The 57,671-nt window shown below is 73.5% G+C and carries 44 protein-coding genes (1 of these 44 running past the window's edge); 34 read left to right on the top strand and 10 right to left on the bottom strand.

Annotated elements, in window-relative coordinates; translation table 11 throughout:
- Window positions 1-60: the 5' end (the start) of a SpoIIE family protein phosphatase gene (locus tag ACEZDG_RS36950; RefSeq protein ID WP_380519166.1), read on the bottom strand. 2,607 nt of this gene lie to the left of the window's left edge; 60 of the gene's 2,667 nt are visible here — the first part of the coding sequence; the start codon lies at window positions 58-60; the stop codon falls past the left edge of the window.
- A gap of 239 nt (window positions 61-299) precedes the next feature.
- Between ACEZDG_RS36950 and ACEZDG_RS36945 the strand changes: the two genes are divergently transcribed.
- The 8 genes from ACEZDG_RS36945 (at window position 300) to ACEZDG_RS36910 (ending at window position 13,306) form a co-directional block, all read left to right on the top strand.
- Complete coding sequence (locus ACEZDG_RS36945) at window positions 300-4,979, top strand: HAMP domain-containing protein (RefSeq protein ID WP_380519164.1); 4,680 nt, start codon at window positions 300-302, stop codon at window positions 4,977-4,979.
- Between the two features lie 355 nt (window positions 4,980-5,334).
- A complete protein-coding gene (locus tag ACEZDG_RS36940; protein WP_380519162.1) occupies window positions 5,335-6,129 on the top strand; it encodes a response regulator in 795 nt (264 codons plus the stop codon).
- An 87-nt stretch (window positions 6,130-6,216) separates the two neighbouring features.
- Window positions 6,217-9,021, top strand: a complete 2,805-nt coding sequence (locus ACEZDG_RS36935; protein WP_380519160.1) for a DNA translocase FtsK — start codon at window positions 6,217-6,219, stop codon at window positions 9,019-9,021.
- A 162-nt stretch (window positions 9,022-9,183) separates the two neighbouring features.
- Window positions 9,184-9,960, top strand: coding sequence for a helix-turn-helix domain-containing protein (locus ACEZDG_RS36930; protein WP_380519159.1), 777 nt, complete (start codon window positions 9,184-9,186; stop codon window positions 9,958-9,960).
- Between the two features lie 73 nt (window positions 9,961-10,033).
- Window positions 10,034-11,569 carry a 30S ribosomal protein S12 methylthiotransferase RimO gene (gene rimO, locus ACEZDG_RS36925; RefSeq protein WP_380519157.1) on the top strand — a complete coding sequence of 512 codons (1,536 nt, stop codon included), beginning with the start codon at window positions 10,034-10,036 and terminating at the stop codon, window positions 11,567-11,569.
- A gap of 113 nt (window positions 11,570-11,682) precedes the next feature.
- Window positions 11,683-12,231 (top strand): CDP-diacylglycerol--glycerol-3-phosphate 3-phosphatidyltransferase, encoded by a 549-nt coding sequence (pgsA, locus tag ACEZDG_RS36920; RefSeq protein ID WP_380519192.1) that lies wholly within the window; start codon window positions 11,683-11,685, stop codon window positions 12,229-12,231.
- Window positions 12,228-12,758: a CinA family protein gene (locus ACEZDG_RS36915; protein ID WP_380519155.1), complete on the top strand. Its 531-nt coding sequence runs from the start codon at window positions 12,228-12,230 to the stop codon at window positions 12,756-12,758. The genes pgsA and ACEZDG_RS36915 overlap by 4 nt, the downstream gene beginning before the upstream one ends.
- A 191-nt stretch (window positions 12,759-12,949) precedes the next feature.
- Complete coding sequence (locus ACEZDG_RS36910; RefSeq protein ID WP_380519154.1) at window positions 12,950-13,306, top strand: helix-turn-helix domain-containing protein; 357 nt, start codon at window positions 12,950-12,952, stop codon at window positions 13,304-13,306.
- Between the two features lie 380 nt (window positions 13,307-13,686).
- Here the strand turns inward: ACEZDG_RS36910 and ACEZDG_RS36905 are convergent, their stop codons facing one another.
- Window positions 13,687-18,378 (bottom strand): ATP-dependent helicase, encoded by a 4,692-nt coding sequence (locus tag ACEZDG_RS36905; RefSeq protein WP_380519153.1) that lies wholly within the window; start codon window positions 18,376-18,378, stop codon window positions 13,687-13,689.
- A 121-nt stretch (window positions 18,379-18,499) separates the two neighbouring features.
- Here ACEZDG_RS36905 and ACEZDG_RS36900 point away from each other — a divergent pair, with 121 nt between their 5' ends.
- Window positions 18,500-19,984, top strand: a complete 1,485-nt coding sequence (locus tag ACEZDG_RS36900; RefSeq protein WP_380519151.1) for a S8 family peptidase — start codon at window positions 18,500-18,502, stop codon at window positions 19,982-19,984.
- Here ACEZDG_RS36900 and ACEZDG_RS36895 read toward each other — a convergent pair.
- Window positions 19,945-20,577 carry a TetR/AcrR family transcriptional regulator gene (locus ACEZDG_RS36895; protein WP_380519150.1) on the bottom strand — a complete coding sequence of 211 codons (633 nt, stop codon included), beginning with the start codon at window positions 20,575-20,577 and terminating at the stop codon, window positions 19,945-19,947. The two genes, ACEZDG_RS36900 and ACEZDG_RS36895, sit on opposite strands and share 40 nt — an antisense overlap.
- Before the next feature lie 132 nt (window positions 20,578-20,709).
- Here ACEZDG_RS36895 and ACEZDG_RS36890 point away from each other — a divergent pair, with 132 nt between their 5' ends.
- The 9 genes from ACEZDG_RS36890 to rny all read left to right on the top strand — a co-directional run bounded on the left by ACEZDG_RS36890 (window position 20,710) and on the right by rny (window position 29,445).
- On the top strand, window positions 20,710-22,338 hold the full coding sequence (locus ACEZDG_RS36890) for an MFS transporter (RefSeq protein ID WP_380519148.1): 1,629 nt from the start codon (window positions 20,710-20,712) through the stop codon (window positions 22,336-22,338).
- A gap of 48 nt (window positions 22,339-22,386) precedes the next feature.
- Window positions 22,387-23,295 (top strand): AraC family transcriptional regulator, encoded by a 909-nt coding sequence (locus ACEZDG_RS36885; protein WP_380519147.1) that lies wholly within the window; start codon window positions 22,387-22,389, stop codon window positions 23,293-23,295.
- Window positions 23,246-24,025 carry an AzlC family ABC transporter permease gene (locus ACEZDG_RS36880; RefSeq protein WP_380519146.1) on the top strand — a complete coding sequence of 260 codons (780 nt, stop codon included), beginning with the start codon at window positions 23,246-23,248 and terminating at the stop codon, window positions 24,023-24,025. Before ACEZDG_RS36885 ends, ACEZDG_RS36880 begins: the two co-directional genes overlap by 50 nt.
- Window positions 24,022-24,327 carry an AzlD domain-containing protein gene (locus ACEZDG_RS36875; RefSeq protein WP_380519144.1) on the top strand — a complete coding sequence of 102 codons (306 nt, stop codon included), beginning with the start codon at window positions 24,022-24,024 and terminating at the stop codon, window positions 24,325-24,327. The genes ACEZDG_RS36880 and ACEZDG_RS36875 overlap by 4 nt, the downstream gene beginning before the upstream one ends.
- Before the next feature lie 28 nt (window positions 24,328-24,355).
- Window positions 24,356-24,550, top strand: a complete 195-nt coding sequence (locus ACEZDG_RS36870; protein WP_380519143.1) for a DUF3046 domain-containing protein — start codon at window positions 24,356-24,358, stop codon at window positions 24,548-24,550.
- Between the two features lie 39 nt (window positions 24,551-24,589).
- Window positions 24,590-25,795 carry an AI-2E family transporter gene (locus ACEZDG_RS36865; RefSeq protein WP_380519142.1) on the top strand — a complete coding sequence of 402 codons (1,206 nt, stop codon included), beginning with the start codon at window positions 24,590-24,592 and terminating at the stop codon, window positions 25,793-25,795.
- A 126-nt stretch (window positions 25,796-25,921) separates the two neighbouring features.
- Complete coding sequence (recA, locus tag ACEZDG_RS36860) at window positions 25,922-27,118, top strand: recombinase RecA (protein WP_380519141.1); 1,197 nt, start codon at window positions 25,922-25,924, stop codon at window positions 27,116-27,118.
- Window positions 27,119-27,120: 2 nt separating this feature from the next.
- Window positions 27,121-27,798, top strand: coding sequence for a recombination regulator RecX (gene recX, locus ACEZDG_RS36855; RefSeq protein WP_380557090.1), 678 nt, complete (start codon window positions 27,121-27,123; stop codon window positions 27,796-27,798).
- 231 nt (window positions 27,799-28,029) lie between these two features.
- Window positions 28,030-29,445, top strand: a complete 1,416-nt coding sequence (rny, locus tag ACEZDG_RS36850) for a ribonuclease Y (protein WP_380519139.1) — start codon at window positions 28,030-28,032, stop codon at window positions 29,443-29,445.
- A 44-nt stretch (window positions 29,446-29,489) separates the two neighbouring features.
- Here the strand turns inward: rny and ACEZDG_RS36845 are convergent, their stop codons facing one another.
- From ACEZDG_RS36845 to ACEZDG_RS36830, 4 genes are all read right to left on the bottom strand, one after another.
- Window positions 29,490-29,906, bottom strand: coding sequence for a rhodanese-like domain-containing protein (locus ACEZDG_RS36845; protein WP_380519137.1), 417 nt, complete (start codon window positions 29,904-29,906; stop codon window positions 29,490-29,492).
- Between the two features lie 2 nt (window positions 29,907-29,908).
- A complete protein-coding gene (locus ACEZDG_RS36840; RefSeq protein ID WP_380519136.1) occupies window positions 29,909-30,451 on the bottom strand; it encodes a cysteine dioxygenase in 543 nt (180 codons plus the stop codon).
- Window positions 30,452-30,875: 424 nt separating this feature from the next.
- A complete protein-coding gene (locus ACEZDG_RS36835) occupies window positions 30,876-32,507 on the bottom strand; it encodes an FAD-dependent monooxygenase (RefSeq protein WP_380519134.1) in 1,632 nt (543 codons plus the stop codon).
- A gap of 209 nt (window positions 32,508-32,716) precedes the next feature.
- Window positions 32,717-33,559, bottom strand: a complete 843-nt coding sequence (locus ACEZDG_RS36830) for an amino acid ABC transporter ATP-binding protein (RefSeq protein WP_380519132.1) — start codon at window positions 33,557-33,559, stop codon at window positions 32,717-32,719.
- 292 nt (window positions 33,560-33,851) lie between these two features.
- On the opposite strand from ACEZDG_RS36830, the gene ACEZDG_RS36825 reads away from it, so the two are divergent.
- Both ACEZDG_RS36825 and ACEZDG_RS36820 read left to right on the top strand, forming a co-directional pair.
- Window positions 33,852-34,598: a response regulator transcription factor gene (locus ACEZDG_RS36825; RefSeq protein ID WP_380519131.1), complete on the top strand. Its 747-nt coding sequence runs from the start codon at window positions 33,852-33,854 to the stop codon at window positions 34,596-34,598.
- Window positions 34,598-36,007 carry a sensor histidine kinase gene (locus ACEZDG_RS36820; protein ID WP_380519130.1) on the top strand — a complete coding sequence of 470 codons (1,410 nt, stop codon included), beginning with the start codon at window positions 34,598-34,600 and terminating at the stop codon, window positions 36,005-36,007. Before ACEZDG_RS36825 ends, ACEZDG_RS36820 begins: the two co-directional genes overlap by 1 nt.
- 42 nt (window positions 36,008-36,049) lie before the next feature.
- On the opposite strand, the gene ACEZDG_RS36815 is transcribed toward ACEZDG_RS36820, so the two are convergent.
- Window positions 36,050-36,847 carry a class I SAM-dependent methyltransferase gene (locus ACEZDG_RS36815; RefSeq protein ID WP_380519128.1) on the bottom strand — a complete coding sequence of 266 codons (798 nt, stop codon included), beginning with the start codon at window positions 36,845-36,847 and terminating at the stop codon, window positions 36,050-36,052.
- Between the two features lie 160 nt (window positions 36,848-37,007).
- Between ACEZDG_RS36815 and ACEZDG_RS36810 the strand changes: the two genes are divergently transcribed.
- Complete coding sequence (locus ACEZDG_RS36810; RefSeq protein WP_380519126.1) at window positions 37,008-37,811, top strand: MerR family transcriptional regulator; 804 nt, start codon at window positions 37,008-37,010, stop codon at window positions 37,809-37,811.
- A gap of 20 nt (window positions 37,812-37,831) precedes the next feature.
- On the opposite strand, the gene ACEZDG_RS36805 is transcribed toward ACEZDG_RS36810, so the two are convergent.
- Window positions 37,832-38,914, bottom strand: a complete 1,083-nt coding sequence (locus ACEZDG_RS36805) for a TAXI family TRAP transporter solute-binding subunit (RefSeq protein WP_380519122.1) — start codon at window positions 38,912-38,914, stop codon at window positions 37,832-37,834.
- 39 nt (window positions 38,915-38,953) lie between these two features.
- Between ACEZDG_RS36805 and miaB the strand changes: the two genes are divergently transcribed.
- Window positions 38,954-40,453: a tRNA (N6-isopentenyl adenosine(37)-C2)-methylthiotransferase MiaB gene (gene miaB, locus ACEZDG_RS36800; RefSeq protein WP_380519116.1), complete on the top strand. Its 1,500-nt coding sequence runs from the start codon at window positions 38,954-38,956 to the stop codon at window positions 40,451-40,453.
- Between the two features lie 10 nt (window positions 40,454-40,463).
- A complete protein-coding gene (locus ACEZDG_RS36795; protein ID WP_380519110.1) occupies window positions 40,464-41,159 on the top strand; it encodes a class III extradiol dioxygenase subunit B-like domain-containing protein in 696 nt (231 codons plus the stop codon).
- 1 nt (window position 41,160) lies between these two features.
- Here the strand turns inward: ACEZDG_RS36795 and ACEZDG_RS36790 are convergent, their stop codons facing one another.
- The gene (locus ACEZDG_RS36790) at window positions 41,161-41,421 is read right to left on the bottom strand and encodes an antitoxin (protein ID WP_380519105.1); all 261 of its coding nucleotides are present in this window, start codon (window positions 41,419-41,421) and stop codon (window positions 41,161-41,163) included.
- A gap of 116 nt (window positions 41,422-41,537) precedes the next feature.
- Here ACEZDG_RS36790 and miaA point away from each other — a divergent pair, with 116 nt between their 5' ends.
- The 11 genes from miaA to ACEZDG_RS36735 all read left to right on the top strand — a co-directional run bounded on the left by miaA (window position 41,538) and on the right by ACEZDG_RS36735 (window position 57,482).
- The gene (gene miaA, locus ACEZDG_RS36785) at window positions 41,538-42,488 is read left to right on the top strand and encodes a tRNA (adenosine(37)-N6)-dimethylallyltransferase MiaA (RefSeq protein ID WP_380519099.1); all 951 of its coding nucleotides are present in this window, start codon (window positions 41,538-41,540) and stop codon (window positions 42,486-42,488) included.
- Window positions 42,489-42,704: 216 nt separating this feature from the next.
- Window positions 42,705-43,157, top strand: a complete 453-nt coding sequence (locus ACEZDG_RS36780; protein ID WP_380519094.1) for a hypothetical protein — start codon at window positions 42,705-42,707, stop codon at window positions 43,155-43,157.
- A 44-nt stretch (window positions 43,158-43,201) separates the two neighbouring features.
- Window positions 43,202-44,089, top strand: a complete 888-nt coding sequence (gene dapF / locus ACEZDG_RS36775; protein WP_380519091.1) for a diaminopimelate epimerase — start codon at window positions 43,202-43,204, stop codon at window positions 44,087-44,089.
- Window positions 44,090-44,255: 166 nt separating this feature from the next.
- Window positions 44,256-46,583, top strand: coding sequence for a RelA/SpoT family protein (locus tag ACEZDG_RS36770; protein ID WP_380519088.1), 2,328 nt, complete (start codon window positions 44,256-44,258; stop codon window positions 46,581-46,583).
- Window positions 46,584-46,590: 7 nt separating this feature from the next.
- Window positions 46,591-48,126: a GTPase HflX gene (gene hflX, locus ACEZDG_RS36765; protein WP_380519085.1), complete on the top strand. Its 1,536-nt coding sequence runs from the start codon at window positions 46,591-46,593 to the stop codon at window positions 48,124-48,126.
- Window positions 48,127-48,341: 215 nt separating this feature from the next.
- Complete coding sequence (locus tag ACEZDG_RS36760) at window positions 48,342-49,739, top strand: diaminobutyrate--2-oxoglutarate transaminase (RefSeq protein WP_380519082.1); 1,398 nt, start codon at window positions 48,342-48,344, stop codon at window positions 49,737-49,739.
- Window positions 49,736-51,265 (top strand): pyridoxal phosphate-dependent decarboxylase family protein, encoded by a 1,530-nt coding sequence (locus ACEZDG_RS36755; protein WP_380519079.1) that lies wholly within the window; start codon window positions 49,736-49,738, stop codon window positions 51,263-51,265. Before ACEZDG_RS36760 ends, ACEZDG_RS36755 begins: the two co-directional genes overlap by 4 nt.
- Window positions 51,262-53,199: an IucA/IucC family protein gene (locus ACEZDG_RS36750; RefSeq protein WP_380519076.1), complete on the top strand. Its 1,938-nt coding sequence runs from the start codon at window positions 51,262-51,264 to the stop codon at window positions 53,197-53,199. The genes ACEZDG_RS36755 and ACEZDG_RS36750 overlap by 4 nt, the downstream gene beginning before the upstream one ends.
- Window positions 53,196-53,867, top strand: coding sequence for a GNAT family N-acetyltransferase (locus tag ACEZDG_RS36745; RefSeq protein WP_380519073.1), 672 nt, complete (start codon window positions 53,196-53,198; stop codon window positions 53,865-53,867). The genes ACEZDG_RS36750 and ACEZDG_RS36745 overlap by 4 nt, the downstream gene beginning before the upstream one ends.
- Before the next feature lie 51 nt (window positions 53,868-53,918).
- Window positions 53,919-55,349 carry a lysine N(6)-hydroxylase/L-ornithine N(5)-oxygenase family protein gene (locus tag ACEZDG_RS36740; protein WP_380519189.1) on the top strand — a complete coding sequence of 477 codons (1,431 nt, stop codon included), beginning with the start codon at window positions 53,919-53,921 and terminating at the stop codon, window positions 55,347-55,349.
- Between the two features lie 12 nt (window positions 55,350-55,361).
- Window positions 55,362-57,482 carry an ATP-dependent DNA helicase gene (locus tag ACEZDG_RS36735; RefSeq protein WP_380519070.1) on the top strand — a complete coding sequence of 707 codons (2,121 nt, stop codon included), beginning with the start codon at window positions 55,362-55,364 and terminating at the stop codon, window positions 57,480-57,482.
- Window positions 57,483-57,671: the final 189 nt, after the last annotated feature.

The following is a 57,671-nucleotide window of genomic DNA, read 5'->3' as shown; positions in this document are numbered from 1 at the left end:
CGCGGACGCCACGGAGCGGACGACCGGCTCGAACGTGGCGGTTGCCCGCGCGGTGACCACGAGTGACTCCCTCTGTTCCTGTGCTGGGCACAACGGCCCCGAGCCCATGAGGTTACTTATGACGGGCACCCCACTGTGCCCGATCGGCAAGCCGATACCCCGCGCCACCCCTCACGCAACCCCCGGGGGTCGCTAGATTGTGGAGTACAGGACGACGGCACCGCTGAGCGCGCTCCGGAAAGCAAGCTACCGGGTCCGTGCGCGGCGGCCCGCCGGTCGGCGACTCTGGAGGGACCCCGGTGGATTCAGGCAGGGCGACAGCAACGGCAGCGGCCCGCGGCAGCAGGAGCCGCCGGAACCGGGGCGCGGACGCGGCGGACCTGCGCAAGCTGCTCTCCGCGCTGACAGCCATGCGCGACGGCAACTTCCGCAGGCGGATGACCGTCCCCGGCGACTCGGTGATGGCCGAGGTCGCGGCGGTCTTCAATGAGATCGCCGAGCGCAACCAGCACCTCACCGGCGAGCTCGCCAGGGTCAGACGCGCGGTCGGGCGGGAGGGCCGGCTCTCCGAGCGGCTGGAGGCCGGGGCCGGCGAGGGCGCCTGGGGCGCCGCCGTCGACAACTCCAACGCCCTGATCGACGACCTGGCCCGGCCGATGGCCGAGGTCGGCCGGGTGCTCGGCTCGATCGCCGAGGGCGACCTGGACCAGCGGATGGAGCTGCGCGCGATCGGCCCGGACGGGGGCACGCATCCGCTGCGCGGCGAGTTCCTCAAGGTCGGCCGCACGGTCAACGGGCTGGTGTCCTCGCTGTCGGAGTTCACCGACGAGGTGACCCGGGTGGCCATCGAGGTCGGCACCGAGGGAAAGCTCGGCGGCCAGGCCCGGGTGCGCGGGGTGTCCGGCAGCTGGAAGGACCTCACCGACTCGGTCAACATGATGGCCAGCCGGCTGACCGCGCAGGTCCGCGACATCGCGCTGGTGACCACGGCGGTCGCCAAGGGTGATCTTTCCAACAAGGTCACCGTGCATGTCGCGGGCGAGATGCTGGAGCTGAAGAACACCGTCAACACCATGGTGGACCAGCTCTCCGGCTTCGCCTCGGAGGTGACCCGGGTGGCCCGCGAGGTGGGCACCGAGGGCCGGCTCGGCGGCCAGGCCACCGTCCCCGGCGTGGCCGGGACCTGGAAGGACCTGACCGACAACGTCAACCTGATGGCGACCAACCTGACCGTCCAGGTGCGCAACATCGCCCAGGTGACCACGGCGGTCGCCCGCGGCGACCTGTCGCAGACCATCGAGGTCGACGCCCGCGGCGAGATCCTCGAACTGAAGACCACCATCAACACCATGGTCGACCAGCTCTCCGGCTTCGCCGAGCAGGTCACCAGGGTGGCCCGCGAGGTCGGCACCGACGGCATCCTGGGCGGCCAGGCGATGGTGCCCGGCGCGGCCGGGGTGTGGCGGGACCTGACCGACAACGTGAACTTCATGGCCGGGAACCTGACCGGCCAGGTCCGCAACATCGCCCAGGTGGCCACCGCGGTGGCCAGGGGCGACCTGTCGCAGAAGATCACGGTCGACGCCCGCGGCGAGATCCTGGGCCTGAAGACCACCCTGAACACCATGGTCGACCAGCTGTCCGCCTTCGCCGACGAGGTCACCCGGGTCGCCCGCGAGGTCGGCACCGAAGGCACCCTGGGCGGTCAGGCCCTGGTCCCGGGGGTCTCCGGCACCTGGAAGGACCTGACCGACAACGTCAACTTCATGGCCAACAACCTGACCGGCCAGGTCCGCAACATCGCCGAGGTGACCACCGCGGTCGCCCGGGGCGACCTGTCCAAGAAGATCACCGTCTCGGCCCGGGGCGAGATCCTGGAGCTGGTCACCACCGTCAACACCATGGTCGACCAGCTGTCGGTGTTCGCCGACGAGGTGACCCGGGTGGCCCGCGAGGTCGGCACCGAGGGCATCCTCGGCGGCCAGGCCCGGGTCAAGGGCGTCTCCGGGATCTGGCGCGACCTGGCCGAGAACGTGAACTTCATGGCCTCCAACCTGACCTTCCAGGTGCGCAACATCGCCCAGGTGGCCACCGCGGTGGCCGGCGGCGACCTGTCCAAGAAGATCACCATCGAGGCCCAGGGCGAGGTCGCCGCCCTGGCCGACACCCTGAACACCATGGTCGACCAGCTCTCGGCCTTCGCCGACGAGGTCACCAGGGTGGCCCGCGAGGTCGGCACCGAGGGGCGGCTGGGCGGCCAGGCCCGGGTGGCCGGGGTCGGCGGGATCTGGAAGGACCTGACCGACAACGTCAACCTGATGGCCAACAACCTGACCGGGCAGGTCCGCAACATCGCCCAGGTCACCACGGCCGTCGCCAAGGGCGACCTGACCAAGAAGATCGACGTCGACGCGAGCGGCGAGATCCTGGAGCTCAAGACCACCATCAACACCATGGTCGACCAGCTCTCGGCCTTCGCCGACGAGGTCACCCGGGTCGCCCGCGAGGTCGGCACGGACGGACGGCTGGGCGGCCAGGCCCGGGTGCCGGGCGTGGCCGGGACCTGGCAGGACCTCACCGAGTCGGTGAACGAGCTGGCCGGGAACCTGACCCGGCAGGTCCGCGCCATCGCCCAGGTGGCCACCGCGGTGACCAGGGGCGACCTCAGCCTGCGGATCGACGTGGACGCGTCCGGGGAGCTCGACGAGCTCAAGGACAACATCAACCAGATGATCGCCAACCTGCGCGAGACCACCCGTACCAACCAGGAGCAGGACTGGCTGAAGACCAACCTGGCCCGGATCTCCGGGCTGATGCAGGGCCGCCGCGACCTGGAGGCGGTCGCCTCGCTGATCATGAGCGAGCTGACCCCGGTGGTCTCGGCCCAGCACGGCGCGTTCTTCCTGGCCCAGCCCGGCAGCAGGCCGCCGGAGCTGGTCCCGGAGGAGGAGGACGACGGCGACCTGATCCTGCGGCTGATCGGCTCCTACGGCTACCAGCGGCGGGCCATGCCGACCACCTTCCGTCCCGGTGAGTCGCTGATCGGGCAGGCGGCGGTGGAGAAGCGGCCGATCCTGCTGAAATCCGCCCCGCCCGGGTACCTCAAGATTGCCTCCGGGCTGGGCGAGGCCGCCCCGGTGAACATCATCGTGATGCCGGTGCTGTTCGAGGGCAGGCTGCTCGGGGTCATCGAGCTGGCCTCGTTCAACAGCTTCAACAACGTCAGCCTGGACTTCCTGGACCAGATCGCCGAGATGATCGGGGTCACCGTCAACACCATCTCGGTCAACACCAAGACCGAGGGACTGCTGCTGGAGTCGCAGCGGCTCACCGCCGAACTCTCGATGCGCTCGGCCGAGTTGGAGGCCCGGCAGGAGGAACTGCAGCGTTCCAACGCCGAGTTGGAGGAGAAGGCGGAGCTGCTCGCCACCCAGAACCGCGACATCGAGATCAAGAACTCCGAGATCGAGGAGGCGCGGCAGGTGCTGGAGGAGCGCGCCGAGCAGCTCGCCCTCTCCTCGCGCTACAAGTCGGAGTTCCTGGCCAACATGTCGCACGAGCTGCGCACCCCGCTCAACTCGCTGCTGATCCTGGCCAAACTGCTCACCGACAACGCCGAGGGCAACCTCAGCCCCAAGCAGGTCGAGTTCGCCGAGACCATCCACGGCGCGGGATCCGACCTGCTGCAGCTGATCAACGACATCCTGGACCTCTCCAAGGTCGAGGCGGGCAAGATGGACGTCCGTCCGGCCCGGATCGCCCTGGTCCAGCTGGTCGACTACGTCGAGGCGACCTTCCGGCCGCTCACCGCGGACAAGGGCCTGGACTTCGCGGTCGAGGTCTCGCCGGAGCTGCCGGTCACCCTGCACACCGACGAGCAGCGGCTGCAGCAGGTGCTGCGGAACCTGCTCTCCAACGCGGTGAAGTTCACCGACTCCGGTGCGGTCGAACTGCTGATCCAGCCGGTCGGCAGCGGCCCGGGCCGACGGCAGGTGCCGCAGCACATCCAGGAGCAGCTGCTGGAGTCGGGCGCGATCCGCGACCCGGAGGAGCCGCTGATCGCCTTCTCGGTCACCGACACCGGCATCGGGATCCCGCAGAACAAGCTCCGCGAGATCTTCGAGGCGTTCAAGCAGGCCGACGGCACCACCAGCCGCAAGTACGGCGGCACCGGGCTCGGGCTCTCGATCAGCCGGGAGATCGCCCGGCTGCTCGGCGGCGAGATCCACTCCGAGAGCGAACTGGGCCACGGCAGCACCTTCACCCTGTTCCTGCCGATGGATTCCGGCCAGTCCGACCAGGACGGCTCCGGCCTGCCGGAGCCGCACCTGGTGGACGCCTGGGGCCGGGCCCTGCCGGTGGTCACCGGCAGCCCGGCGCAGCAGTGGGCCGACGAGGTGCGCGAGGCGGCGCTGGCCCGGCGGCGCTCGGCCTCGCTGTCCGGGCTGCTGCCGCAGGTCCGGGAGCGCGGGCGGCAGAACGGGCGGCCGCAGAACGGGCAGCTCGAGCAGCCGGCCCCGCAGGCGGAGCCGGAGGCCCCGCCCGCGGTCGCGGCGGCGGACGGCACCCCGGCGGCGGGCCCGTTCGGCGGCTACTTCGAGGGCGAGAAGGTGCTGATCGTCGACGACGACATCCGCAATGTCTTCGCGCTGACCAGCGTCCTCGAGCAGTACGGCCTCACCGTGCTGTACGCGGAGAACGGCCGGGAGGGGATCGAGGTCCTGGAGCAGCACGAGGACGTCGCGGTGGTGCTGATGGACATCATGATGCCCGAGATGGACGGGTACGCGACCACCGAGGCGATCCGGCGGATGCCGCAGTTCACCGGCCTGCCGATCATCGCGCTGACCGCCAAGGCGATGAAGGGCGACAAGGAGAAGAGCCTGGACGCCGGGGCCTCCGACCACGTCACCAAGCCGGTCGACACCGACCACCTGCTGGCGGTCATGGAGCACTGGCTGCTGGCCCGCGGCCGGTGACCGGAATCGGCCGGTGACCGGATCAGCTCCCGGCAGCCGTCGGCGGAGGACAACCGTCCAGCCCGCGGCGGCCCGGGGGCTGATCCGTCCCGCTCTGCGCGGCTGCTGCGGCGACAATCGGCGGTAACAGGTTCCGGAACCCGCTTCCGGGGCATGCGTGGGGGACAGCCTGCGGCGGTTCGGCCACACCCTGTACCCACTCGGCGGGGTGGTGGCAGCTGCGCGGCGGAACCGGATAAGGTCACTCGGCGTCGCCGACGATATCGGTTGGGTGACCGGGAGGCCGTATCCGGATCTGCTTTTTGGGGCGAGGATTGACGGTGGTGTGGGTGGCAGGCAGTGAGGTGCGGCTAGCATGACCGTGACGAGCACGAGCAGCAGTGCCAACACGACGAGCGCAGGCGTCACGGGGCGAGGAGGGCAGGCCAAGGTGCAGAAGGCCAAGATCCTCCTGGTCGACGACCGGCCGGAGAACCTGCTCGCGCTGGAGGCGATCCTTTCCGCACTGGACCAGACCCTGGTCCGCGCGGCCTCCGGCGAGGAGGCGCTGAAGGCGCTGCTCACCGACGACTTCGCGGTGATCCTGCTGGATGTGCAGATGCCCGGCATGGACGGCTTCGAGACCGCGGCGCACATCAAGCGGCGCGAGCGCACCCGTGACATCCCGATCATCTTCCTGACCGCGATCAACCACGGCCCGCACCACACCTTCCGCGGCTACGCCGCCGGGGCGGTGGACTACATCTCCAAGCCGTTCGACCCCTGGGTGCTGCGCGCCAAGGTCTCCGTCTTCGTCGAGCTGTACATGAAGAACTGCCAGCTCAAGGAGCAGGCGGCGCTGCTGCGGCTGCAACTGGACGCCGGCACCGGCGTCCCGGCGGGCAGCAACGGCCACGCCGACGGCACCGCCCCGGCCCGCCGCGGCGCCCCGGCCGGCGGCCTGCTAGCCGAGCTCTCGGCCCGGCTGGCGGCGGTCGAGGAGCAGGCCGAGGCCCTGACCAAGCAGCTGGACGAGTCCGCCGACCCGGCCGCCGTGGCCACGGCCACCCACCTGGAGCGCAAGCTCTCCGGGCTGCGCCGGGCGCTGGACGCGCTGGAGCCCGGGGCGCCGTCGGGGAGCGGCAGCAGCGCCGCGACGCCCGGGAACTGACTGCGGGACAGGGATTCCGCCGACACGACCGCGGCAAGCAGGCGCGACACGTGTTGCGGCTGAGCCGCCACCGGTAACCTGAGCCGCATGGCCACACGCATGTCCGGCAGCGGTTCGGGTACCCGTAGCGCGGGGACGGCGAAAAAAGCTGCCGCCGGCCCTGTGAAGAAGGCCCCGGCGAAGAAGGCCGCGCCCGCCAAGAAGGCGCCGGCGCAGGCCAAGAAGGCCGCTCCGGCGAAGAAGGCCGCGGCCAAGCCCCCGGCTCCGCCCAAGCCGCTGCCCTACCGCGCGGTGCGCGGCACCTGGCTGGGCATGGCGCACGGTGTCGGCGCCATAGCGCGCGGCGTCGGCGACGGCGCCAAGGGACTGCACCCGGCGCACCGCAAGGACGGGCTGGCGCTGCTGCTGCTCGCGCTGGCGCTGCTGGTCGCGGCCGGGTCCTGGTCGGATCCGCAGGGCTGGCTCGCCATCGGCGTCACCAATGTGGTCAAGGGCGCGTTCGGCCGGCTGTCGGTGGTGGTGCCGATACTGCTCGCCGCCGTCGCGGTACGGCTGATGCGGCATCCGGAACAGCCCGACGCCAACGGACGGATCGTCATCGGCCTGGGGGCGCTGAGCATCGGCGTGCTCGGCCTGGTGCACATCGGCTGCGGCGCGCCGGGCCTGCACGCCGGCGCGAGCCTGATCCGGGGCGCCGGCGGACTGATCGGCCTGGCCGCCTCCCGTCCGCTGATGGCCGCGGCCGGACCGGCGCTGGCGGTGCCGCTGCTGCTGCTGGTCACCTTCTTCGGCCTGCTGGTGGTCACCGCCACCCCGGTCAACCAGATCCCGCAGCGGCTCCGGCTGCTCGGCGAGAAGCTGTCCCTGGTCGAACGGCAGCGCCCGGAACGGGATTCCGACGCCGAGGACTTCGAGGACGACGGGTTCGACGGCCTGGGCTTCGTCACCGACTTCGAGGGCGAACCGGGCACCCCCGCCGAGCGCGCCGCGCTGCTGGCCAAGCGCGAGCGGCTGGAGCAGGAGGGCGCGGTGGCCCCGCGCCGCCGCCGTCCGCGCCGCAACCCGGGCCCGGCGGCCCCGCCCGACCGTCCGCGCGGCGACCTGGACGCCATCGACGTGGCCGCCGCCGCCGCGGCGGACCTGGACGGGGCGCTGCTGCACGGCGTGCAGCCCTCCTCCGCGCTCGCCGACATGATGAACCGGGTCAGGGACCGCACCCCCCTCGGCGACCCCGCGTCGTCCGAGGACAGCGGGGCGGTCCCGGCCGCCCGCCGCGAGGACACCCCGGCCGCCCCGGCCGGGGCGGAGCCTGTCGAGCCGGAACCGGCCGAGCCCGCGCCGTCCCTGGTCAAGGAGCCGCCGGCGGCGGAGGAGCCCGCCGAGGGCATCCCGCCGCTGCGCTCCGAGCAGCTGCGGCTGCCCTCGGACAGCACCTACCAGCTGCCCCCGCCCGAGCTGCTGGCCAGGGGCGGCCCCGGCAAGACCCGCAGCAAGGCCAACGACGACGTGGTGGCCGCGCTCACCAATGTCTTCTCCGAGTTCAAGGTGGACGCCGCGGTCACCGGCTTCACCCGGGGGCCGACCGTCACCCGCTACGAGGTCGAACTCGGCCTCGCCGTCAAGGTGGAGCGGATCACCGCGCTGGCCCGCAACATCGCCTACGCGGTGGCCAGCCCGGACGTCCGGATCATCAGCCCGATCCCGGGCAAGTCCGCGGTCGGCATCGAGATCCCCAACACCGACCGGGAGATGGTCAACCTCGGCGACCTGCTGCGCTCGCCGATCGCCACCAACGACCCGCACCCGATGCTGGTCGGCATGGGCAAGGACGTCGAGGGCCAGACCAGCGTGGCCAACCTGGCGAAGATGCCGCACATCCTGGTGGCCGGGGCGACCGGGGCGGGCAAGTCCTCCTGCATCAACTGCCTGATCACCTCGATCCTGATGCGGGCCACCCCGGAGGAGGTCCGGCTGGTGCTGGTCGACCCCAAGCGGGTCGAACTGACCGCCTACGAGGGCGTCCCGCACCTGATCACGCCGATCATCACCAACCCCAAGAAGGCCGCCGAGGCGCTGCAGTGGGTGGTCCGCGAGATGGACCTGCGCTACGACGACCTGGCCGCCTTCGGCTTCCGCCACGTCGACGACTTCAACCGGGCGGTGCGCTCGGGCAAGGCGCAGCCGCCGCTGGGCAGCGAGCGGGTGCTGGAGCCGTACCCGTACCTGCTGGTGATCGTGGACGAGCTGGCCGACCTGATGATGGTCGCCCCGCGCGACGTGGAGGACTCCATCGTCCGGATCACCCAGCTGGCCCGGGCCGCCGGGATCCACCTGGTGCTGGCCACCCAGCGGCCCAGCGTGGACGTGGTGACCGGCCTGATCAAGGCCAACGTCCCGTCCCGGCTCTCCTTCGCGACCTCCTCGCTGGCCGATAGCCGGGTCATCCTGGACCAGCCCGGCGCGGAGAAGCTGATCGGCCGGGGCGACGCGCTGTTCCTGCCGATGGGCGCGGGCAAGCCGACCCGGATGCAGGGCGCCTTCGTCACCGAGGAGGAGATCGAGGCCGTCGTCCAGCACTGCAAGGCGCAGGCCGAGACCCAGTACCGGGGCGACGTCACGGTCGGCTCCGCCCCGAAGAAGGAGATCGACGAGGAGATCGGCGACGACATGGACCTGCTGGTCCAGGCCGCCGAGCTGGTCGTCTCCACCCAGTTCGGCTCCACCTCGATGCTGCAGCGCAAGCTGCGGGTGGGCTTCGCCAAGGCGGGCCGACTGATGGACCTGATGGAGTCCCGGGGCATCGTCGGACCCACCGAGGGGTCCAAGGCACGGGACGTGCTGATCCAGCCCGACGAGCTGGACGGGGTGCTGATCACCCTCCGGGGGGAATGACCGGAAGCGGGCGCATCGGGTTCCGTGTAGCCCCGTTATCGAGGGGTAGGGGGAGTGGACACGGGACATCCTGACCATTCGTCACCACTTCGGCGGTATTCAGGTTGATGCCTGCTCGGGGTGCCCCCATAGACTGGGATCCTCCGCTCGAAAGGCGTACTAGTGACCGTCGGAACGTCCCCGCAGCCCTCCATCGGACAGGTACTCAGCAGTGCACGTACTGCTGCCGAACTGACGGTCGAGGAAGTCAGTGCGGAGACCCGGGTCCGGGTTCCCATCATTCACTCCGTCGAGGAGGACGATTTCAGCCGCTGCGGGGGTGACTTCTACGCCCGCGGGCACATCCGGGCGATCGCCCGGGTGGTCGGCGCCGACGGCGACGCCCTGGTCGCGCGCTACGACGCGGCCCACGGCGGCGCCCCCTCGGCGTCCCGGCCGGTCCCGATCTTCGACACCGAGCGGATCCGCCCCGAGCGCCGCCGTCCGAACTGGACCGGGGCGATGGTCGCGGCGATCATCGTGGTGGTCGCGGTGATCGGCTTCAACCTGGTCGGCGGCAAGGACAAGACGCCGGACGCGCAGGCGGCGGTGCTGCCCAGCGCCACCTCGACGGCCGCGCCCTCGGCCGCGGCGAAGCCCCCGGCCCCGCGCGCCAGCGCGATCGCGGCGGCCCCGGCCGGCCGGGTCACCCTCAAGGTCAGCGCGGACAGCGGCAACACCTGGCTGCTGGTGAAGAACAGCAAGGGCCAGACCCTGTTCCGCAACATCCTCGCCAAGGGCGCCTCCAAGACCTTCACCGACCTCAAGCAGCTCCAGGTGGTCTACGGCGACGGCGGCGCGGCGCACCTCTGGGTGAACGGCAAGGACCTCGGCAAGGCCGGTACCGACGGGCAGGTCGTGAACGCCAGCTACACCCCCGGCGACCCGCAGGCCGGGTGATCCCGTACGCCTCGGACACCCCCTCGTGACCCCTTCGCGTCACCCGCGTCAAAACCTCGGTAATCTTGGCGTCATGTCCCCACGCCGCACAGTCGCCCTTGTCACGCTCGGATGCGCCCGCAACGAGGTGGATTCCGAGGAACTCGCCGGGCGGCTGGAGGCCGACGGGTGGGAGCTGGTCGACGACGCGGCGGACGCCGACGTCGCGGTGGTGAACACCTGCGGCTTCGTCGAGGCCGCCAAGAAGGACTCGGTCGACGCCCTGCTGGAGGCCAACGACCTCAAGGGCCACGGCCGCACCCAGGCCGTGGTCGCGGTCGGCTGCATGGCCGAGCGCTACGGCAAGGAGCTGGCCGAGGCCCTGCCGGAGGCCGACGCCATCCTCGGCTTCGACGACTACCTCGACATCACCGACCGGCTGCAGAACATCCTGGCCGGCGGCAAGCACGTCTCGCACGCCCCCCGGGACCGGCGCAAGCTGCTCCCGCTGAGCCCGGTGGAGCGGCAGCGGGCCGCCGAGGACGGCGCGGTCGCCACCCCGGGCCACGGCCCGGCCGCCGGGGCCGCTGGGGCCGCCGGGGTCCAGGAGCCCGCCGAGACCCCGATCGCCGACCTGCCGGAGGGCCTGGCCCCGGTCTCAGGACCGCGGGTGCTGCGCCGCCGCCTGGACGACAGCCCGGTCGCCTCGGTGAAGCTGGCCTCGGGCTGCGACCGCCGCTGCTCCTTCTGCGCGATCCCCTCCTTCCGCGGCTCCTTCCTCTCCCGCCGCCCCTCGGACGTGCTCAACGAGACCCGCTGGCTGGCCGAGCAGGGGGTCCGCGAGGTGATGCTGGTCAGCGAGAACAACACCTCCTACGGCAAGGACCTGGGCGACATCCGGCTGCTGGAGACGCTGCTGCCGGAGCTGGCCGCGGTCGACGGCATCGAGCGGATCCGGGTCAGCTACCTGCAGCCGGCCGAGATGCGCCCCGGCCTGATCGAGGTGCTGACCGGCACCCCGAAGGTGGTGCCCTACTTCGACCTCTCGTTCCAGCACTCCGCGCCGAACGTGCTGCGCCGGATGCGCCGCTTCGGCGACACCGACCGCTTCCTCGGCCTGCTGGAGGAGATCCGGGCCAAGGCCCCCGAGGCCGGCGCCCGCTCCAACTTCATCGTCGGCTTCCCCGGCGAGACCGAGGCGGACCTGGCCGAGCTGGAACGGTTCCTCACCCACGCCCGGCTCGACGCCATCGGCGTGTTCGGCTACTCCGACGAGGACGGCACCGAGGCCGCGACCTACCAGGGCAAGCTGGACGAGGACGTGGTCGCCGAGCGGCTGGCCAAGATCAGCCGGCTGGCCGAGGAGATGACCGCCCAGCGGGCCGAGGAGCGGGTCGGCAGCACGGTGACCGTGCTGGTCGAGTCGATCGACGAGGACGAGGACGGCTCGGTGCTCGGCCGGGCCGACCACCAGGCGCCGGAGACCGACGGCATCACCTCGTTGACCGGGTCGCTCGAAGGTGTGAAGGTCGGCGACCTGGTCGAGGCCAAGGTCGTGGCGAGCGAAGGGGTCGACCTGATCGCGGAGCAGATCGGCCTGGCCGGCTCGGCAGCCGGGGTGGGGGCGTGATCCAGGGCGCCGAGGGGGGCGGCAGAGGGGCCGCGGAGAAGCGCGCGGACCCTGTGCCCGAGGCGCTGCCGGCGCCGGTGCGGGCCGAGCCGGGGCTGTGGAACATCCCCAACATGCTCACCATGCTGCGGCTGCTGATCGTCCCGGTCTTCGCCGCGCTGCTGCTGGCGGACGGCGGCCACGACCCCAAGTGGCGCGCGGTGGCCTGGGCCTCCTTCGCCATCGCGATGATCACCGATCTGTTCGACGGCGAGCTGGCCCGGCGGATGGACCTGGTCAGCGACTTCGGCAAGATCGCCGACCCGATCGCGGACAAGGCGATCATGGGCACCGCGCTGGTCGCCCTCTCGGCGCTGGGCGACCTGCCCTGGTGGATGACCGTGGTGATCCTGGTCCGTGAGATCGGAATCACACTGCTCAGGTTCTGGGTGATCCGGCACGGGGTGATCCCGGCCAGCCGCGGCGGCAAGATCAAGACACTGACCCAGGGCATCGCGGTGGGCATGTACGTGCTGGAACTCACCGGTCCGCTGGCCACCGCCCGGTTCTGGCTGATGCTGCTGGCCGTGCTGCTGACCGTGGTCACCGGCGTCGACTACGTCCGCCAGGCCGTGACGCTGCGCCGGGCCGGGCTTGCCCGTGAGCGGGCCGCGACCCCGTGAGCGGCCCGAACGGCCCGAGCAGCCCCGGCGGGCCGCCCGCGGGCGCTGAGGCCGTACTGGAGGCGCTGGTACGGGCCGGCGCCACCGTGGCCGTCGCCGAGTCGCTGACCGGCGGGCTGCTGGCGGCCGAGTTCGTCGCGGTTCCCGGCGCCTCCCGGGCCTTCCGGGGCTCGGTCACCGCCTACGCCACCGAGCTCAAGGGCTCGGTGCTGGGTGTGGACACCGCCCTGCTGGCCGCCAAGGGCGCGGTGGACCCGCAGGTCGCGGCCGGGATGGCCGAGGGCGTGCGGCGGCTGATGGGCGCCGACTACGGGGTCGCCACCACCGGGGTGGCGGGTCCTGACCCCCAGGACGGGCAGCCGGTGGGCACCGTGTACCTGGCCGTCGCCGGACCTGAGGGACTATTCGGCTCTTCGCTTCGGTTGACACCGGGGCGTGCCACAATCCGACGCAGAACGGTGGAGGCCGCGCTCGGTCTGCTGAGCGAGGCCCTGCGTTCGAACAGAAGTCGAGGTCCGGAGGGTTAGTGAGGGTGGTCCCACCGGGAATAGGACAAGTGACGGATCGGGAAGTTCCAGCGGCCATACCGCGAACAGCAGGGGAGGGGCCATGGATACAGCCCAGAGTGAACACGACCGGGCTCCCCGCACGCGACGCGGGCCAAGCGGTACGGTGGGGCAGTGACGTCTCGAGCCGCGGTCCAAGGAGGGAGCCACCGATGATCCTGCTCCGTCGTCTGTTGGGTGACGTACTGCGTCGGCAGCGCCAGCGCCAGGGCCGCACCCTGCGCGAGGTCTCTGCTTCGGCGCGGGTTTCCCTCGGCTACCTGTCCGAGGTGGAACGAGGCCAGAAGGAAGCATCCTCCGAGCTGCTTTCCGCGATCTGCGACGCCTTGGACGTACGCATGTCCGAGGTGATGCGCGAGGTCAGCGACGAACTGTCGCTCGCCGAGCTGGCGGCCGGGGATCCGGTGCGCCCGGTCCTGGTCGAACCGGTGCCGGTGCCTTCGGGCGGCCCCGAGCGGATGCCGTCCCTGGTCCCCAAGACCAGTGCGATGGACGTCGTCGCGGCCTGACCGGTCCGACCGCCGCCCAACAGCTCCAGTCGGCCGTGCGCCGGTGTCCGCCCCTCGGGGCCGGGCGCCGGCGCACTGCTACGCCAGGCGGCATTTGTCGATAAATGGCTAGGATGGCATTTCTGTCCCCGCACGAGGCAGGCGGTGGTGTGCCATCAGACGGCTCCGGGTCCCCGAACGGCTTCCGCACCGCAGCCCGCTGCTGTGGGCGCTCGCCCTGCTGTGCACCCTCGGCTGCTGGGGCGCGCTGTTCGCCGGGGTGCTGAGCGCCAGGAGCGGGGTCGGCCTGATGTTCGCCGGGGGCTGGACCCTGAGCCTGCTGCCGGTGCACAGCGCCCGCTTCCGCCGCCGGGGGTCACCGGCCCCGGCCTCGGCCGTCTCTAGGACCGAAGCCGTAGTCCGCGGGTGGTGGGATGGAATCCAGCGGCTTCGAAGGGAGCGCTGAGCGCCGAGCCGAGCGCGGCCTCGCCGTTGATCCGCTCCACGGTCAGATCGGGCAGCGCGCCCTCGTGCAGGGCCCGGGTCAGCGCGTCGGCGGCCAGCCGCAGGGTGTCCTGGTCCTCTGCCCAGGACAGCAGCGACTTCCCGCCGCGTTCCAGGTAGACCACCAGCTCGCCGTCCAGCAGCACCACCAGCGAGCCGGCCTTGCGTCCGGGCCGGTGGCCCGAGGAGGGGCCGGCCGGGGCCTCCGGCCAGGGCAGGGCCGCCCCGTAGGCGTTGGCGGGGTCGGCGGCGGCCAGTACGGTGGCCACCGGGCCCGGCCCCCCGGAGGATCCGTCCCGCCTGCCGGGGCCGCCGAAGCCGTCCGCCGACGGCCCGCCGCCGCGCTCGGCGGCGCTGTGCACGGCGCGCAGCCGGTCGATCGCGCCGTCGGTGGCGAACTGGGCCGCGCCCAGGCCCTCCACCACATAACCGCGCCTGGTCCGCCCGTTCTCCTCGAAGGCGGTCAGCACCCGGTACACCCCGGCGAAGCCGCCGGGGGCGCGTTCGGCCTGGACCGCGCCCCTGGTCACCACCCCGTGCCGGTCCAGCAGGGTCTGCGCCAGCGCGTGCGCCCGCTGGGTCGGGTCGGCCAGCGGGACCGGCAGCAGTGACCAGCGCCCGGCCGTGGTCGGCAGCGATCCGGCCCTGGCGGTGGTCCTGGCCGCGGGGCGGCTGCCGCCGTAGCGGGGGCGCGGGGCGGCCCGGGGCGCCCGGTGCGCGGTGGAGCCCGCGGTACGGCCCGAGCCCAGCAGGGCGCGCAGCGGCGCCAGGGTGTCATTGGTGAGGTACCCGGACCAGGCCAGGTCCCACAGCGCGGCGGCCAGCTCCGGCGGGGTCGTGGTCAGGCCCTGGGCGGCCACCTGGTCCGCGATCTGCCGGAAGAACAGGCCGTAGCCGGGCGCCAGCGCCGCCAGCACCGCCCGGTGCAGCGGGGACTGCTCCAGCGGCAGCGCGGCCGGGAGCAGCAGCGGCGCGGTGTCGGCCGGGCAGAGCGTGATCCAGCCGTCCTTCCCGGCCAGCGCCCCCGCGCCGGACCAGAGCACCTCGCCGGAGGCGGTCAGCTCGTCCAGCATGGCCGGCTGGTAGTCGGCGACCCGGGACGGCAGCACCATCCGCTCCAGCGCGGAGGCGGGCACCAGCGAGCCCTGCAACTGCTCGACCGCCCGCAGCAGGCCGTCGATGCCGCGCAGCCGGTGCGCGCCCAGGTGCTGCCACTGCGGCAGGAAGGCGGCCAAGGCGCGCGGCGGGACCGGCTCGACCTCGTGCCGCAGCGCGGCCAGCGAGCGCCGCCGCAGCCGCCGCAGCACCTCGGCGTCGCACCACTCAGCGCCGGAACGGCCGGGCCGGAACTCGCCCTGGACCAGCCGCCCGGTCCCGGCCAGCCGCTGCAGGGTGCCCAGCACCACGGCCGGGCCGAGCCCGAACCTGGCCGCCGCGTCGGCCACCGTGAACGGGCCCCGGGTACGGGCGTGCCGGGCCAGCAGGTCGCCGAGCGGGTCCTTGACCGGCTCGGTGAAGGCCTCCGGCACGCCGACCGGCAGCGGGGTGCCCAGGGCGTCGCGCAGCCGCCCGGCGTCCTCGATGGCGGCCCAGCGCTGCTCGCCGGCGATCCGCACCGCGATGATCCGGCGCGCGGCCTCCAGCTCGGCGGCCCACTCCGGGGCGCCGCCGCGGACCGCCAGCTCGGCCCCGGTGAGCGGGCCGAGCAGCCGCAGGGCGTCGGCCACGCCCTCGGCGTCCTTGATCCGGCGTTCCGGGGTGAGCCGCCGCAGCTCGGCGTCCAACTGCTCCAGCACGGCGGGGTCGAGCAGTTCGCGCAGCTCGGCCTGGCCGAGCAGTTCGGCGAGCAGCCGGGAGTCCAGCGCCAGCGCGGCGGCCCGGCGCTCGGCCAGCGGGGAGTCGCCCTCGTAGAGGAACTGGGCCACGTAACCGAACAGCAGCGAGCGGGCGAACGGCGAGGGTTCCGGCGTGGTGACCTCGACCAGCCGGACCCGGCGCGACTCGATGTCGCCCATCAGCTCGACCAGACCCGGCACGTCGAAGACGTCCTGGAGGCACTCGCGGACGGCCTCAAGAACGATCGGGAAGGAGCCGAACTCGCTGGCGACCTGCAGCAGTTGGGCCGAGCGCTGGCGCTGCTGCCAGAGCGGGGTGCGCCGGCCCGGGCTGCGCCGGGGCAGCAGCAGCGCCCGGGCGGCGCACTCGCGGAACCGGGAGGCGAACAGCGCGGAGCCGCCGACCTGGTCGGTGACGGTCTGTTCGATGCTGCCGGGGTCGAAGACGGTGGCGTCCGCGCCGATCGGGGCGTCGTCGGCGGCGGCCGTGAGCGGTGCTTCGGGGTCGGGGAAGTCCAGCAGGTCGGCGTCCGGCAGCCGCAGCACGATGCCGTCGTCGGCGTGCATCACCTGGGCGTCCAGGCCGTGCTTCTCGGACAGCCTGGCCCCCAGCGCCAGCGCCCAGGGGGCGTGCACCTGGGCGCCGAAGGGGGAGTGCACCACGATCCGCCAGTCGCCCAGCTCGTCCCTGAACCGCTCCACCACGATGGTGCGGTCGTCCGGGAGGTGGCCGGTGGCCCTGCGCTGCTCGTCCAGGTAGGAGAGCAGGTTGGAGGCGGCCCAGTCGTCCAGGCCGGCTCCCAGCAGCCGCAGGGTGGCGTCCGCCGGGCTCAGCCCGCCCAGTTCGCGCAGGAAGGCGCCGACGGCGCGGCCCAGCTCCAGCGGGCGGCCGAGCGAGTCGCCGTGCCAGAACGGCAGCTTGCCGGGGACGCCGGGGGCGGGGGAGACCAGCACCCGATCATGGGTGATGTCCTCGATCCGCCAGGAGGAGGTGCCCAGGGTGAAGACGTCGCCGACCCGGGACTCGTAGACCATCTCCTCGTCCAGCTCGCCGACCCGCCCGCCGCCCTTTTTGGGATCTTGACCTGCGAGGAAGACCCCGAACAGGCCGCGGTCGGGGATGGTGCCGCCGGAGGTGACGGCGAGGCGCTGGGCGCCGGGGCGGCCGGTGACGGTGTTGGCGACGCGGTCCCAGACCACGCGGGGGCGCAGCTCGGCGAAGGCGTCCGAGGGGTAGCGGCCGGCCAGCATGTCCAGCACCGCCTCGAACGCGGAGGCCGGCAGCGCGGCGAACGGGGCGGCCCGGCGGACCAGGGCCAGCAGCTCGTCCACGTCCCAGCTGTCCAGGGCGGTGATCGCGACGATCTGCTGGGCCAGGACGTCCAGCGGGTTGCGCGGGACCCGCAGCGACTCGATCGAGCCGCTGCGCATCCGCTCCACCACCACCGCGGCCTGGACCAGGTCGCCCCGGTACTTGGGGAAGACAACACCCCGGGACACCGCCCCGACCTGGTGCCCGGCCCGGCCGACCCGCTGCAGCCCGGAGGCCACCGAGGGCGGTGACTCGACCTGGACCACCAGGTCGACCGCGCCCATGTCGATGCCCAGCTCCAGGCTGGAGGTGGCGACCACGGCCGGGAGCCGCCCGGACTTCAACTGCTCCTCGACGTCGGCGCGCTGCTCCTTGGAGACCGAGCCGTGGTGCGCCCGGGCCAGCACCGGCGGCGCGCCCTTGTTCACCCCTGCCTGCGCCATGAGTTCGGCCGGGGCGTGGGTGTCGGCCAGGGACTCGCCGGTGGTGCGCTCGAAGGCGATCTCGTTCAGCCGGCCGCAGAGCCGTTCGGCCAGCCGGCGGGAGTTGGCGAAGACGATGGTGGAGCGGTGCGCCTGGACCAGGTCGGTGATCCGCTCCTCCACATGCGGCCAGATCGAGGCGTTGCGCTCGGGCGAGTCGGTCTCGGCCGGACGGCCGCCGGAGAGCTCGCCCAGATCCTGCACCGGGACCACCACGGACAGGTCGAAGCGCTTCTCCGAGGGCGGCTGGACGATCGCCACCCTCCGCTGCGGCGACAGGTAGCGCGCCACCTCGTCCACCGGACGGACCGTCGCGGACAGGCCGATCCGCCGGGCCGGGGCCGGCAGCAGCTGGTCCAGCCGCTCCAGGGTGAGCGCCAGGTGCGCCCCGCGCTTGGTCCCGGCGACGGCGTGCACCTCGTCCAGGATCACCGTCTCCACCCCGCGCAGCGCCTCGCGGGCGGCGGAGGTGAGGATCAGGAACAGCGACTCCGGGGTGGTGATCAGGATGTCCGGCGGATGGGTGGCGAAGCGCCGCCGCTCGGCCGGAGGAGTGTCGCCCGAACGGATGCCGACCTCGATCTCCGGTTCCGGCAGGCCGAGCCGCTGCGCCGCCTGCCGCAGCCCGGCCAGCGGGGCGCGCAGATTGCGCTGCACGTCCACCGCCAGGGCCTTGAGCGGGGAGACGTAGAGCACCCGGCAGCGTTTGCGGGTCTCGGCGGGCGGCGGGGTGAGCGAGAGCCGGTCCAGCGCGGAGAGGAAGGCGGCGAGGGTCTTGCCCGACCCGGTGGGGGCGACGACCAGGACGTCGGAGCCCTCGGCGATGGCCTGCCAGGCCCCGGCCTGGGCGGTGGTGGGCGCCGGGAAGGCGCCGGTGAACCAGGCCCGCGCGGGCGCGCCGAAGCCCGCCAGCGGGTCGGCTGCGCTGGGCGTGGGGGGTCGCTGCTCCGGTCCGGCCATGTCCTCATGGTGCACCGTCCCACTGACAAGCCCGCAGGCGTGATCCCATATCCGCTCATATCGTATGAATATCTCTGATTCCGCTTGAGGGTCGGAGACTTCCCGAGCGGTGGAGGCAGCGGTGCGGCGGACCACCAGTGCGGGCTCACGCCTCACCCGCTCCGCCGTGGTCCTGGTCCTGGCCGCGCTGCTGCTCGGGGGCGAGGTCCCGTTCGACAGCGGGGCCTCGGCGCTGTCGCTCAGCTACCTGGTGGTGGCCAGGGAGGACGGCCCGGCCGGCCTCCCCGCGGCCGAGCTGGCGGTGCAGCAGGCGGGGGGCCGGGTGGTGCAGGCGTACCCGCAGATCGGCACGGTCCTGGCCTACGCGGCCGGCGACTTCGCCGCCCGGGCCCGCAGCGCCCCCGACATCCTGGCCGTGGGCGCCACCCGCACCGCGCCGATGAGCGACGGCGGCTCCGACGCCGAGGCGGTCGGCGCCCCGGCCCCGGCTCCGCCCCCCGCCGCCCGCAGCGCCGCGGCCCAGGACGCCCTCCCCGGGGACGACACCCCGCCGGCCGCCGACCCGCACGGGGCCCGGCAGTGGAACCTGAAGATGATGGGCCCGGCCGCCGGCGTCCGTTCCCCGGCCCTGCGCGACGTGGTGGTCGCGGTGCTCGACTCCGGGGTCGACGACACCCATCCGGACCTGCGCAGCGCGGTCGATCCGGCCCGCTCTGCCTCCTGCGCCACCGGCAGCCCGGACAGCAGCCCCGGCGCCTGGCGTCCCGACCCCAAGGTGGGGGAGAGCGGCCACGGCACCCATGTCAGCGGCATCATCGCCGGGAACCGCAGCGGCGACGGCGTGCTCGGGGTGGCCCCCGGCGCCCGGATCGCGGCGGTCCGGCTGCTCGGCGCGGTCGGCCAGTACTACGGCGAGAACCTGGTCTGCGGCTTCCTCTGGGCGGCCGACCACGGCGCCCGGGTGATCAACGACAGCTACTTCGCCGACCCCTGGAAGTACAACTGCCCGGACAACCCGGACCAGGCCGCGGTCACCACCGCCGTCGGCCGCGCCGTCCGCTACGCCCAGCACAAGGGCGCGCTGGTGGTCGCCTCGGCCGGGAACGACGGCCAGGACCTGGACGGGCCGCGCACCGACGACCGCAGCCCCAACGACCGGGTGGCCGGCGTCCCGCCGGTCAGCAGGCGGCTCGGCACGGAGTGCATCCGGCTGCCCGGCGGCCTGCCGGGGGTGCTGGACGTGACCGCGGTCGACCAGGACGGCAGCCTGGCCGGCTACTCCAACTGGGGCCGCGGCCAAGTGCAGTTGGCCGCCCCGGGCGGCGACCCGGACGGCGGTCCGGCCCAGGCGGTGGTCTCCGACTGGCCGGGCGGCGGCTACGCGGCCCTGGCCGGGACGTCCATGTCCGCCGCCCATGTCAGCGGCGCGGCGGCGGTGGAGGCGGCCCGGCACCCCGGTGCCACCGGCGCGCAGCTGGCCCGGCTGCTGGAGCGGGAGGCGGTGCCGGAGGACTGCCCGTCCGGGCACGTCGGCGGCAGCGGCTGCCCGGGGGCGGCGTACTACGGCTACGGGCTGGTGGAACTGCCGACCAAGGCGCTGAAGTAGGCCAGCAGTGCCCTGATCACCTCGTCCTCCAGGGCGGGCAGCTCTTCCGGGGAGGCGGCCACGATCAGCGGCAGTGAGCCCTTGAACAGGTGCACCGCGACCTCGGCGGCGCGGTTCCGGTCGGCCTCGGGCAGCCGCGGCGCCAGCGTGCCGAGCAGGTCGGCCACCCCGGCCAGCATGGCGGCGTGCAGCGGCGCGTGGACGTCGGCCAGCCGCTGGGGGGTGTCCGGGCCGAGGAACAGCACCGGGCAGGCCGGGTTCTCCCGCTGGAACCGCAGCATCGGCCGGAGCAGCCGGGACAGCAGCTGGTCCAGCGGGAGGGCGAGCAGGTCCGGCTGGGCGAGCAGGGCCTGCTGCCGGGCCAGCTCCACGGCGAATCGCCCGGCCAGGGCGTCGGCCATGGCGTCCTTGTTGGGGAAGTACTGGTACAGCGTGCCGGGGGAGACCCCGGCCCGGGCGGCGATGGCGTTGGTGGTCGTCGCGGAGTAGCCGCTTTCGGCGAACACCTGCCCCGCGGCGTCGAGCAGTTCCTCGATCCGGCGCTCGCCGCGTGCCTGCCGCCGCTTCGGTGCGGCTGCTGCCTGCTGTGCCATCCCTGCCTCCGTCGTCCCGATCCGACCCGGGCAAAGTCTAGGTGCGTTGACTAATGCGAGCAAAGACTCGTATTCTCGGCCCATCGAAAGCGAGTCATGACTCGTATTCTACTCACTTTCAGGGGGACAGCCATGTCTGCCGTCGTCGAAACCACGCACCCCCCGGACGGCGCCGCCGCCGACCGGGCCCGCGGCGCCCACCGCTGGTGGACCCTCGGGATCGTCTCCATCGCCACCTTCATGCTGATGCTCGACCTGACCGTGGTGAACGTGGCCCTGCCCGACCTGCGGAACACCCTGCACGCGAGCTTCTCCGACCTCCAGTGGGTGCTCGACGCCTACGCCCTCACCCTCGCGGTGTTCCTGCTCACCGGCGGGTCGCTGGCCGACCGGATCGGCCGCAAGCGGGTCTTCATCGCCGGGTTCGCGATCTTCACCCTGTCCTCGCTGGCCGCCGGGGCCGCCCCCGGCATCCTGGAGCTCAACCTCGCCCGGGGCGCCCAGGGCATCGGCGCCGCCGTGCTGTTCGCGGTCGGCCCGGCGCTGCTCGGGCAGGAGTTCCGGGGCAAGGACCGGGCGATGGCCTTCGGGGTCTTCGGCGGCGTGTCCGGGCTGGCCATCGCCTTCGGCCCGCTGATCGGCGGCGGCCTCACCGACGGCCTCAGCTGGCGCTGGATCTTCCTGGTCAATGTGCCGATCGGCGCCGCCGCGATGGTGCTCGGGGCGCTGCGGCTGCGCGAGTCCACCGAACCCGGCGCGCACCGGATCGACTGGGCCGGGCTGCTGGTGTTCTGCACCGCGCTGACCCTGCTGGTGCTGGGCTTCCTGCGCGGCGAGGCCGAGGGCTGGACCAGTGCGCCGATCCTCGGGATGTTCGCCGGCTCGGTGCTGCTGCTCGCCCTGTTCGTGCTGATCGAACGCCGGGCCGGGGCCGACGCGATGCTGGACCTCTCGCTGTTCCGGATCCGCACCTTCAACGGCATCTCCGCCGCCACCCTGCTCGGCAACGCCGCCGGGATGTCGGCGATCTTCCTCCAGGTCTCCTACGTGCAGAACGTGCTCGGCTACTCGCCCTGGCAGGCCGGGCTGCGCTTCCTGCCGCTGACGCTCACCCTGTTCGTGGTGGCCGCGGTCACCGGCAGCCTCACCGTGGCCGTGCCGCCCCGGATCCTGGTCGGCACCGCGCTCACCCTGATGGCGGTCGGCCTGGCCCTGGTCGCCCTGGTGGACGTGCACAGCTCCTGGACCGCGCTGCTGCCCAGCATGGTCGTGACCGGCGCCGGGATGGGCATGTTCAACCCGCCGCGCGCCTCGCTCTCCATCGCCGTGGTCGAACCGGGACGCGCCGGGATGGCGGCCGGCATGGGCGAGACCTTCCAGCAGGTCGGCATCGCGGTCGGGATCGCCGGCTTCGGCGCCATGTTCCAGCACCGGGTGGTCAGCGCCTTCGCCGTCTCCCCGGCCGGCAGCGCGCTCGGCCCGCAGGCGCACGCCTTCGGCAAGGGCGTGGCCGCCGGAGCGGGCGACCAGCTCGCCCGTACGCTGCCGAAGGGCGTCGCCCAGCCGGTCGCCGAGGCCGCCAGGACCGCCTTTGTGCACGGCCTCGACCAGGTGCTGGTCGGCTGCGGGGCGGTGGCCGCCGTCGCCGCGCTGATCGCCTTCGCCCTGATCCGCCGCGGCGACCTGCACGAGAGCGCGCTGGCCGGTGCGGAGACCGCCGGAACGCAGACCACCGGAGCGGGGGCCGCCGGTCCGGCCTGACCGCCCGGCGCCGGGCGGTGCGAGGATGGGTGGGCAGGGGAGGCTGCCATGAGCGAGGAACGCGCGTACCACTGGACCCACCCGTCCCTGCCGGAGGTCGACCTGCTGGACGCCCACTACGTCCGGCACAACTTCGGCAAGCACACCCACGACAGCTATGTCATCGCCGCGATCACCCACGGGGTGGAGTCGTTCCACCACCGCGGGACGGTGGAGACGGCCGTGGCCGGCAGCCTCGCCCTGGTCGATCCGGACACCCTGCACACCGGCCACGCCGGAGCCCCCGGCGGCTGGACCTACCAGGTGCTCTACCCCAGCGTCGGCAGCGTCACCGAGGTGGCCGCCGAGCTGGGCGCCCCGGCCGGAACGCCCGGCTTCCGCAGCGCCGTCGCCGTCGACGCGGAGCTGTCCCGGCTGATCGGCCGGGTGCACCGGGCGGCCGGGCAGAACCAGGCCCTGGCCGCCAGCACCCTGCTCCGGCTGACCCTGGCCAGAGCGGTCCGGCTGCACACCAGCGTCCGCGGTCCGGCTGCCCCGCCCGCCGCCGCGGGCCGCGAGGCGGCCGGACGGGCCCGCGACCTGCTCGCCGCCGACCTGGCCGACCCGCCCACCCTGGACCAGCTCGCCGCGGCCGTCGGCGCCCGGCCGTTCCCGCTGCTCCGGGCCTTCCGCGAGGCCTACGGGCTGCCGCCGCACGCCTGGCTCACCCAGTACCGGATCAGCACGGCGCGCCGGCTGCTCGACCGGGGGACGATGCCCGCCGAGGCGGCCGTCGCCGTCGGCTTCGTCGACCAGGCCCACCTCACCCGGCACTTCCGGCGCATCGTCGGCGTCCCGCCCGGCGCCTACCGCAGTGCGCGCAGGAACGTACAAGACCTGGCGGCGGGCCCCGCGCCAGCATGGCCGGATGACAGCACTCCACCCGCCCGACTCCTCCCCGACCGGCACGACCACTGACCCCGGGAGTGACCCCGGGGGTGACCCCGGGACGGCGCGGGCGCGTCCCGACGCGGCCGTCGTCCGGGACGCGCTCGGCGTGGGCCTGGCCGTCGGGGCGTCAGGACTGGCCTTCGGCGTGGCCGGAGCCGGGGCGCAGCTGACGGTCTGGCAGACCTGCGCGCTCAGCCTGCTGGTCTTCACCGGCGCCTCGCAGTTCGCCCTGGTCGGCGCGCTGGCGGCGGGCGCCGCCCCGCTCGCCGCCGTCGCCGGGGCGCTCTTCCTCGGCGTCCGCAACGCCCTGTACGGGCTGCGGCTCGGCCCGAGGCTTCAACTCCCGCGCCCGCTGCGGCCGTTCGCCGCACAGCTGGTGATCGACGAGACCACCGCGGTCACCCTGGTCCAGCCGGACCGGCGCTCCGCCAGGCTGGGCTTCACCGTCACCGGGGTCAGCCTCTACCTGGTCTGGAACCTGACCACGCTGGCCGGGGCGGTCGGCGCGGGGGCGCTCGGCGACCCCGGCCGCTACGGTCTGGACGCGGCCGGACCCGCGGTCTTCCTGGCCCTGCTCTGGCCCCGGCTGCGGGAGGGCGGCGAGGAGCGCTCGGTCGCCCTGCTCGGCGCGCTGCTCGCGCTGGCCGCGGTACCGCTGCTGCCGGCCGGGGTGCCGGTGCTGCTCGCGGTGCTGGCGGTGCCGGCCGTGGCACTGCTGCGCGGGCTGCGCTCTGCCCGGGGGAAGGACACAGCATGAACGTCTGGACCGCTGTGCTGCTCACCGCCGCGGGCTGCTACCTCTGCAAGCTGCTCGGCCTCTCGGTTCCGGCCGGGCTGCTGGACCGCCCCGCCGTCCGCCGCTTCGCCGCGCTGGCGCCGGTCGCCCTGCTCGCGGCGCTGACCGCGCTGCAGACCTTCGGCCGCGGCACCCACGGGCTGACCCTGGACCCGAGGGCGGCCGGGCTGGCCGCCGCCGGCCTCGCGCTGTGGCGGCGGGCGCCGTTCCTGGCGGTGGTGCTGGTGGCGGTGGTGGTCACCGCGCTGGTGCGGCTGTGCTGACGCGGGAGCCCGCGCGATACTGGGGGCCATGCGTCTGACGGAGTTCTGGAAAAGGATGAACGCCCACTTCGGGGCGACGTACGCGGACAGCTTCGCGCGTGACTATGTGATGACCGAGCTCGGCGGCCGGACCGTGCACCAGGCGCTGGACGCCGGCTGGGAGGCCAAGGACGTCTGGCGCGCGGTCTGCGCCGCGATGGACGTCCCGGCCTCGGCGCGCTGACCGTCGTCCTGCTGGGCGCCGTACTACACACTGGGGCCTGTGGCAGGCAGCAGTGGGACCTCCGAACGGCCCGGCGACAGCGCGGGCGACGGTACCGGCGCCGGGGGCATGCCGCGCTGGCTGCCCCGGGCGATCGTCACCGCGCTGCTGCTGGTCGGCGCGTTCAAGCTGGTGAGCTGGGCTTTTCTGCAGCTCACCGGCTTTCTGTCGACCCTGCTGGTCTCCTTTGTGCTCTCCCTGGCGATGGAGCCGGCCGTCACCTGGATGGCGGCCCGCGGCATGCGGCGCGGCCTGGCCGCCTTCCTGGTCTTCCTGGTCGCCGCGGTGCTCGGGCTGGGATTCGTCGCCGCGATAGTGACCCTGCTGGTGGACCAGGTCGGCCAGGTCGCGGCCCAACTCCCGCACCTGCTGGACTCGCTGATCAACTGGATCAACAGCACCTTCCACGCGGACGTCTCGCTGGACAAGCTGCAGCAGATGGTGCTGAACAACGCGGGCAGCATCGAGCAGTACGCGCAGAAGGCGGCCAACAACATCTGGGGTGTCTCCAGCACCCTGCTCGGCGGGGTCTTCCAGCTGTTCACCATCGCCCTGTTCACCTTCTACTTCACCGCGGACGGGCCCAGGATGCGGCGGGTGCTGTGCTCGATGCTGCCGCCGGCCCGGCAGGCCGAGGTGCTGCGGGCCTGGGAGCTCGGCATCGAGAAGACCGGCGGCTACCTCTACTCGCGGGCCCTGCTCGCGGTCGCCTCCGCCGCCGCCCACTTCGTGCTGCTGTGGCTGCTCGGCATCCCCTACGCGGGTCCGCTGGCGATCTGGGTCGGGGTGGTCTCCCAGTTCGTGCCGACCATCGGCACCTATCTGGCCGGGGCGCTGCCGATGCTGGTCGGGCTGACCGTGGACCCGGTGGACGCGGTCTGGATCCTGGTCTTCGTGGTCGCCTACCAACAGGTGGAGAACTACCTGCTGCAGCCCCGGATCACCGCCAGGACGGTGGAGATCCACCCGGCGGTCGCCTTCGGCTCGGTCATCGCCGGCGCGGCCCTGCTGGGCGCGGTCGGCGCGCTGATCGCGATCCCGGTCACGGCGACCCTGCAGGGCTTCATCAGCACCTACATCCGCCGCTACGAGCTGGTGGAACCGCCCACGGACCGGCTCCGCGACCCGGTCCGGCGGCGGCGCCGGGGCGGAACGGAGGACGAGCAGCACGTGTCGGACGGGGACTCCGGGGATAATTCGAACTAATGTTCTCTATAGTGGGTCGGAGCGGGTTATCCACAGGCGTGGGCCCCGACGGCGACCGAATGTCAGTGGTGCGCGCTAGCGTCTTTGGTGATGAAGCGCTCAGCACAAACCCCCAGGACGGAATCCATGGCAGCGAATGACCGCGAGCGGGCCCTCGAGACCGCGCTCGCCCAGATTGAACGGCAGTTCGGCAAGGGCTCCGTCATGCGGCTCGGCGACGAGCCGCGGGCCCCGATCGAGGTCATCCCCACCGGCTCGGTGGCGCTCGACATCGCCCTCGGCGTCGGCGGCCTGCCGCGCGGCCGGGTGGTCGAGGTCTACGGCCCCGAGTCCTCCGGCAAGACCACGCTCACCCTGCACGCGGTGGCCAACGCGCAGAAGGCCGGCGGCGTCGTCGCCTTCATCGACGCCGAGCACGCGCTCGACCCCGACTACGCCAAGAAGCTCGGCGTGGACCTCGAGAACCTGCTGATCTCCCAGCCGGACACCGGCGAGCAGGCGCTGGAGATCACCGACATGCTGATCCGCTCCGGCGCGGTCGACCTGATCGTGATCGACTCGGTGGCGGCGCTGGTGCCCCGCGCCGAGATCGAGGGCGAGATGGGCGACTCCCACGTCGGTCTGCAGGCCCGGCTGATGAGCCAGGCCCTGCGCAAGATCACCGGTGCGCTGAACCAGTCCAACACCACCCTGATCTTCATCAACCAGCTGCGCGAGAAGGTCGGCGTGATGTTCGGCTCCCCGGAGACCACCACCGGTGGCCGGGCGCTGAAGTTCTACGCCTCGGTCCGGCTGGACATCCGCCGGATCGAGACCCTGAAGGACGGCACCGAGGCGGTCGGCAACCGTACCCGGGTCAAGGTGGTCAAGAACAAGGTGGCCTCGCCGTTCAAGCAGGCCGAGTTCGACATCATCTACGGCCAGGGGATCAGCCGCGAGGGCGGCCTGATCGACATGGGCGTGGAGCAGGGCTTCGTCCGCAAGGCCGGCGCCTGGTACACCTACGAGGGCGACCAGTTGGGCCAGGGCAAGGAGAACGCCCGCAACTTCCTCCGGGACAACCCGGAGCTCGCGGACGAGATCGAGGGCAAGATCAAGGAGAAGCTCGGCGTCGGGCCGCGCAAGCCGGTCGAGGGCGCCGCGCCCGCCGTCAAGGAGATCACCCCGGTGGTGAAGTCGGTGACCACCCGGGCCAGCAAGGCCAGGGCGGAGAAGGCGGCTGCCGCCGCCGCGGTGCCGGAGCCCGCCGCCCCGGCGACGGTCCCGGCTCCCGCCGCTCCCGCGGCACCGGCCGAGCCGCTGGCGGCTGCGGGCAAGTCCTGACCGTGCTGCCGGAACGCGAGGCCTGGGGGCCGCTCGACTGGTCGGTCAACGGTGTCGGCGGGGAGGGGTTCGACCTGCTCCCCGCCGACCCCGGACCGCTGTCGGCGACGCCCCCGCCCGGAACGTCCCCGGACGGGGCGGTCAAGGAGCCCAGGGACAAGGAGCCCAAGGATCCGGTCGCCCAGGCGAAGGGGCTCTGCCTGCGCCTGCTCACCGGCTCGTCGAAGACCCGGAAGCAGCTCGCCGACGCGATGCGCAAGCGCGAGATCCCGGACGAGGTCGCCGAGGAGGTGCTCTCCCGCTTCGAGGAGGTCGGGCTGATCGACGACGCCGCCTTCGCCGACGCCTGGGTGGAGTCCCGCCACCGTGGCCGCGGCCTGGCCCGCCGCGCGCTGGCGATGGAACTGCGCAGCCGGGGCGTCGACAACGCCGTGGTCGCCGAGGCGGTGGAGCGGCTGGATCCGGAGCAGGAGGCCGATACGGCGCGGGAGTTGGTCCGGCGCAAGCTCCGTTCGACCAGGGGCCTGGACCGGCAGGTCCGGATCCGCCGACTGGCCGGAATGCTCGCCCGGCGCGGCTACCCGGAGGGCCTGGCCCTGCGGGTGGTCAGGGAGGTGCTGGACGCGGAAGCGGCCGGACCCGCCGAGGATGAACAGGACCCCCCGTTCTGGGAGGACTGACGGTGAAGGTAGTGGAAAGAGATCAAGGGGAATATGTGAATGGGCTGATGACGAACGGTCAGCTTCGATCGCTATCTTGACCATTTCGTAACCTGGTCTTAGCCTCGCATGCAGTGAGGGATCGCTACAAGCGCACCCGAACGGGCTGAAACCGACTGAACTGACGATCTGTCTGTCTCCTGTGGGTCACACGTCCCTTCGGCATGCCCTACTGCCTGCCGGGGAGGACCGATGGAGATCGTGCTTTTCGCAGTGGCCGGTCTGGTCCTGGCAGGTGCGGTGCTGGCCGCCCGGACCCAGCTGCGCCGCAGCCGCGAGGAGAGCACCCGGCTGCGGACCGAGTGGGAGCGCCGGGAGTCGCGCAGCGCCGAGCGGGAGAGCCGGCTGGACGAGGAGCAGCGCCGACTGCACGCCTGCGCGGTCGAGGCGGCCGAGGCCCAGGCGGTACTGGCCCGGCAGCGCGAGGAGATCAGGACCCGGGCCGTTCTCGCCGAGGCCGAGCAGCGGCTCGCGCTGGAGCAGGTGGCCGGACTGAGTGCGGCCCAGGCCCGGGCCGAGATCGTCCGGGTCGCGGAGGAGCAGGCCAAGCGCGAGGCGGTCAGGACCGTCCGCGAGATCGAGCGCCGGGCGCGCAGCGAGGGCGAGTCCCGGGCCCGGGAGATCGTCGCCACCGCGGTCCAGCGGATCGCCGCCGAGCAGACCGCCGAGTCGGTGGTCGCCGTGGTGCGGCTGCCCGGGGACGAGATGAAGGGCCGGATCATCGGCCGCGAGGGCCGCAACATCCGCTCCTTCGAATCCGTCACCGGGGTGAACCTGGTGATCGACGACACCCCGGCCTCGGTGCTGCTGTCCTGCTTCGACCCGGTCCGCCGGGAGGTCGGCCGGCTCACCCTGGAGGCCCTGGTCGCCGACGGCCGGATCCACCCGATGCGGATAGAGGAGGAGTACGAGCGCAGCCAGGTCGAGGTGGAGCGGCTCTGCGCCCGTGCCGCCGAGGACGCGCTGGCCGAGGTCGGCATCGGTGAGATGCACCCCGAACTGCTGCGGCTGCTCGGCCGGTTGCGCTACCGCACCTCCTACGGGCAGAACGTGCTCGGCCACCTGGTGGAGTCGGCGCACATCGCCGGGATGATGGCCGCCGAGCTGCGGGTCGACCCGGTCCTGGTGAAACGTTGCACCCTGCTCCACGACGTGGGCAAGGCGGTGACCCACGAGGTGGAGGGCAGCCACGCGCTGATCGGCGCCGAGCTGGCGCGCCGCTACGGCGAGGCCGAGGAGGTGGTCCACGCGATAGAGGCGCACCACGGCGAGGTCGACCCGCAGACCGTCGAGGCGGTGCTGACCCAGGCGGCGGACGCCTGCTCCGGCGGCCGTCCGGGTGCCCGCCGGGAGTCGGTGGAGCTGTTCGCCCGCAGGCTGGAGCGGCTGGAGGCGATCGCCCGCCGGCACGAGGGTGTGCACAAGGTGTTCGCGATGCAGGCCGGGCGCGAGGTCCGGGTGATGGTGCTGCCGGAGGCCGTGGACGACCTCCAGGCGCAGGTCATCGCCAGGGACGTGGCCAAGCAGGTGGAGGAGGAGCTGACCTACCCGGGGCAGATCCGGATCACCGTGATCAGGGAGAGCCGGGCCACCGAGTTCGCCCGCTGAGCGGGCCGCCCGCCGAGCCGTGTGCCGAGCCGCACCCGCCGCGGTCAGTCCGCGGCGGGTGCGGTCCAGCCTTCGGGCCGCTGTACCGGCAGCCCCGCCTCGGCCCAGGCCTGGAAGCCGCCTATCAGGTCGGTGGCCCGGTGCAGCCCCAGCGCCTGCAGCGACCGGGCCGCGAGGCTGGAGGCGTAGCCCTCGTTGCAGAGCACGATGACCCGCAGGTCGTGCCCGGTGGCCTCGGGCAGCCGGTAGTCGCCCAGCGGGTCGAGCCGCCACTCCAGTTCATTGCGCTCCACCACCAGGGCGCCGGGCACGATGCCGTCGCGGTCCCGCAGCGCGGCGTAGCGGATGTCGACCAGCACGGCCCCGCCGTCGGCGGCGGCCTCGGCCGCCTGGGCCGCGGTGAGCCGGTCGAGGTGGGCGCGCTCGCGTTCGAGCAGGTCGTCGATGCCGATCGGTGCCACGGTCACCACTCCTCGGGTCCCTCGACCAGGGCCAGCCGCAGGGTGTCGCCGGTGCGGGCGTAGCGGCGCTGCATCGGCAGCGGCGGGTAGTAGCAGTGCACGGACACCGCGACCTGCTCCTCCGAGGGGTTGACCACCTGGTGCACATGGTGCGGACCGAAGGACCGGCCGCGCCCGGCCGGCAGCGCGCGGTGCCGGTCGACACCCTCCATCAGCTCCAGGCTGCGCCAGCCCGCGGTGGGGATCGGCAGTCCCAGCGACAGCTCGCTGAGCTCGCCGCTCGCGGTGACGAACGCGCCGCTGGAGCCGCCGTGGTCGTGCCAGCCGGTCTCCGATCCGGGCGGCCAGCCGATCAGCCAGGCCTCGCTGCCCATCGGCCCTTCGAGCCGCACCCAGGTGCGCTCCTCCGGGTTGACGGTGAGCTGGGCCAGCACGGCCGGGTCGGCGGCGGTCGCCCTGGCGAAGGCGAGCAGGTCGGCGAGGGTGGGGACGGGGTTCTGCGACTCTTTTCTGGAGCGGGCGGGGGCGCTGGTGATCGTCGACAAGGGAGCATCCTCGGGTGTGGAGGCGACCGGGTGCGCAAAGGACCCGCGCGACGCTGCGCGGGTACGGGTACGCGAAAGCAGGAGTCGGCGAACGGCTCCGCTGAGTGCGGGCGTGCGCCTGAGGCGGCTCGAGGCCGTACGACGGGATGGTGCTACAGCTGGTTCGCGGCCGCTGTCAGCCGCGTGTACACAGCGAGCCCAAGTACCGGACGAGGTCCAGGTGGGCGCGACGGACCAGGTGGACACCGGTCATCGCGGGGGTGGGCAGCGCTCCGACGTCCCGGGGGGCGACACCCGGGCTCTCAGCCGAAACTCCGAGAGGCCGAAGCCTCCTGTACTGCTGCCGCATGGTCGTCAGTGAAGCACGGGGCCTCTTGATCGTCAAGATTGTGCAAGGGCTGACGGATGCGCCGCCGATCCCCATCTAGGCCCGGGCCCGGTCGGCCGGAACGCGCTCTCCGGGGACGGTGTCCCGGCCGCCGCGCGGGGTCGGCAGCTCGGCCGAGCCGCCCCTGGCCCGGTCGGCCAGGGTCCACAGGTCGTCCGGGCGGCAGCCCTGGACGGCGGCGACCAGATGGCCGTCCGGACGGATCAGCAGCACGGTGTGCGGGACCGCGCTCGGGTAGGCCTCGGTGACCAGCAGCTCGGCGGGCAGCGGCAGCGCCCGGGTGGCCTCGGTGAGCTGCGGCATCAGCCCGGCGCCGAGCCAGTGCTCGACCGCCCACACGGTGGTGCCGGGGGCGACCAGGACCACCAGGAAGCCGCGCCCGAGCCGGGCCCGGAGCCGGTCCGGGGTGCCGTCGGTGGTGACCACGGGGACGTCGGGGACCAGCACGCCCGGGCTGGTCGGGGACAGCCCCGGGCTGAGCGAGGGACGGGCCTGCGCCGGGTGCCCCGGGTACGCGGGGGCCGCGCCGAGCCGGCCCCGGCCGAGGGTGCCGTCCGAGAGCAGGGTGGCGTTGCGCCGCAGCGATCCGGAGAGCACGCTGCGCCTGGCCTCCAGCAGCGGGGTGCTGGGCTGGAGCAGCGGCATGGCCTGGTCCACGGCCCGCAGCCGGGCGATCACCGCGCTCCGGCGCTCCTGCTGATAGCTCGTCAGCAGGCGTTCGGTGGCGCAGTTGTGCCAGACCAGGGCCAGCTTCCAGGCCAGGTTGTCGGCGTCGCGCAGGCCCTCGTCCAGGTTCTGCATGCCGAGCGAGCCGAGCAGGTGCGCCGCGTCCCCGGCCAGGAACACCCGCCCCACCTGGAACCGGGTGGCCAGGCGCTGCTGGACCACGTAGTCCGCGCTGGTGATCAGCTCGTACGGAGGCACCTCGCCCTCGTGCCAGCCGGCCAGGGTCGCCCGCAGCTGCTCGACCAGGGCGTCCGGGGTGAGCGCGGGGCGTCCCACCGGGAGCCGCCAGTCGAAGCGCCAGACGCCGTCGGGCAGCGGGCGCGCGGTGACCTCGCGGCTGCCCCCGGCGTGCAGCAGCCGCGGCGCGTCCCGGTGCAGCCGGGCCTCGCCGGGGAACGGCAGGTCGGCCCGGACCGTGGCGACCGTGTAGTGGTCGGCGGCGGCGCGGCCGGGGAAGCGCAGCTGCAGCTGCTTGCGGACCACGGATTTCGGCCCGTCGCAGCCGACCAGGTGGCTGCCGCGCCACCAGGTCTTGGCGGTGTGCACGCTGACCCCGTCGGCGTCCTGCTCGACCTCGACCACGACCGAGTCGTGCACCAGCTGGACCAGCGGGGCGGCCGAGACGGCGTCGCGGAGTCCGCGCTGCAGCCGGTGCTGGGCCAGGTGCAGCAGTTCCTCCTCGGGCAGCGGGAGGTGCAGCAGCTCGCGGCTGCGCCGCAGGGTGCGCCAGGAGTTCAGCGCGCGGCCGTCGGCGGCGATCCGGCCGTAGCCGAGCCGGGTCAGGAACTCGGTGGTGTCGGCGCGCAGCACGGTGGAGCGGGCGCCCTCGGGCGACACCCCGGCGCCGTCGTCCAGGACGACGGAGGGGACCTGGTGCCGCGCCAGCGCCAGGGCCAGCGCCAGTCCGACCGGACCGGCGCCGACGATGATCACGGGGTCCACGCCCGCCCCCTGTCCGTGTCGGCCCTCGGGCCGACCCCGGCCGGTGCGCCGGACGCTGTCGGGCGCCCGGTTCGGGCTGGGCCAGTCATAGAGGTCACTGCAACAGATTGCCTGGTGCGTCGTCAAGCAGCGTCAGGTGTACGCCGGTTCGTGGCGTACCCGGGCGGCGCACTGGTGCACTCGCGTGCGCCCTGTACCGCGCCGGGGCGTCAGGAGGGCTTGGCCGCCGCGGAGAGGAAGTCCCGGGCGCGGACCGTGCGGGGGGTGGTGAAGAACTCCTCCGGCGGTCCCTGCTCGATGATCCGCCCGCCCTCCATGAAGACCACCCGGTCGGCGGTGCACCGGGCGAAGGCCGGATCGCCGGTGGCGACCAGCACCGCCAGCCCGTCCGCCGCGAGACCGCGCAGCAGCAGCGGCAGCGCGGGCGGCGCCACGGCTTCGGACAGCCCGGCGTCGGGCTCCCCGGCGGCCCCGGGCATCCCCGCCGTCCCGGCGGGCGGCAGCACGGTGGGCTCGTCCACCAGGACCAGCCGGGGCGCCGTGGCCAGCGCCCGGGCGATGGCCACCCGCTGCTGCCGCTCGCCGGACAGCTCCCAGGGGTAGTGGGCGGCGTACTCGGCCGCGCCGACCCGCTCCAGCAGGGCCAGCGCCCGCCGCTCCCCGTCCGCGCTGCCGAGCCGCCGGAGCAGGCCGGTCCTGCGGGCGTGCACCACGTTCTGCAGCACGGTGCGATGGGCCAGCAGGCTGCCGGGATCGGCCACCGGGCCGACCCCTCCGCGCCCCTCCGCGCCGGTTCCGGCGTAGCGGCGGCGGCGCCGCAGCGGCTGGCCGGCGACGGTGATGCTGCCGGAGTCGATCCGCTCGCTGCCGGCCAGGGCCCGGCAGAGCGTGGACTTTCCGGCGCCGACCGGGCCCAGCAGCGCGGTGACCTGGCCGTCCGTCAGGTCCAGGTCGATCCCGTTCAGTACCTGCACCAGACCGATGTGCTTGCTGACCCCGCGCAGCGTGACCAGGCTCCCGGCCTCGTCGGCCCGCGGCACGCCGTCCGGCACGGTCGGGCTCCCTTGCATGGCTGGTGGTTCGCCTCCGGGTGACCGGAGGTTTGGTCCGACGATATGCCTGATGGGAGGGGTTGATCGCCGATCTGAGCGGGATTTGAGGTAGTAGGGCCGCGGAAAGCGGTTGGTCGGCTCGTCGCATCTCGGTAACGGTCCGTCCGCTCAGCGGGACACCCCTTGACCGGAGGGGGCCAACCGGGGTGGGGTGCACCCACCGGGTATGTCCTGGGGCCGACCCAGGCTCCGAACAGACAACAGGCCCCGAACCGACACAGGGGAGACGACCGTGCGCCTGCTCCTCGTCGAGGACGACGACCATGTGGCCGCCGCGCTGGTGGCGGTGCTGAGCAAGCACGGCTTCGAGGTGCGCCACGCCCGTACCGGGAACGAGGCGCTGGACGCGCTGGTCCCGGACGGCCGCGGCCCCTACCGGGTGGTGCTGCTCGACCTCGGCCTGCCGGACCGGGACGGCTTCGAGGTCTGCGGGCAGATCCGCCGCCGCGGCGGCATCCCTGTGATCATGGTCACAGCCCGCTCCGACATCAACTCCCGGATCCACGGCCTGAACCTGGGCGCCGACGACTACGTGGTCAAGCCCTACGACATGGGCGAGCTGCTGGCCCGGATCCATGCCGTGGCCCGGCGCGGGGCGGCCCCGGTCCCGGCCGCCGCGGGCGACCGGCCCCGGGTCGCCGACGCCACCGCCGACCTGCTGGTCCGCTCCTTCGGCCTGCGCCTGGACACCGCCGCCCGGCGGGCCCTGGTGCACGACCGGGATGTGCCGCTGACCCGCAAGGAGTACGACCTGCTGGCCCTGCTGGCGCAGAGCCCCGGCGTGGTGATCCGGCGCGAGCAGATCATCAGCGAGGTCTGGCGCAGCAGTTGGGAGGGCACTGCCCGCACCCTCGAGGTCCACATAGCCTCGCTGCGGCACAAGCTCGCTGTTCCCGCGCTGATCGAGACGGTCCGCGGCATCGGCTACCGGCTGGTCGTCCCGAGGGACGACCAGGACGCGGACCCGGCGGGCGGTTGATGCGCACCCGCCTGCTCGGCATCCTGCTCGCCCTGATGGCCTGTGTGCTGGTCGCCCTCGGGCTCCCGCTCGCGATCAGCGAGGCCGCCGCCGAACAGCAGCGGCTGGTGGTGGACCGGATCGACGACACCGCGCGCTTCGCCGCCCTGGCCCAGAACCCGGTCGGCCAGCCCAACGGCCCGATGGCGGCCGAGCAGCAGCGCACCCTGGACACCGAGCTCAGGCGCTACTACGACGTCTACGACATCCGGGCCGGGGTGTTCAAGCTCAACGGCGCCCCGATCACCGCCGACCCGGCCGACTGGACCGACGCCACCACCGGCGCCTCCGCCGAGCCCTTCGTCGAGGCGCTGGACGGACGGCGCAGCCACGACCCGGCACAGGCCTGGCCCTGGCAGGACCGCCGGCTGGTGGTCGCCTCCCCGGTGGTCTGGGACGGGGACGTGGTCGCGGTGGTGGTCACCGAGTCGCCGACCGGGGCGCTGGGCTCCCGGGTGCTGCACCGCTGGCTGCTGCTCGCCGGCGGCGAGGCGCTGGCGGTGCTGGTCGCCATCGCGGCGGCGGTGCTGCTCACCGGCTGGGTGCTGCGACCGGTCCAGGACCTGGACAAGGTCACCCACGACATCGCCACCGGACGGCTCGCCTCCCGGGTCGCCCCGGCCGGGGGACCGCCCGAACTGCGGCGGCTGGCACGGGCGTTCAACGAGATGGCGGACCACGTCGAGCAGGTTCTCGACCAGCAGCGGGCTTTTGTCGCCGATGCCTCGCACCAGCTCCGCAATCCGCTGGCCGCGCTGATGCTGCGGGTCGAGGCGATGGGCATGGAGCTGCCCGAGGGCCACGAGGGGGAGATGGCCGGGGTCAGGGTCGAGGGCCGCCGGCTGGCGACGGTGCTGGACGACCTGCTGGGCCTGGCCGTGGCCGAGCACTCCGGCCAGGGGGCCGCGCCGACGGATCTGGCGGCGCTGGCCGCCGAGCGGGTCGAGGGCTGGTCCGCGCTGGCCCGCGAGCGCGGGGTGGGCCTGCAGTGCGCGGCGTCCGCCGGACCACTGCTCGGACTGGCCGACCCGGTCGGCTTCGGCAGCGCGCTGGACGCGGTGATCGACAACGCGCTGAAGTTCACCCCGCCCGGCGAGGCGGTACGGGTCGCGGTGACCGCCGACCGGGAGCGCGACCGGGTCGAGGTCGCCGTCTCCGACGCCGGGCCCGGTCTGACCGAGGAGGAGCTGGACCGGGTCGGCGACCGCTTCTGGCGCAGCCCCCGGCACCAGAACGTGGACGGCTCCGGCCTCGGCCTCTCCATCGCCCGCACCCTGCTCACCGCCTCCGGCGGGGTGCTGGAGTTCGCGCCCGGCGAGCCCTGGGGGCTCACCGTGACCCTGGCCGTCCCGGCTGTCGCCGACAACTGACCTGCGGTTCCGGGCAGTTGGCCCGGACGGCAGGACAGGGCCTCAGGCCCGGCCCAGCAGCTCTCCGTGCAGCACGCTGAACCAGCCGTCCGGGTCGGCCGCCCAGCGCTGCCAGCCCTCGGAGATCCGCCGCAGCTCGTCCCGGTCGGCGAAGCCGCGCTCGACCGCCTGCCCGGCGATCGCCGAGTCGGTGATCCGCTCCGCCCACATCCCGCCCCACCAGGCCCGCTCCTCGTCGGAGGCGTAGCACCAGGTCGCGGAGCCCGAGCTGAGCTCGGTGAAGCCCGCGGCCCGGGCCCAGGAGCGCAGCATCCGTCCGGCCTCCGGCTCGCCGCCGTTGCTCCGGGCGACCCGGTGGTACAGCGCGTTCCAGTCGTCCAGTTCGGGGACCGCGGGGAACCAGGTGAAGGCCGCGTAGTCGGAGTCCCGGGCGGCGACCACCCCGCCGGGGCGGCAGACCCTGCGCATCTCCCGCAGCGCCTGGACCGGGTCGGCGACGTGCTGCAGCACCTGGTGCGCGTGGACCACGTCGAAGGAGTCGTCCGGGTACGGCAGCGCGTGGATGTCGGCGACCTCGAAGACCACGCCCGACACCCCGGCCTCGGCCACCGCGCGTTCGGCCTGCGCCAGCACCTCGGCCGAGTAGTCCACCGCGGTCACCCGGCCCGGGGCCACGATCTTCGCCAGGTCCGCGGTGATGGTGCCGGGACCGCAGCCGACGTCCAGCAGTTCCTGGCCCGGCTTCAGCTCGGGCAGCAGGTAGGCGGCGGAGTTCGCCGCGGTGCGCCAGCTGTGCGAGCGCAGAACTGCGGCATGGAAACCATGGGTGTAAGTGGACATCGGATTCTCCTGTCATCCCGTCACTGGCCCTGCCTGTACTGACGACTCTAGGGCCCGTCTCTCTCACTGAGAGGATTCATCTCACTATTCGGGCAAAATTCGCCAAGTGATCCAGAGCCGGGCATTGACCCTGCCAGAGGCCACTGACACATTTGCTGCCGTGAAGCTTCAAGTGCCTTCGCAGGGTGCGGGCGACCGGGCCGAGTTGCGGATCGACGACCTGGCCCGAGCGGCAGGCACCACCGTCCGCAACGTCCGCGCCTACCAGGACCGCGGCCTCCTGCCGCCCGCGGCCCGCCGGGGTCGCGCCAACATCTACGAGCAGGCCCATCTGGAACGGCTGCAGCTGATCGCCCAACTGCTGGACCGCGGCCACACCCTGGCCGGGATCAAGGAGCTGCTGGACGCCTGGGAGAGCGGCACCGGCCTCGGCGGCGTGCTCGGCCTGGTGGCCGAGGTCACCGCGCCCTGGAGCGACGAGGAACCGGTGCGGCTCGGCCGGGCGGCGATGGTCGAGAGCTTCCACGGGGTGGAGGACCTGCACGCCATCGACGTCGCGGTACGGCTCGGCGTGCTGATCCCGGTCCCCGAGGACGACGGCGTGGACGCGGACGAGTTCCTGGTCCCCAGCCCCGGCCTGCTCGACGTGGCGGTCGAACTGCACGCCCTCGGCGTGCCGCTGCCCGCGATCACCGGGCACCTGGAGGAGCTGCGGCAGGACATCACCCACCTGGCCCGCCGCTTCGTGGAGTTCAGCGCCATCCACATCTTCGTCCGCTATGCGGGACACCAGCTGACCGACCAGGAGGCGGTCGAGGCGGTGGGCACCGTCCGCCGGCTCCGCCCGCTGGCCCGGGCCGCGGTGGACGCCGAACTCGCCCGCGCCATGCGTCTGGAGGCCACCAGGCTGCTGGACGCGGCGGTGGCGGGGCCGCTGCGGGAGCTGGTGCGCGAGGAACTCTGACCGTCCGGTACCGCGCGGGCTCAGGGCTTCACCGACTGGTAGTAGCGCCGGGCGCCCTCGGCCAGCGGCAGCGGATCCGTGTAGATCGCCGAACGGATGTCCACCATCTGGGCCGAGTGCACCTTCTGGCCGATCACGTCCCGGCTGTCGATGATCGCCGCGGTGACCCGCTCGACCAGCCCGGTCGGCACGTCGTCCCTGGTCACCATGAGGTTCGCCACCGCCAGGGTGGAGACCGCGGTGTCCGGAACGGTGAGCGGGTAGGCGCTGGCCGGCACGGTGGAGGTGCGGTAGATCTGGGTGTTCTGCGCCCCCGGGTCCTCCTCGGCGGCGAGCGCGTCCAGCTGGGTGGCCAGTCCGCCGAGCGGGACCAGTCGGACCGGATGCTGGGCGGTCAGCGCGGACACCGCGGCGCTGGGCAGCCCGCCGGACCAGAAGAAGGCGTCGATCCTGCCCTCCTCCAGCTGCTGCGGCGCCACGTCGATGCCCAGCGGCAGCGCGGTGAGTTCGCCCTTGGCCACGCTGATCCCGGCCACCTGCAGCACCCGCTGGGCGATCAGCGCCACCCCGGACCCCGGCTGGCCGGTGCCCACCCGCTTGCCGCGCAGGTCGCCGACGCTCTTGATGGGGGAGTCGCTGGGCACGACCAGCTGCACGTAGTCGTCGTACAGCCGCCCCAGCGACCGCAGGTGGGTCGCCCCCGGGCCGGTGAAGTGGGCCACCGCGTCGGCGGTGGCGATGCCGAAGGTGTCCCGGCCGTCGCTGATCCGGCTGAGGTTGTCAGGACCCCCGGCCGAGGCGTCCAGCCGCAGGGTCACCCCGGGCAGGTCCCGGTCCAGGGTCGGCCGCAGCAGGTCCCCGTAGCGCTGGTAGACGCCCCCGTTCGACCCGGTGGCGAGCCCGTAGGTCCCGCGCGGGTAGGAGATGCCGTCCGGGGTCGCCAGCCACCAGCCGCACCCCGCCGCGGCCAGCAGCACCAGCGCGAGCAGCAGCCGTACCGCCCGTGAGCGCAGGCTCCAGCGCGGATTCCACCGCGTGCTCTGCCGCATCCCCCGGACCAGGTCCCGGCCCGGGAGCGTGCGCAACCGTCTGCTGTCCGCCATGCGGGTGATCCTGCCAGCACAACCCTTACTCTTGGGGGCGTGGGTACCGCTGAAATTTCCAAGACCGCCGCCAAGACGTATGAGATCCGCACGCACGGCTGCCAGATGAACGTCCACGACTCCGAGCGCCTGTCCGGGCTGATGGAGGAGGCCGGCTACGCCAAGGCCCCGTCCGGGGCGGACGCCGACGTGGTCGTGTTCAACACCTGCGCGGTGCGGGAGAAGGCCGACAACCACCTCTACGGCAACCTCGGCCAGCTCGCCTCGGTCAAGGCGGTCAAGCCGGGCATGCAGATCGCCGTCGGCGGCTGCCTGGCCCAGAAGGACCGCGAGACCATCGTGAAGAAGGCCCCCTGGGTCGACGTGGTCTTCGGCACCCACAACATCGGCCACCTGCCGGCGCTGCTGGAACGCGCCCGGGTCCAGGAGGAGGCCCAGGTCGAGATCCTGGAGTCGCTGGAGGTCTTCCCCTCCACCCTCCCCACCCGCCGCGAGTCCGCCTACGCGGCCTGGGTGTCGATCTCGGTCGGCTGCAACAACACCTGCACCTTCTGCATCGTCCCGGCGCTGCGCGGCAAGGAGAAGGACCGCCGCACCGGCGACATCCTGGCCGAGGTCCAGGCCCTGGTCGCGGAGGGCGTGGTCGAGGTCACCCTGCTCGGCCAGAACGTCAACGCCTACGGCCAGGACATCGGCGACCGCGCCGCCTTCGGCAAGCTGCTGCGCGCCTGCGGCGAGGTCGAGGGCCTGGAGCGGGTCCGCTTCACCTCGCCGCACCCCAAGGACTTCACCGACGACGTCATCGCGGCGATGGCGGAGACCCCGAACGTGATGCACCAGCTGCACATGCCGCTGCAGTCCGGTTCGGACAGCGTGCTGCGGGCGATGAAGCGCTCGTACCGGCAGGAGCGCTACCTCGGCATCATCGAGAAGGTCCGCGCGGCGATGCCGGACGCGGCCATCTCCACCGACATCATCGTCGGCTTCCCGGGCGAGACCGAGGAGGACTTCCAGCAGACCATGCACGTGGTCCGGGAGGCCCGGTTCGCCCAGGCGTTCACCTTCCAGTACTCCAAGCGGCCCGGCACCCCGGCCGCCGAGATGGCGGGGCAGATCCCCAAGGAGGTGGTCCAGGAGCGGTACCTGCGCCTGGTCGCGCTCCAGGAGGAGATCTCCTGGGAGGAGAACAAGAAGCAGGTCGGACGGATCCTGGAGGTCCTGGTCGCGGAGGGCGAGGGCCGCAAGGACCAGCACACCGACCGGCTCTCCGGACGCGCCCCGGACAGTCGGCTGGTTCACTTCACCAAGCCTGTCGAGGGCGTCCGCCCCGGCGACGTCGTCACCGTCGAGATCAGCTACGCCGCCCCGCACCACCTGCTCGCCGAGGGCGCGCCGCTGGCCGTGCGGCGGACCCGGGCCGGGGACGCCTGGGAGAAGCGCCAGGCGGAGCCCGCCAAGCCGGCCGGGGTGATGCTGGGCCTGCCGTCCCTCGGCGTGCCCGCGCCCCTGCCCGTCGCCGACGCCCCGAGCTGCCGGTAGGGTCGGCCGCATGCTGGTCGCCGCCGCCGTCTGCCCCTGCCCGCCGCTGCTGGTCCCGGAGGTCGCCTCGGGTGCCGCACCCGAGCTGGACGGCCTCCGCGGCGCCTGCGACACCGCCCTCGGCGCGGTCCTCGCGGCGCGGCCGGACCTGCTCTGGGTGGTCGGCCCCGACGCCGAGCACATCAGCTTCGAGGACGGCGGCACCGGGACCTTCGGTCCGTTCGGGGTGGACCTGGCGGTGACCCTCGGCCGCACCGGGTCGACCGAGCCGCTGCCCGCCTCGCTCAGCGTCGGCGCCTGGCTGCTCGCCCGGGCCGGCTGGGACGGTCCGGCCAAGGGACTGGCCGTCCCCGACTACCTGGAGCCCGACCTCTGCGCCGCCAACGGCGTCCGGCTGGCCGAGTCGGCCGCGCGGGTGGGCCTGCTGGTGCTCGGCGAGGGCAGCGCCCGGCGCACCCTGAAGGCGCCCGGCTACCTGGACGAGCGGGCCGACGGCTTCGACGCCGCCGCTGCCCGCGGCCTGGCCACGGCCGACTCCGGCGGTGAGCTGTCGGCCATGGACGACGAGCTGGCGTTCGAGCTGATGGCCTCGGGACGGGCGCCCTGGCAGGTGCTCTCCGGGGCCGCGTCCGGGGCGCTGGACGCCGAACTGCTGTACCAGGACGCCCCGTACGGCGTCGGCTACTTCGTCGCCAGCTGGACCTGACTCAGGACGCCTGCGGGCCGGTCGGCTCGGTCGGCTCCGCGGCTTCGGCCGACGACTTCTCGGCGATGTGGTCCAGGGTCTCCTTGGCCTTGTCCCGACCCGAGTGGATCTTGTCGCTGTACTTGCCCTTGGTGGCCTTGTCCGCCATCTCGCCGACCTTGTCCAGGCCGGAGTCGATGCTCGCGCTGTGCTTGCCGGCGAGCTCGGTCGCCTTCTCCTTGGCCTGGTCGAGCGCGCCCTTGAGAGTGTCAGAGAGACCCATTACCGCTCCTCGTGCTGCCGGACGGAATTCGACAAACCGCCCATGATTACCCATAGCGTACGAGTCGTCGCGGCTCCGCGCGCTCCGCACCGCCCGGGGTTTGCGAGACTTGCCCGGTGAACAGCGTCTCCGCCTCGCGCGCCAGTGCCCCCCGTGTCATCGCCGTCGTCGGCGCCACCGCCGCAGGCAAATCGGATCTGGGGGTGGCCCTGGCCCGGGAACTCGGCGGAGAGGTGGTCAACACCGACTCCATGCAGCTCTACCGGGGCATGGACATCGGCACCGCCAAGCTCACCGTCGACGAGCGCAAGGGCATCCCGCACCACCTGCTGGACGTCTGGGACGTCACCGTCGCCGCCAGCGTGGCCGAGTACCAGCGGATGGCGCGGGAGGCCATCGACGCGCTGCTGGCCCAGGGGCGCACCCCGGTCCTGGTCGGCGGCTCGGGCCTCTACGTCCGCGCCGCCATCGACGAGCTGGACTTCCCCGGCACCGACCCGGTGGTCCGGGCCCGGCTGGAGCAGGAGCTCGAGGAGCACGGCTCCGGCCTGCTGCACAACCGGCTGGCCGCGCTGGACTCGCAGGCCGCGCAGGCCATCCTGCCCAGCAACGGGCGCAGGATCGTCCGGGCGCTGGAGGTCGTGGAGATCACCGGGAAGCCCTTCAGCGCCAACCTGCCCGGCCATGAGTCGGTCTACGACGCGGTCCAGATCGGGGTCCAGGTGCCCCGGCCCGAGCTGGACCGGCGGATCGCCCTCCGGGTGGACCTGATGTGGGAGGCCGGCCTGCTCGACGAGGTCGCCCGGCTGGCCGAGGTCGGCCTGCGCGAGGGCCGCACCGCGTCCCGGGCGCTCGGCTACCAGCAGGCGCTGTGCGAGCTGGACGGGGACTGCACCGAGCTGGAGGCGCGGGAGGAGACGGTACGGGCGACCAAGCGCTTCGCCCGCCGCCAGGAGTCCTGGTTCCGCCGCGACCCGCGGGTGCACTGGCTGCAGCACGAGGGGCGCCCGGGCGACCGGGACGAGCTGCTGCGGCGCTCGCTGGAGCTGGTCGGCGCCGCGGCCTGAGCCGTCCGCCCGCGCGCCCGGTGGTGTGCGTCCCGCGCACCACCGGCGCGAAGCGGGGCGGCGGTTACAGGCTGATCACGTCATGGCCACGGATCACCGATCCGGCCCTGAGGAGCGTGGCCGGGTGAGATGTACGTGCCATCATCAAGCATCGAGAGAGCCAGTTGAGCTTCGGGCCGCCAGGGCCGGAACCGGGACCAGGGAGGCCGTGTGTCGATGGATACCGGCCCCGAGACCCATCGGCTGCCCGAGGACCCGTTCGGTCCGGTCGGACTCCCGTTCGGTGAACTGACGCCGCTTCCGCCCGCCGACAGCACCGGCGAGGGCAACTTCCAGGAACGCGAACTGCGTCCCTCCGGGCGGCTCAAGTACTGGCAGATCCTTCCGATCGCCGCCCTCGCCATCCTCGGCTCGCTGATGTTCGCGTTCCCGCTGGCCTTCGAGTCCGGGGACGCCGGGTCGCTGGTCGGGATGCTCGGGCTGCTGCTCACCGCCGCCTCGGCCGGCTGGGGCGCGATCGCCGCCCGCAGGGCCGGCTACAGCTGGCCGGGACTGCCGCGGCAGGGGTCGGGACGCGCGACCGGCTGGCGCGCACTGCTCGGCTACACCGCCTTCACCGCGCTGATGCTGGCCCTCGGCGTGTGGCGGGTCTCGCACATCAGCGGCTGATCCCGCCGGGCCGCCGCTGCCGACCGCCCCCTTACGATGGTGGGGTGAGCGAGATCTTGAAGGGCCTGCGTTTCCTGAAGGGCCACGGCACCGAGAACGACTTCGTGATCGTCCCCGACCCGGACGGCCTGCTCGACCTGCCGCCCGCGCTGGTGGCGCGGCTCTGCGACCGGCGGGCCGGGATCGGCGGCGACGGGCTGCTGCGGGTGGTGCGCTCCGCCGCGCACCCGGAGGCGGCGCCGATGGCCGCCGAGGCCGAGTGGTTCATGGACTACCGCAACTCCGACGGCAGCGTCGCCGAGATGTGCGGCAACGGGGTCAGGGTCTTCGCCCGCTACCTGGTCACGGCCGGTCTGGCCGAGGGCGGCGAGCTGGCCGTGGCCACCCGGGCCGGGGTGCGCGCGGTGCGGGTCGCGGCCGAGGGCCCGGACGGCCCCGGCGAGATCACCGTCACCATGGGCCGGGCCGAACTCCCGGGCCCCGACGGCATCGTGGTCACCGTCGGCGAGCGGCAGTGGCCGGCGCTCAACGTCAGCATGGGCAATCCGCACGCCGTCGTCTTCGTGGACGACCTGGCCCACGCGGGCAAGCTGCTCGACCCGCCCGCGGTGGCCCCGGCCGCGGCCTACCCGGCCGGCGTGAACGTGGAGTTCGTGGTGGACCGCGGACCGCGCCACGTGGCCATGCGGGTGCACGAGCGCGGCTCCGGCGAGACCCGCTCCTGCGGCACCGGCGCCTGTGCGGTGATGGTCGCCGCCGCCCGCAGGGACGGCGCCGACCCGGCCAGGACCGGGCAGCCGGTGACCTACACCGTGGACCTGCCGGGCGGACGGCTGGTGATCACCGAGCAGGTGGACGGAACCGTGCTGATGACCGGCCCCGCGGTGATCCTCGCGGAGGGCGGGATCGACCAGCGGTGGCTGGCCGGCTGACACGGGGTCAAACTAGTAAGCCTTGCCATTCCTGACCCGCTTCAAATCCCCCGAACGGGTGATCAAGGTGACGTTGGGAACACAACGCATCGCCGAGCGTGTTGCAATCGCTAGCATGGACCATCGGGGTGCTGTACCACTCCGGTGATCGCTGCCGGAGGTGCGCATGAACGTCAATGCCAGTGATCTCCCCGCCGTCCCGCTGGTGGGCCGCAAGACCGCGCCGCCGCCGGGTGCCGCGACAGGCTCCGCCGGCGGGCTGAGACGTGCCCGGGCCCGCTCCGGGCTGGGCCGGGCCGGCTTCGCCGCGCTGCTGGCCGGGGGCCGCCCGCAGTTCGCCGACGCCCTGGAACCGGTGCTCAGCGCCCACCGCACCCACCACCCGCGCGCCGATCTGGCCCTGCTCGACCGGGCCTACCAGGTGGCCGAGGCCTCGCACCGGGGCCAGACCCGGAAGAGCGGCGAGCCTTTCATCACCCATCCGCTGGCCGTCACCATGATCCTGGCCCAGCTCGGCGCGGAGACCACCACCCTGGTCGCCTCCCTGCTGCACGACACGGTCGAGGACACCGCGGTGACGCTGGATCAGGTCCGCGAGGGCTTCGGCCAGGAGGTCGCCTACCTGGTCGACGGGGTCACCAAACTGGAGAAGGTCGACTTCGGCGCCGCCGCCGAGGCGGAGACCTTCCGCAAGATGCTGCTCGCCACCGGCGAGGACGTCCGGGTGATGGTGATCAAGCTCGCCGACCGGCTGCACAACATGCGCACCATCCGGCACATGAAGCCGGCCAGCCAGGTCAGGATCGCCAAGGTCACCAGGGACGTGCTGATCCCGCTGGCCGAGCGGCTCGGCATCCAGGTGGTCAAGACCGAGCTGGAGGACATCGTCTTCGCCACCCTGCACCCGGAGGAGTACGCGGCCACCCGAGCCGTGCTCGCCGCCAGGGAGGCCGCCCAGCAGGCCGAGGGCCAGGACCCGCTCGCCGAGTTCGCCGGAGCGCTGCGCCGGCAGCTGCGCGAGGCCCGGATCCAGGCCGAGGTGACGGTACGCCCCCGGCACTGCGTGTCGCTGCACCGCACCCTGCTGCGCCGCGGCGAGCCGGGGCCGACCGACTTCGGCCGGGTGCTGGTGGTGGTCGAGGAGAACGCCGACTGCTACGCGGTCCTCGGCGAGCTGCACACCTGCTGGTCGCCGCTGCCGGGGGAGTTCAAGGACTTCGTCGCCGCCCCCAAGTTCAACCTCTACCAGTCGCTGCACACCGCCGTCGCCACCGAGCCGACCGAGGTGGTGGAGGTGCTGGTGCGCACCGCGCAGATGCACCGGGTGGCCGAGTTCGGCGTGGTCGCCCTGGACAGCCCCGCCGCCCGGGCCGAGGACAGCGGCGGCCCCGCCAGGGACGAGCTGGACCGGACCGACCCGGCCCGGCCCGGCTGGCTCTCCCGGCTGCTGGAGTGGCAGCGGGAGACCCCGGACTCGGACAGCTTCTGGTCCGCGCTCACCGCCGACCTCTCCGGCGACGGCGAGCTCACCGTGGTCACCGAGGACGGCCGGACGCTGCAGCTGCCGATCGGCTCCAGCTGCGTGGACGCCGCGTACGCGCTCGGCGAGGACGTCGGCCACCGATGTATCGGCGTGCGGCTCGGCGGCAGGCTGGCGGCGCTCTCCACCCGGCTGCAGGACGGCGACGTGGTCGACGTGCTCACCGAGGCCGAGGAGCAGGGCGGCCCGGCCAGGGAGTGGCTGGAGCACGCCAGGACCGCCGCCGCCAGGATCGCCATCGAACGCTGGCTGGCCGACCATCCGGAGGCCGACGAGGCCGGCTCAGGTTCCGCCGACGAACTGCCGCAGCAGGCGGTCGAACGTCCCCTCGTCGATCCGCCGGTGCTGCCGGACTCGCCCGATTCGGCCGTCCGCGAGCCGGTGGCCGTGGTCGCCGAGGGCCTGCCCGGCGCGTCGGTACGGCTGGCCCGCTGCTGCACCCCGGTCCCGCCCGACCCGCTGCTCGGCTTCGCGGTCAAGGGCGGGATCGCGGTGCACCGCACCGGCTGCCCGACCGGGGTCGGCATGGCCGGCGGGGGCCGGGTGCCGGTGGGCGTGTCCTGGGTGCAGGACGCCGCCCCGGTCGGCTACATGGTCACGGTCCAGGCCGACGCGCTGGGGCGGCCCCGGCTGCTGGCCGACCTCACCGCGGCGATCTCGGCGGTCGGCGCGGACATCTTCTCCGCCTCGGTCGAACCCCCGCAGGAGCTGCGGGTGCGCCACCGCTACACGGTCGAGCTGCCGGACCCCGCGCTGCTGCCCGACCTGATGAGGGCCATGCTGAAGGTGGCCGGTGTCTACGACGTCTACCGGGCGGTCCCGCAGGCCGCGGATAATCCGGATGACCGTTCCGGAGAGGGCATGCGACCATCGTCGGGAATCCGCGGCACCGCTGCGGCGTTGTCCGGTGTGGAGGCGGTTCCCTCGCCTCCCGCAACCGATTCCCCTTCCTAAGGATGCAATGACCTCCACGTACGAAGCCCGCGAAGCCTCCGCGCAGCAGGACCCCACGCAGGACCGCGGCACCCGCCGCGCGGACGCACTGATGGACGAGGACCTCGCGGGATTCGACGAGGGACTCGGCGGCGGCTACCGCGGCAACGACTACGACGGCGACCAGTTCGACCGCGGCGACCGCGCCTCGCTCCGACGGGTGTCCGGGCTCTCCACCGAGCTCCAGGACGTCACCGAGGTCGAGTACCGCCAGCTCCGCCTGGAACGGGTGGTCCTGGTCGGCGTCTGGACCGACGGCACGGCCCAGGAGGCGGAGAACTCCCTCGCGGAGCTCGCCGCCCTGGCCGAGACCGCGGGATCCCAGGTGCTCGACGGTGTGATCCAGCGCCGCGACCGGCCCGACCCGGCCACCTACATCGGCTCCGGCAAGGCCAAGGAGCTGCGCGACATCGTCGAGGCCACCGGTGCGGACACCGTGGTCTGCGACGGTGAGCTCAGCCCCGGCCAGCTGATCCACCTGGAGGACGTGGTCAAGGTCAAGGTGGTCGACCGCACCGCCCTGATCCTGGACATCTTCGCCCAGCACGCCAAGTCCCGTGAGGGCAAGGCGCAGGTCTCGCTCGCGCAGATGCAGTACATGCTGCCGCGCCTGCGCGGCTGGGGCGCCTCGCTGTCCCGGCAGATGGGTGGTGGCGGCGGCTCCTCGGCCGGCGGCGGTGGCGGTATGGCCACCCGCGGCCCCGGTGAGACCAAGATCGAGACCGACCGTCGTCGGATCCGCGAGAAGATGGCGAAGCTCCGCAGGGAGATCGCCGACATGAAGAAGGGCCGCGACACCAAGCGGCAGGAGCGGCGGCGCCACCAGGTGCCGTCGGTGGCCATCGCCGGCTACACCAACGCCGGGAAGTCCTCGCTGCTGAACCGGCTCACCGGGGCCGGCGTGCTGGTCGAGAACTCCCTCTTCGCCACCCTGGACCCCACGGTCCGGCGCGCGGAGACCCCCGGCGGCCGGGTCTACACCCTGGCCGACACCGTCGGATTCGTCCGGCACCTGCCGCACCACCTGGTCGAGGCGTTCCGCTCCACCATGGAGGAGGTCGCCGACGCCGACCTGATCCTGCACGTGGTCGACGGCGCGCACCCCGAGCCGGAGGCGCAGCTCGCCGCGGTACGCCAGGTGATCGTCGACGTGGACGCGCAGAACGTGCGCGAGATCGTCGTGGTCAACAAGGCCGACGCGGCCGACCCCGAGGTGCTGGCCCGGCTGCTGCGCCGGGAGCGGCACGCCATCGCGGTCTCGGCCCGCACCGGGCAGGGCATCGCCGAGCTGCTCCGGCTGATCGAGGAGGAGCTGCCGCGTCCGGCGGTCGAGGTGAATGTGCTGGTCCCCTACACCAGGGGCGACCTGGTCTCCCGGGTGCACAAGGACGGCGAGCTGCTGTCCGAGGAGCACACCGGCGAGGGCACCCTGCTCAGGGCCCTGGTCCTGGCGGACCTCGCGGCCGAGCTGGAGCAGTACACCCCGGTCGCGCCGACCGTCTGAGACACCGGCGTTCCGCTCGACGGGCGGCCGTTCCCGCAGGTCAGGAACGGCCGCCCGTCGGCTTTTGATTTCCTCGGTACCTCAGGGGGTGCGCTCTCGTTAGACCAAAGGGGCGTCACCCGAGGGGGTGTACACCCAGCTGCCGCCGCCGCCCGTCCGGGTGGTGGCCGACAGGTCGGTGCCTGCCCCCGGACTAGCCAGGAGGAACCCAGGCCGTGCCGCTGACCGTCCTGCCACCAGCCGCCGAGGCCGACGCCATCCTCGGCCGTCAGGCGGCCCGCGAGTCCGCCGCCCGCACCTACGCCCGCGCGCTGCCGATCGTCCCGGTGCGGGCCAGGGGGATGACGGTGGAGGGGGCCGACGGCAGACGCTATCTGGACTGCCTGTCCGGGGCCGGGACGCTGGCGCTGGGCCACAACCACCCGGTGGTGCTGCAGGCGGTCCGCGAGGTGCTGGACTCCGGGGCCCCGCTGCACATCCTCGACCTGGCCACACCGCTGAAGGACGAGTTCACCACCGAGCTGTTCGCCTCGCTGCCCGAGGAGTTCGCCAGGGACGCCCGGATCCAGTTCTGCGGACCGGCCGGGACCGACGCGGTCGAGGCGGCGCTGAAGCTGGTCCGCACCGCCACCGGGCGCAGCGGGCTGCTGGCCTTCACCGGCGCCTACCACGGGATGACCGCCGGGGCGCTGGCCGCGGGCGGCGACGTGGACGCCAGGGCCGGCCTGGCCGGGACGGTGCAGCAGCCGGTGCGGCTGCCCTACCCCTTCGACTACCGCTGCCCGTTCGGGGTCGGCGGGCCGCAGGGCGCGCGGATCGCCGCCCGCTGGACCGCCTCGCTGCTGGACGACCCCAAGGGCGGGGTGGAACCCCCGGCCGGGATGATCCTGGAAGCGGTGCAGGGGGAGGGCGGGGTGATCCCGGCCCCGGACGAGTGGCTGCGTGAGATGCGCCGGATCACCAGCGCGCACGGCATCCCGCTGATCGTGGACGAGGTGCAGACCGGGGTGGGCCGGACCGGCGCGTTCTGGGCGGTCCAGCACTCCGGGATCGTCCCCGACGTGTTGGTGGTCTCCAAGGCCGTGGGCGGCAGTCTGCCGCTGGCGGCCATCGTCTACCGCGGTGAGCTGGACGTCTGGGCGCCGGGGGCGCATGCCGGGACCTTCCGCGGCAACCAGCTGGCCATGGCCGCCGGGACCGCGACGCTGCGGTTCGTCCGGGAGGAGCGGCTGGCCGAGCGGGCCGCGCTGGTCGGCGAGCGGATGCTGGCCCGGCTGCGGGCGCTGCGCTGCCTGCTGCCGGCCATGGGGGACGTCCGCGGGCGCGGCCTGATGCTCGGGGTGGAGCTGGTGGACCCGCAGGCGGACGCCGACCCGCTGGGTGCCCGCCCGGCCGCGCCCGCCCTCGCCGCGGCGGTGCGCGAGGAGGCGCTGCGGCGCGGCCTGATCATCGAGCTCGGCGGCCGGCACAACAGCGTGCTGCGGCTGCTGCCACCGCTCACCATCACCGACGAGCAGGTCGACGCGGTACTGGACCGGCTGGGCGAGGCCGTCCACGCGGCCTCGGCGCTGCCTGCCGCGCTGCCCGCCGCCCGCTCGGGCCTGCAGCGGTGACCGGCCCGGCAGAGGCGCCGCTCCCGGCCGGCGCCGGGCTGGCGGGCGGGGTCGGCGGCCCGGACACGCTGGAACCGCTGCTGGCCGTGGTGCTGTCGGCCCTGCGGGACGGGGCCGTCCGCCGGGACGGCCCGCTGCCCGCCGGCGGACCGGCCGCGGTGGCCGAGGGGCTGGCTGGGCTGCTCGCACCGCAGTCCCTGCTGCCCGACACCGGCGACCCCCAGGCGCTGCGGCTGCTCACCGAGGCCCTGGCGGCCACCGCCGCGGACCCGGCCGACCCGTACTGCGCCGCGCATCTGCACGTACCGCCGCTCGCCGTGGCCGCCGCCGCGGACCTGGCCGCCTCCGCGCTCAACGCCTCGCTGGACTCCTGGGACCAGGCCCCCGGCAGCACCTCGGTGGAGCTCGCGGTGCTGCGGGTGCTGGCCGGGCTCGTCGGCTTCGCCCGGCCCGAGGCCGCCGTCGGCGTGCTCACCAGCGGCGGCACCGAGTCCAATCTGATGGGACTGCTGCTGGCCCGCGACTCCGCCGCCAAGGACAGCGGCGCGGCGGCGCGGCTCACCGTGCACTGCTCGACCGCCGCGCACTTCTCCCTCGCCCGCGCCGCGTCGATCCTCGGCCTGGGCGCGGACGCCGTGGTCCCGGTCGACACCGACCCGGACGGCAGGATGGACCCGCGGCTGCTGGACTGGGGCCTCGCCGACACCCGCGCCGCCGGGCGCACCCCGGTCTGCGTGGTCGCCACCGCCGGCACCACCGACTTGGGCGCGATCGACCCGCTGCCGGTGATCGGTGCCGTCGCCCGGCGCCATGGCGTCCGGCTGCACGTCGACGCCGCCTACGGTGGCGGCGCACTGTTCTCGCGGCGGCTGGCGCCGCTGCTGGCCGGGCTGGGCGAGGCCGACACCATCGGCCTCGACCTGCACAAACTCGGCTGGCAGCCGATCGCCGCCGGGGTGCTGCTGGCCCGGGACGCGGCCCTGCTGGCACCGCTGGAGCAGCGGGTCGCCTATCTGAACCCCGAGGACGACGAGGGCGCCGGCTACACCTCGCTGCTCGGCCGCTCGCTGCGGACCACCCGCAGGGCCGACGCCTTCAAGATCGCGGTCACCCTGCGCACCCTCGGCCGGGACGGCCTCGGCGCGCTGGTCGACCGCTGCCACGACCTGGCCCGCGCCGCCGCCGAACGCATCGACGCCGAACCCGCGCTGGAGCTCACCGCCGCCCCGGTGCTCAGCACCGTGCTGTTCCGCTACCTCCCCGCCCGGGCCGACCCGGACCGGGTCAACGCCGCCCTGCGGCGACGACTGCTCGCGGACGGGACCGCCGTGGTCGGCCGGACCGTCCTGGGCGAGGGCCCGGGATCGGTCCGGCTGAAGCTGACCCTGCTCAACCCGCACACCACCACGGCGGATCTGGACCGCCTGCTCGCGCGGGTCCGCAGCGCGGGCGCCGAGATGGAAGCCGAAGCCGAAGCCGAGAACGAAGCCGAAGCAGCCCAGGAAGACCAGGAGAGCAACTCGTGAGCACTGCTGCCACCGCAGGCGGGCTCCTCGCGCAGAACGCCGCGCCACAAGCCGCGCCGCCCACCGCCCGCGCCACCATCCAGGTCGAAGGAGCCGACCCGCTGCTGCACCCGGACCCCGCCGTCGCCGCCGACTGCGCCGGTACCGAGAGCCTGCTCCGCTGCTGGGTGCGGGAGACCGGTGTCACCGAACCGGCCGGGGGCGTGCTCAGGGTCGCCCTCGGCGACGGGCTGCAGCTCAGCGTCCCGGTCCGCTACTGGTCGGCCTGCGGCTGGCACCGCTTCGGCCGGGCCTCCCTGGTCGCGGGCACCGGCTCCGGGTACCCGGTGGACGCGGTGACCGTGGCCGCGCTGCTGGCCCGGGGCTCGGACCCGGCCGAAGCGGCCTCCCCGCGCCATGTCGCCGACCTGGCCGGACGGGTGGTCGACTCGGTGCGCCGCACCGCGCGCTTCATCGCCGAGCACCGGGAGGCCCCCGGGCCGCCCGCCGGCACCACCCCCTTCCTGGACACCGAGCAGTCCCTGCTGCTCGGCCACCCGCTCCACCCCACCCCCAAGAGCCGCGAGGGCCTCGGCGAGGCCGAGACCGCCGCCTACTCGCCCGAACTGCGCGGCGCCCACCCGCTGCACTGGTTCGCCGTCGACGCCGACCTCGCCGCCACCGACTCGGCGCTGCCGCAGGACGCCGCCGCGATCACCGCCGCGCTGCGCGGCGACGACGGCCCCGCGCTTCCGCCCGGAACCGTCGCCCTGCCGCTGCATCCGTGGCAGGCAAGGGAACTGACGCACCGTCCGGCCGTCCGCAAGCTCCTGGACGCGGGTCGGCTGCACGACCTCGGCAGCAGTGGGCGGCCCTGGTACCCCACCTCCTCGGTGCGCACCCTCTACCAGCCCGGCACCCCCTACATGCTGAAGCTCTCGCTCGGCCTGCGGATCACCAACTCCCGCCGGGAGAACCTCCGCAAGGAACTGCACCGGGGCGTCGAGGTGCACCGGCTGCTCAACAGCGGCCTCGGCCGTGAGTGGCAGGCGGCGCACCCCGGCTTCGACATCGTCCGCGACCCGGCCTGGGTCGGCGTCGACCTCCCCGTCCCCGGCGACTCCGCGGCCGGCCGGAGCGCCGCCAGCGGTCTGGACACGGTGATCCGGCAGAACCCCTTCGGCCCCGGCGACCGGGCCCACTGCGTGGCCGGACTCGTCGCCGAACGCCCGTCCAGCACCGCCGCCGGAGGCCCGGCCCGCTCCCGGCTCGGCGAACTGCTGCACACCCTGGCCGCCCGCACCGGCCGCCCCACCGCGACCGTCGCCACCGAGTGGTTCCTGCGCTACCTCGACGCGATGGTGCTCCCGCTGCTCTGGCTCGACGGGCAGGCCGGCATCGCCCTGGAGGCGCACCAGCAGAACAGCCTGGTGCTGCTGGACGCCCACGGCTGGCCCAGCGGCGGACGCTACCGGGACAACCAGGGCTACTACTTCCGCGACTCCCGCGCCGCCGACCTGGACGCCAGGCTCCGCGGCATCGGCCAGGACAGCGACACCTTCGTCCCGGACGCCGTCGCCGACGAGCGCTTCGCCTACTACCTCGGCTTCAACCACCTGCTGGGACTGATCGGCGCCTTCGGCTCGCAACGTCTGGCGGACGAACGGGTCCTGCTGGCCGCCCTGCGCCGCTTCCTGGCCGGACCCGCCGCGGCGGCCACCGGCTCCACCCTGCCGGCCCTGCTGCTGGACGCCGACACCCTGCGCTGCAAGGCCAATCTGCTCACCCGGCTGCACGGCCTGGACGAACTGGTCGGCCCAGTGGAGACCCAGTCGGTCTATGTCACCGTCGCCAACCCGGTCGCCAGCTCGGTCGCCGTACGCGGGGCCGCCGCTTCGGCTTCGGCCGCCGGGCCCGCGCCGGGCGTCCCGCAGGCCGCCGGAGCCGCCCGGTGAACCGCCCGGCCCGGCCCTCGGACAGCCACCACGACCGCCGTCCCGGAACCGTCCAGCCGCAGCAGCCCGGGGTGCTGCCCAAGCCCCGGGCGCCGCGCCGCCCGGCCGGGCCCGACCTGCTGGACGGGGTCGGCCGCTGGGGTGCGACCGAGACCGTGGTCGGCCAGTTCCGGTTCCAGCCGGTCCGACTGCCGCGTGACCTGGCCCAGGTCACCGCCTGGATGAACGACCCCGTGGTCGCCGCCTTCTGGGACCTCGCCGGACCGGCCGAACTGACCGAGCACCACCTGGCCCAGCAGTTGGACGGCGACGGCCGCAGCGTGCCCTGCCTCGGCCTGCTCGACGGGACGCCGATGAGCTACTGGGAGCTGTACCGGGCCGATCTCGACCCGATCGCCCGGCACTACCCGGCGCTGCCGCACGACACCGGGGTCCACCTGCTGCTCGGGCCGCCCGAATGCCGGGGCCGGGGGATCGGCCCGGTGCTGCTCCGTGCCGTCGCACAAAGGGTGCTGACGGAGCGTCACGTCACCCGCCGTGTGGTCGCCGAGCCGGACGTCAGAAACATCCCCTCGGTCCGCGCCTTCCTCAGAGCCGGCTTCCAGCACGCCGGGGACCTCGCCCTCCCCGGCAAGCACGCCGCCCTGATGGTCTACGACCGCCACTGAGCCGGCTCTCCAGGCCGCCGTCCCGCACGCCACCCCTCCCGACGAAGGTTGATCCCAGCCGTGGACCTCACCGCCGAACTCCCGCCCGCCACGCCCTACGACCTGGTCGGCATCGGCCTCGGCCCGTTCAACCTCTCGCTCGCCGCGCTCGCCGACGCCGTCCCCGAGCTGCACACCCTGTTCCTGGACGCCAAGCCGGAGTTCAGCTGGCATCCGGGGCTGATGGTGGACGGGGCCACCATGCAGGTCCCCTACCTGGCCGACCTGGTCTCGCTGGTGGACCCCACCAGCCCCTGGTCCTTCCTCGCCTATCTGCGGGAGCACGACCGGCTGTTCCCGTTCTACTTCTCCGAGCAGTCGCACCTGACCCGCCGCGAGTACGAGCACTACTGCCGCTGGGCCGCCGAGCGGCTGCCCAACTGCCGCTTCGCCAGCCCGGTCCGGGCGGTCAGCTGGGACGCGCCGGCGCAGGTGTTCCGGGTGGTCCTGCCCGACGGCAGGACCGTGCCCGCCCGCAACCTGGTGCTCGGCGTGGGCACCGCGCCGGTGGTCCCCGAGGCGTTCGCCGAACTGCACCGGGCGGGCCTGGTGCACCATGCCGAGCAGTACTTGACGATGCGTCATGAGTTGTCCGGGGCGGCCGACATCACCGTGGTGGGCTCAGGCCAGTCCGGCGCCGAGGTCTTCCTCGACCTGCTCCGCCGCCGGGGCGACGCCGCCGGGCCGCGGCTGCGCTGGCTCACCCGGACCCGGGCGATCGCCCCGATGGAGTACTCCAAGCTGGGTCTTGAGCATTTCACCCCGGACTACACCCGCTACTTCCACGCCCTGCCCGAGGAGGCCAGGGACCGGCTGGTCCCCGCGCAGTGGCAGCTCTACAAGGCCGCCAGCGCGGACACCCTCGCCGAGATCCACGCCGCCCTCTACGACCGCACCCTCGGCGGCGCGGCCCCGGACGCCGAGATCCTGCCGGGCACCGAGGTGACGGCCGCCAGGCCCGGCCCCTGCGGCGGCCTGGAGCTGTCCTGCCGGCACCGTGAGACCGGCGCCGAGTACCTGCTGCGCACCGACGCGGCCGTCCTCGCCACCGGGCACGCCGCCCGCCGCCCCGCGCTGCTGGAACCGCTGGCCGAGGTGATCGACTGGGACGAGCAGGGCCGCTACCGGGTCGACCTGGACCACCGGGTCGGCCTGTGGCCCGATGTCACCGGCGGGCTCTATGTGCAGAACGCCGAACTGCACACCCACGGCGTCGGCACCCCCGACCTCGGCCTCGGCGCGCACCGGGCCGCCACCATCCTCAACGCCGTCGCCGGACGCCCGGTGTACCGGCTCCCGGCCCGTACCGCCTGGACCAGCTTCGGCGCGCCGGCCGGCGCCTCCCGGCCCACCGTCCCGGCGGCGTCCCCGCTGCCCGTACCGAGGGGGCTGACGGCCTTCTCCCGTCCGACCTGGCCGCCGGCTGTCAGTGCCGACCTCTAGGCTGGGCGCGCCATGACTGAACTTTCCACGCCCGGCGAGGGCGCCACCGAGACCACCCCGACCCCCACGGCGGCGACCGCCCGGATCGGGGAACTGCTCCATGCCGCCGTGGCCGCCGTCGGCGGTGTGGAACGGCCCGGACAGATCGCCATGGCCGAGGCCGTGGCCGCCGCCGTCGAGCACAACGAGCACCTCCTGGTGCAGGCCGGCACCGGCACCGGCAAGTCCCTCGCCTACCTGGTGCCCGCCCTGGCCCACGGCGACCGGGTGGTGGTGGCCACCGCCACCCTCGCCCTGCAGCGGCAGCTGGTGGAGCGTGACCTGCCGCGCACCGTGGACGCGCTGCACCCGCTGCTGCGCCGCCGACCGCAGTTCGCCATGCTCAAGGGCCGCGGCAACTACCTCTGCCTGCACCGGGTGCACGAGGGCGCGCCGAGCGACGAGGGCGAGGGCCTGTTCGACCCGGCCGAGGTGCTCGGCGGCCCCAGCAGCAAGCTCGGCAAGGACATCGTCCGGCTCCGCGACTGGGCCGACGAGACCGAGACCGGCGACCGTGACGACATGTCACCCGGTGTCTCCGACCGGGCCTGGGCGCAGATGTCGGTCAGCTCCCGGGAGTGCCTGGGCGCGACCCGCTGCCCCTACGGCGGCGAGTGCTTCGCCGAGGCCGCCCGCGAGCGGGCCAAGCTCGCCGACGTGGTGGTCACCAACCACGCGCTGCTGGCCATCGACGCGCTGGAGAGCGCGCCGGTGCTGCCCGAGCACGAGCTGCTGATCGTCGACGAGGCGCATGAGCTGGTCTCCCGGATCACCGGCATCGCCACCGCCGAGCTGACCACCGGCGCGGTCAACCGCGCGGTCAAGCGCTCCGCCAAACTGGCCAACGAGAAGGCGGTGGACGCGCTGCAGGCCGCCGCCGAGAACTTCCACGGCCTGATGGAGATCGCCCAGCCGGGCCGGGTGGAGGAGCTTCCGGAGAACATCTCCTATGCGGTGGCCGCGATCCGGGAGGCCTGCCGGGCGGTGATCACCTCCATCGGCGAGGTGCGGGACAAGTCGCTCAGCGACGAGGACGCGGTCCGCAAGCAGGCGCTGGCCTCGGTGGAGACCATCCACGACACCACCGACCGGATGCTGGAGGGCTCCGAGTACGACGTGCTCTGGATCGAGAACAACGACCGCTTCGGCGCCGGGACTTCCTCGCTCCGGGTGGCGCCGCTGAGCGTCTCCGGGCTGCTCCGGGAGAACCTCTACAAGGAGCGCTCGGTCGTCCTCACCTCGGCCACGCTCAAGCTCGGCGGCGACTTCACCGGCGTCGGCCTCTCGCTGGGCCTCGGCCCGGAAGGGCGGCTGACCGAGGACCGGGCCGCCGCGCCGGCCGCGGCGAAGAACGCGGGCCGCGACGACGTGGGCGAGCCGTTGGCGCTGGCCACCCCCAACTGGCGGGCGATGGACGTCGGTTCACCGTTCGACTACCCCCGGCAGGGCATCCTCTACGTGGCCAGGCACCTGCCGCCGCCGGGCCGCGAGCCCGACCGTCCGGCGATGCTGGACGAGTTGGCCGAGCTGATCGAGGCGGCCGGCGGGCGCACCCTGGGCCTGTTCTCCTCGATGCGGGCCGCCCAGACCGCCGCCGAGGCGCTGCGCGAGCGCGTCCCGGGGGAGATCCTGCTGCAGGGTGAGGACACCCTCGGCGAGCTGATCCGGAACTTCTCCGCCTCCACCGAGAGCTGCCTGTTCGGCACCCTGTCGCTGTGGCAGGGCGTGGATGTGCCGGGCTCGGCCTGCCAGTTGGTGGTGATGGACCGGATCCCGTTCCCGAGGCCCGACGACCCGCTGATGAGCGCCCGGCAGAAGGCGGTCGAGGAGCACGGCGGCAACGGCTTCATGGCGGTGGCCGCCACCCATGCCGCGCTGCTGATGGCCCAGGGCGCGGGCCGGCTGATCCGGGCGGCCGAGGACCGGGGGGTGGTCGCGGTGCTCGACCCGCGGCTGGCCACGGCTCGCTACGGCAGCTTCTTCCGCTCCTCGATGCCGGACTTCTGGTACACCACGGACCGCAACCAGGTCCGCCGCTCGCTGGCGGCGATCAACGCCGCCGCCGTCCCGCCGCACCCGGTCCGGGCCCGCTGACAAGGCTGTGGCCGCCGCCCCGTACTCCTCGGGGCGGCGGTCAACGGTCCTGGTGCGCGCGGCGACTAGAGCCTGTTTCAGAAGTGGATCAGGTGACGCGTAGGCTTCCGAGGGGCCAGCCGAAGGGGGTGGCGCGGGACTCGGAGGCGGCATGGCGGCTTGGGGGAAGGCTCAGGAATCCGACGGAGA

The sequence above is a fragment of the Streptacidiphilus alkalitolerans genome (assembly GCF_042511045.1).
GTDB lineage: Bacteria > Actinomycetota > Actinomycetes > Streptomycetales > Streptomycetaceae > Streptacidiphilus > Streptacidiphilus alkalitolerans.
Note: the sequence above shows the minus strand (reverse complement) of the source record. Positions and strands in the feature narration are given on the sequence as shown.

Excerpts from the sequence above, each read along its gene's own strand:
- ACEZDG_RS36805 (WP_380519122.1), bottom strand. The coding sequence starts at position 38,914 with ATGGCGGACAGCAGACGGTTGCGCACGCTCCCGGGCCGGGACCTGGTC.
- ACEZDG_RS36820 (WP_380519130.1), top strand. The coding sequence starts at position 34,598 with ATGCGCACCCGCCTGCTCGGCATCCTGCTCGCCCTGATGGCCTGTGTG.
- ACEZDG_RS36940 (WP_380519162.1), top strand. The coding sequence starts at position 5,335 with ATGACCGTGACGAGCACGAGCAGCAGTGCCAACACGACGAGCGCAGGC.
- rny (WP_380519139.1), top strand. The coding sequence starts at position 28,030 with ATGGAGATCGTGCTTTTCGCAGTGGCCGGTCTGGTCCTGGCAGGTGCG.
- ACEZDG_RS36935 (WP_380519160.1), top strand. The coding sequence starts at position 6,217 with ATGGCCACACGCATGTCCGGCAGCGGTTCGGGTACCCGTAGCGCGGGG.
- ACEZDG_RS36875 (WP_380519144.1), top strand. The coding sequence starts at position 24,022 with ATGAACGTCTGGACCGCTGTGCTGCTCACCGCCGCGGGCTGCTACCTC.
- pgsA (WP_380519192.1), top strand. The coding sequence starts at position 11,683 with ATGCTCACCATGCTGCGGCTGCTGATCGTCCCGGTCTTCGCCGCGCTG.
- ACEZDG_RS36890 (WP_380519148.1), top strand. The coding sequence starts at position 20,710 with ATGTCTGCCGTCGTCGAAACCACGCACCCCCCGGACGGCGCCGCCGCC.
- rimO (WP_380519157.1), top strand. The coding sequence starts at position 10,034 with ATGTCCCCACGCCGCACAGTCGCCCTTGTCACGCTCGGATGCGCCCGC.
- ACEZDG_RS36870 (WP_380519143.1), top strand. The coding sequence starts at position 24,356 with ATGCGTCTGACGGAGTTCTGGAAAAGGATGAACGCCCACTTCGGGGCG.
- ACEZDG_RS36790 (WP_380519105.1), bottom strand. The coding sequence starts at position 41,421 with ATGGGTCTCTCTGACACTCTCAAGGGCGCGCTCGACCAGGCCAAGGAG.
- ACEZDG_RS36795 (WP_380519110.1), top strand. The coding sequence starts at position 40,464 with ATGCTGGTCGCCGCCGCCGTCTGCCCCTGCCCGCCGCTGCTGGTCCCG.
- hflX (WP_380519085.1), top strand. The coding sequence starts at position 46,591 with ATGACCTCCACGTACGAAGCCCGCGAAGCCTCCGCGCAGCAGGACCCC.
- ACEZDG_RS36770 (WP_380519088.1), top strand. The coding sequence starts at position 44,256 with ATGAACGTCAATGCCAGTGATCTCCCCGCCGTCCCGCTGGTGGGCCGC.
- recA (WP_380519141.1), top strand. The coding sequence starts at position 25,922 with ATGGCAGCGAATGACCGCGAGCGGGCCCTCGAGACCGCGCTCGCCCAG.
- ACEZDG_RS36885 (WP_380519147.1), top strand. The coding sequence starts at position 22,387 with ATGAGCGAGGAACGCGCGTACCACTGGACCCACCCGTCCCTGCCGGAG.
- ACEZDG_RS36910 (WP_380519154.1), top strand. The coding sequence starts at position 12,950 with ATGATCCTGCTCCGTCGTCTGTTGGGTGACGTACTGCGTCGGCAGCGC.
- ACEZDG_RS36780 (WP_380519094.1), top strand. The coding sequence starts at position 42,705 with ATGGATACCGGCCCCGAGACCCATCGGCTGCCCGAGGACCCGTTCGGT.
- ACEZDG_RS36880 (WP_380519146.1), top strand. The coding sequence starts at position 23,246 with ATGACAGCACTCCACCCGCCCGACTCCTCCCCGACCGGCACGACCACT.
- ACEZDG_RS36815 (WP_380519128.1), bottom strand. The coding sequence starts at position 36,847 with ATGTCCACTTACACCCATGGTTTCCATGCCGCAGTTCTGCGCTCGCAC.
- ACEZDG_RS36895 (WP_380519150.1), bottom strand. The coding sequence starts at position 20,577 with ATGGCACAGCAGGCAGCAGCCGCACCGAAGCGGCGGCAGGCACGCGGC.
- ACEZDG_RS36735 (WP_380519070.1), top strand. The coding sequence starts at position 55,362 with ATGACTGAACTTTCCACGCCCGGCGAGGGCGCCACCGAGACCACCCCG.
- ACEZDG_RS36905 (WP_380519153.1), bottom strand. The coding sequence starts at position 18,378 with ATGGCCGGACCGGAGCAGCGACCCCCCACGCCCAGCGCAGCCGACCCG.